Here is a 55,015-nt window from a genome sequence, read left to right as displayed (position 1 = left end):
TCGACCCGCTGCTGATGCAGCGCATCCTGCGCCACGGCCTGTCCGCGCAGGGCCGCTACCTGGCCGTGCGGGTACGTCTGACGGACCGGCCCGGTGCGCTCGCGGCGCTGCTCGGGGTGCTGTCGGCGGTCGACGCCAACGTCCTCGACGTGAGCCATGTACGCACCGATCCCCGGCTCGGGCTCACGGAGGCGGAGGTCGAGCTGCACCTGGAGACCAAGGGCCCGGCGCACTGCGCCGAGGTCGGCCAGGCCCTGGGCGGGGCGGGCTACACGGTCATCGGCTGAGGGCTTTCCGGGGCCTCGCCCCGGAAAACCGCAGGCAGAAACCCACGGCGTCACTCGTTCGGGGAAACCCATTGAGAGACGCGATACATCGCGTTATGGTGTGGCTCGCACGACAGGCCGCCGTCGGCCTCATCCGCCCGGATCTGCCCGGCGGTGCCAGGCGGCGCAAGGCGGAACAAACCACCCGAATCTAGGCTTTCCCAAGAATCCCCAATGACGTGGAGACCCATATGCCAGGCGCCATCTACGCCGAAGGGCTGGTCAAGACCTTCGGTGACGTAAAGGCTCTGGACGGCGTCGACCTCGACGTCCCGGAGGGCACCGTCCTCGGCCTGCTCGGGCCGAACGGCGCGGGCAAGACCACCGCGGTCCGCTGCCTGACCACCCTGCTGCGCCCCGACCGCGGCCGGGCCGTCGTCGCCGGCGTCGACGTGCTCAAGCACCCCAACGACGTGCGGCGCTCCATCGGCCTGTCCGGTCAGTTCGCCGCGGTCGACGAGTATCTGACCGGCCGCGAGAACCTCCAGATGGTCGGACAGCTCTACCAGATGAAGGCCAGGGCGGCGAAGGCCCGGGCCGTGGAGCTGCTGGAGCAGTTCGACCTGACGGACGCCGCCGACCGCCCCACCAAGACGTACTCGGGCGGCATGCGCCGCCGCCTCGACCTGGCCGCCGCGCTCGTCGTCTCCCCGCCGGTGATGTTCATGGACGAGCCGACCACCGGCCTCGATCCTCGCAACCGCCAGATGCTGTGGGAGGTCATCAAACAGCTCGTCTCCGGCGGTACGACCCTGCTGCTGACCACGCAGTACCTGGAGGAGGCCGACCACCTCGCCCACGACATCGCGGTCGTCGACCACGGCCGGGTCATCGCCCGCGGCACCTCCGACCAGCTCAAGGCGCGCACCGGCGGCGAGCGCGTGGAGGTCGTGGTGCACGAGCGGGAGCACATACCCGTCGCCGCCGAGGTGCTGCGCGGCTTCGGCAAGGGCGACACCGCGGTCGAGGAGCACACCCGCAAGCTGACCGTGCCCGTCGCCGGCGGCGCCAAGCTGCTCGCCGAGGTGATCCGCGAACTCGACGCCCGCGGCATCGAGATCGACGACATCGGCCTGCGCCGGCCCACGCTCGACGACGTCTTCCTGTCCCTGACCGGTCACGCCGCCGAGAACAAGGAAGACAAGACGGACCAGGAGGCCGTGAAGTGAGTGCCCTCACCGACACCGCCCGGGTGGCCCCGTCGGGCAACCCGGTCAGCCAGTCCGTCCGCGACTCGCTGGTCCTCGCCAAACGGAACCTGATCCGGATGTCCCGGATCCCCGAGATGCTGATCTACGGACTGATCCAGCCGATCATGTTCGTGGTGCTGTTCACCTACGTCTTCGGCGGTTCCATGCAGATCGGCGGCAGCACCAGCGCCACCGACTACAAGAACTTCCTGATGGCCGGCATCTTCGCGCAGACCGTCACCTTCGCCACCGCCAGCTCCGGCGCCGGTATCGCCGACGACATGCACAAGGGGCTCATCGACCGCTTCCGTTCCCTGCCCATGGCGCGCGGCGCGGTGCTCACGGGACGTACGCTCGCCGACCTGGTGCAGACGGCCCTGACGCTGGTCGTGCTCGCGGTGGTCGCGCTGCTGGTCGGCTGGCGCGTCGGGTCGGACGGCGACACCAACGCGGCCAAGGTCCTCGCCGCGTTCCTGCTGCTGCTCCTGCTCGGTTACGCCTTCACCTGGATCGGCGCGCTGATCGGGCTGTCCGTGCGCACCCCCGAGGCGGCCACCTCCGGCGGGCTGATCTGGCTCTTCCCGGTCACGTTCATCTCGAACGCGTTCGTGGACACCAGTCACATGACGCCGTGGCTGCGGCACATAGCGGAGTGGAACCCGTTCAGCGCCACCGTACAAGCCTGCCGTGTGCTGTTCGCCAACCCCGGACAGTCGCAGTCCGGCGCCTGGCCGATGCAGCACCCGGTGTGGGCGTCGCTGATCTACTCGGTCCTGATCATCGTCATCTTCCGCACACTCGCGGTCCGCAAGTACCGCTCGGCCACGGCCTGACCCCGTACGGCGAAGAAGCCCCGGTACGGCGGAGCCCCCGGTGTCGCGTGGACGCCGGGGGCTCTCGGTACAGCCGGTGGAGCCGGTCAGCCGTTGTACGGCTCGGCCTTCAGGATGCGGACCGAGGCCTTCTTGCCGTTGGGCAGCTCGTACTCCGCGTCGTCGCCGACCTTGTGGCCGAGGACGCCCGTGCCGAGCGGGGACTGCGGCGAGTAGGTCTCGATGTCGGAGCTGGCGTACTCGCGGGAGGCGAGCAGGAAGGTCAGCGTGTCGTCCTCGTCACCGTCGAAGGCGATCGTCACGACCATGCCCGGCGCGACCGCGCCGTTGGAGGCCGGCGCCTCGCCGACCTTGGCGTTCTCGAGGAGCTGGGTCAGCTGCCGCACGCGGAGCTCCTGCTTGCCCTGCTCCTCCTTGGCCGCGTGGTACCCGCCGTTCTCACGCAGGTCGCCCTCCTCGCGTGCGGCCGCGATCTTCGCCGAGATCTCCGCACGCGCGGGACCAGTAAGGTACTCAAGCTCAGCCTTGAGCTTGTTGTACGCCTCCTGGGTCAGCCAGGTGACGTTCTCGCTGGTCTGGGTCACAGGTGCTCCTCGTAGGTACTGGGATACAAAGCATCGCCCTACCCAGAAGAATGTTCCCTCATGGATGGGCGAAACCACGAGCCTAACAATTCAGCGGCCGCAGGGGGAGGACATAAGCCATCTAATTTTCGTCAACGCAGGTCAGGCGCTACGTATTCCGGGTGATGGGGGGACGTGTCAGCGCGTCAAGGGTGACCTGGGTGCCAGGTGTGCCTCCCGTGCCGGGAGGGTCAGCTTCGGTGACAGCCGAGCAGCTCGGCCGTCGACCCGCGTGCGGTCGTACGCAGTGTGACGACCCGGTCGATGCGGGTGTCCGGCCCGGTGAAGCGGAAGTCGGCGCGGCCGACCTCGGTGCCGTCCGCCGCCTGCGAGCGCAGGGTGCAGTAGCCGTCAGTTCCGGCGTCCTTGTGGACCTCCAGATGCACCTTGACCGCGTTGCCGGAGGCGTCGAAGGTGATCACCTGGGCGCTGATGCCGCTGCCGACGACATAGTGGTAGCCGAACCAGCCGACGACCGCGAGCAGCACGGCGCCCAGAGCCGTCCCGACGATCTTCAGGGTGCGGTCGCTGCGCACGTCCGAGGAGCGGCCGTAGCGCTCCTGCGGCAGCTGTGTGCTCGCCGTACTCATGATCGTCCTCTCGGCAGGCCCTCGGCGGGACGGGCGGGGCGGGGCGGACGAAGGTCCAAAAACGGACGCCCGTGGGGGGAGCCGGAATTATTCGCCGCCCGATTCGGTCACTATAGAAGCCGCCCGCCCGGCACCCGAGCACCGCCCCTCAAGGACGTCCCCGCGGGACGACCCCAGCCAACTTGCGCCCGAGGACACCGGGGCGCCGACCGACCCGAGGAATGAGTCTTGACTGACCAGCTGCGACTGATGGCCGTGCACGCCCATCCCGACGACGAGTCGAGCAAGGGCGCGGCCACCATGGCCAAGTACGTGTCGGAGGGGGTGGACGTGCTGGTGGTGACCTGCACGGGCGGGGAGCGCGGCTCCATCCTCAACCCCAAGCTCCAGGGCGACAAGTACATCGAGGAGAACATCCACGAGGTCCGCCGCAAGGAGATGGACGAGGCCCGCGAGATCCTCGGGGTCAAGCAGGAGTGGCTCGGCTTCGTCGACTCCGGACTGCCGGAGGGCGACCCGCTGCCGCCGCTGCCGGAGGGCTGCTTCGCCCTGGAGGACGTCGACCACGCGGCCGGGGAGCTGGTGAAGCAGATCCGCTCCTTCCGTCCGCAGGTGATCACCACCTACGACGAGAACGGCGGCTACCCGCACCCCGACCACATCATGACCCACAAGATCTCGATGGTGGCGTTCGAGGGTGCGGCGGACACGGAGAAGTACCCGGAGGACGTGTACGGCCCGGCGTACCAGCCGAAGAAGCTGTACTACAACCAGGGCTTCAACCGGCAGCGGACCGAGGCGCTGCACAAGGCGCTGCTCGACCGGGGGCTGGAGTCCCCCTACGGCGAGTGGCTCAAGCGGTGGGACGACTCGGACCGGCCGGAGCGCACGCTGACCACGCACGTTCCGTGCGCCGACTTCTTCGAGATCCGGGACAAGGCGCTGATCGCGCACCGTACGCAGATCGATCCGGACGGTGGGTGGTTCCGGGTGCCGCTGGAGCTGCAGAAGGAGGTCTGGCCGACGGAGGAGTACGAGCTGGCGAAGTCGCTCGTCGATACCTCCCTCCCCGAGGACGACCTCTTTGCGGGCATCCGAGACAATGCCTGACATGAGCGCAAGCATGAGCCTGGCCGTGACGCACCTTCTGCCCTTCGCCGCCGACAGCTTCGACAAGGACAAGGTCACCCCCGGCATCCTCGGCTTCATCGTCTTCGCGGCGATGGCGCTGGCGGTGTGGGTCCTGATGAAGTCCATGAGCAAGCACATGCGCAAGGTCGACTTCCAGGAGGCGCCGGAGACCGATCCCTCCGGGAACAAGGGCACGCCCTCCGAGAAGGTCAAGCCGCAGCGGGGCTGAGCCGCCCCGCCGGGGGCGGTACGGCCGAGTCGCCGGAGCCGGCGGAGAGCTGGCGGAGTGCAGATCCGCCGCGACCGGCACAGGCAACACCCGCCGGGGCCGGTACGGGCAGACCGCCGGCCGCGTCGGCCCCGGTACCGCCCGGCGGGAGGGGCCGTACCCGGCACCGGCGGGCTCGGTCAGTTCTCTGTAGGGACCCCCACCCCCATCACCTCACGGGCGTGGCGGTCCGGCGTCATGCCCAGGCGCCACGCCTGCCAGCCTGCCTCCAGGGTGATGCCACGCTCCAGCAGCAGCTGGTACGCCTCCAGGTAGTCGTCCAGTTTCCCGTCCCGGGTGGGATGGGCGGCGCGGGCCAGCTGGGACAGCTCCTCCTGCGCGACCGCCGTGCCGACCTCCACACCGCCGGGGGCCGCGTACGGCAGCAGGGTGCAGCGCAGGAAGCGCGCCCAGTCCTCGCCGCGCCGGTCGCCGTAGGAGGCGAACAGGGCGGCGGCCTCGTCGCACAGCGCCAGCGCCTGCGGGGTGCGCGCGTTGCCCGCGTCCACCACCGCCAGCTCCAGGCACGTCCACGCCTCCCCGTGGGCGACGCCGATGCGCTGGAAGTCGGCGCGGGCGTCCACCAGCAGCTGCCGGGCGAACCCGGAGTTGCGCAGGCTGCCGGTCTGCGCCGCCCGCTGGTCGCGCGTGACCCGCGCCGAGTGGTGCCGGGCGCAGGCCAGGCCGTACACGTCCCGCATCCGGGAGAACATGGTCCGGGCCCGCTCCAGCTCGCGTACCGCGCGGTCCAGGTCGCCGGTCTCCTCCAGCGCCTGACCCAGGTAGTACAGCGTCCATGCCTCGCCGCGCGCGTCCTCGTTGTCCCGGTGCCGTGACGCCGCCCGGCGCAGCGCGTCCACCGCCTCGGCGGCGTCGCCGTCGACGAGCCGGGCGCGGGCCAGCTGGGTCATTGCCCACGCCTCGCCGCGCGCGTCGCGGGTCCGGCCGTACAGCTCCAGCGCCCGGCGCAGGTCGCCCTCCGCGCGCGGTACGTCGCCCATGCGCAGCCCTAGCTGGCCGAGCTGGAAGTGCGCCCACGCCTCGCCGTGCACCGAGCTGCCCTCCCGGTGCAGCAGCAGGGAGTCCTCCAGCAGGGGCAGCGCCTCGGCGAGCCGGCCTCGGTCGCGTTCGACGGCGGCGAGCGCGTGCAGCGTCCAGGCCCGGTCCGTGGCCAGTTCCGGCGCCGCCTGCAGGTCCAGCGCCTCGCGCAGCTTGGCGGCGGCCTCGGTGAGGTTGCCCTGGTGGTGCAGGGTGATGCCGAGGGAGCACAGGGCGCGCGCGGCACCCGCGTCGTGGTGCGCCTCCAGATACAGGTCGACCACGGACGTCAGCGTGGTGCGCGCCTTGTCCAGTTCGCCGAGCTGGCGGGCCGCGATGCCGGTGCGCCATTGCACGGAGCGGATCAGCAGGCCCTGGTCGACGCTCTGCGCCAGTTCGCTGATCTCGCCGAGCCGGTACAGGTCGCCGCGCAGCAGGCAGTAGTCGCACAGGGCGCCCAGCAGGTTCAGCACCGCGCGCTGGTCGACGCCCTCGGCGTGCCGGAGCGTGGCGGTGATGAAGCTGGACTCGTCGTCGAGCCAGCGCAGCGCCTCGTCCAGCGAGGTGAAGCCGTGCGGGCTGAACCGGTCGGAGCGGGTGGAGACGTTGCCGTCGACCAGCCGCAGCACCGAGTCGGCGAGGTCGGCGTAGCTGAGGATCAGCCGCTCCTGCGCGGCCGCGCGCTCGGCGGGGTCCTCCTCGTCCAGCAGGCGGGCCTGCGCGAAGGAGCGCACCAGGTCGTGCAGCCGGTAGCGGTTGCCGCGCACATGGTCGATCAGGCCCGCCCGGGCCAGCGTGGTCAGATGGCGGGTGGCCTCCGTGCGGTCGGTGGCCAGCAGGGCGGCGGCCGCGGCGGCGCCGAGGGAGGCCCGGCCGGCCAGCGCCAGCCGCCGCAGCAGCCGCCGCGGCTGCTCGTCCTGGTCGGTGTAGCGCAGCCACAGCGCCCGCTCGACGGGGTCGACCGGGCCGTACGCGCCGAGGTCGCCGGCCAGCTGCCGCGGTGAGCGCGGGCCGAGGGCTGAGCCGGCGATGCGCAGCGCCAGCGGCAGCGCGCCGCACAGCTCCCGGATCCGGTCGGTGGACTCGGCGTCGTACGGCCCGCAACTGTCCTCGGCCGTGGCGCCGAGCAGCTCCTCCGCGCCGGCCGCGTCGAGCGCCTCGACGGGCAGGTGGTGCACCCGGGCGTCGAGGTCGGCGGGCAGCTGGAGCGGTTGCCGGGCGGTGACCAGGACGAGGCTGTCGGAGTGCTCAGGGACGAGGGCGCGCACCTGCTCGGGGTCGCCGGCGTCGTTGAGGATCACGGTGACCGGCACTCCGGTCAGATGCCGGTGGTAGAGCTCGCCGAGCCGTTTGATCTGCTGGTCGGGGGAGGAGCGTTCACGGAAGAGCAGTTGCTCGCGGGGCGCGCCGAGCCGGTTGAGCAGGTGCAGCAGTGCGTCCCGGGTGGGCAGCGGCTGCTCGCCCGCGCCGTCCCCGCGCAGGTCGACCACACAGGCCCCGCGGAACTGGTCGCGCACATCGTGGGCGGCGCGTACGGCGAGGGTGGTGCGGCCGCTGCCGGGCACGCCGTGCAGGACGACGACGGTCGGCTTGGTCCGGGTGCCGGCGCGGGCCGCCTGCACCCACTGCCGGATCCGCGCCAGCTCCGCCCGGCGCCCGGCGAACGGGCCGTCCGCGTCCGGGAGGTGGGCGAAGGACTGCTCCAGCGCCGTACGCCCGCGGGCTGCCGCGCTCTTGTCGGCGCCGCGCAGCTGCGGTCCCGCCGGCTTGCCGACCGGGCCGGTGGAGGCGGCCAGCACCCGCTGCTGGTCCAGGAACGGACGGATGCCGCGCACCTCCAGCGCCGTCAGCCACTGCAGCCGCAACTGCTCGGGGCCGCCGGGCTGGCTCACGGCGCCGGCGCGGTGGTGCGCGGCGGGCAGGTGCGCGCCGGCCGCCTTGACCACGGTCGCCGCGGCGCCGGCGACACCGGCGGTCACTCCGGCACCGAAGGCGGTGCCGGTGTCGGTGCCCAGGGCCAGGTCGGCGACCCCGGCGGCGACGGCGGCAACGACCGCCACCAGCAGGGGGGTTGTGCCGCCCTGCTGGGCGTAGCGCTGTCTGAAGCCGAGCCGCCCGGCATCGGCCTCGTCGAGGGCGCGGGTGTAGGCCGCGTACTCCTCGCCAGCCGTCTGCGCCATGGCGTCCAGCGCGGCGCGCGCCCGCCCGAGCAGCACCTGGCCGTCCGTGCGCCCACCGGACCGCCGTACCTCCTCCTCCACGGCCCGGGCCAGCAACCGCTCGGCCTCCGCACGGTGCGCGTCTCGCATGCCTCGTCCCCCTCCGACGGCAACTCCCTTGCCTATGAGTGTCCTTCGGGACGCGCTCCGATGCGAGAGGGGTGACGGTCCGTCACTGCCAGAACCGTGCAGGCGTAGGCCAGTCCCGCCTCGGCCACCGCGCAGGCCAGGGCCTGGGCGAGGGCGCTGCCGGGTTGTGCGGTCGTTATGTCGAACCAGGCGTCCAGCACGGCCACGGACGCGGTCGCCGAGGCGGTCAGCCGCATCCGTGCGTCGCCGCGCAGGCCGAGCAGCGCGGTGGCGGCGCAGCCGGCCGCCATCAGCACGTCGAGGCCGATCCAGGCCAGCGACCAGTTCCGGACCTCGGCGCGGGCGGGCAAGGTCAGGGCGAGCACCACCATCCACGGCACGAGCACCACCGCGGCCGTGCCGAGCGCGATCAGCGTCCACTTCTTCCGCACGTCTCCCACCCCTTCGTCCGCCTGCACCGCGGTGCCGGCACCGGCCCTCGCATCTGTCCCGGATGCCACGCCGTGCGCCCCGCATGCCTTCATCCTAGACCGCAGAGAAAGTTCTGCAAAGAAAATTCGGCAGACGTCAGGGATGTATCAGGGTGGCTCAGGGGCGGTCAGGGTTACCGTGACGGCATGACCGACGGCACGCCCCAGCTGACCAGCGCCGAACGCACCGCCCTGTACAAGTCCCTCGGCAACCCGCTGCGCCGCCGGATCCTCGACTACCTCGGGAGGCACGGCGAGGCGAACTCCACCGTCCTGGCCCGGGAGCTGGGGGAGAGCTCCGGCACCACCAGCTACCACCTGCGCAAACTCGCCGAGCAGCGGCTCATCGAGGAGATCCCGGAGAAGTCCGGCGGCCGGGAACGCTGGTGGCGCGCCCTGCCCTTCAGCCACACCACCCCCGACCCGGCCGCCATGCCCCCCGAGGAGTACGCGGCCGCCGTGCACCTGGCCGAGCTCAAGATCGACGTGGACACCCGGCTGTACCGCCGGGCCCACCAGGAGTACCGCGGCCCCGAGGGCTGGGCCCAGGTGCAGCGCCACGGCACCTGGATGACCAGGGACGAACTGCTCGCGTTCATGCGGGAGTACCAGGCCCTCCTGGAGCGCTACGGCCATGAGCGCGACGAGGCCCCGGACGGAGCCCGCCCGGTGGCCATGCGTTTCTACGCCGTGGCGGACCCCGTGGGAGAGTGGAGGGGTGAACCGACTGGCGCATGAGACCTCCCCGTATCTCCTCCAGCACGCCGACAACCCGGTCGATTGGTGGCCCTGGTCCACCGAGGCCTTCGACGAGGCGCGCAAACGGGGCGTCCCGGTGCTGTTGAGCGTCGGGTACAGCAGCTGCCACTGGTGTCACGTCATGGCGCACGAGTCGTTCGAGGACACGGCGACCGCCGACTACCTGAACGCCCACTTCGTCAACGTCAAGGTCGACCGCGAGGAACGCCCCGACGTGGACGCCGTCTACATGGAGGCCGTGCAGGCGGCCACCGGGCAGGGCGGCTGGCCGATGACCGTGTTCCTCACCCCCGACGCCGAGCCGTTCTACTTCGGCACCTACTTCCCGCCCGCGCCCCGGCACGGCATGCCGTCCTTCCGGCAGGTGCTGGAGGGCGTGCACCAGGCCTGGACCGAACGGCACGACGAGGTCGCCGAGGTCGCCGGGAAGATCGTGCGCGACCTGTCCGCGCGGGAGATCTCCTACGACGCCGTCGACGCGCCCGGCGAGCAGGAGCTGGCGCAGGCGCTGCTCGGGCTCACCCGGGAGTACGACCCGCAGCGCGGCGGGTTCGGCGGGGCGCCGAAGTTCCCGCCGTCCATGGTGATCGAGTTCCTGCTGCGCCACCACGCGCGTACCGGCTCCGAGGGCGCCCTGCAGATGGCGCAGGACACCTGCGAGCGGATGGGCCGCGGCGGGATCTACGACCAGCTCGGCGGCGGCTTCGCGCGGTACTCCGTCGACCGGGACTGGACGGTGCCCCACTTCGAGAAGATGCTCTACGACAACGCCCTGCTGTGCCGGGTGTACGCGCATCTGTGGCGCGCCACCGGGTCCGAACTCGCGCGCCGGGTCGCCCTGGAGACCGCCGACTTCATGGTCCGCGAACTGCGCACCGCCGAGGGCGGGTTCGCCTCCGCGCTCGACGCCGACAGCGACGACGGGGCCGGCAGGCACGTCGAGGGCGCGTACTACGTGTGGACGCCGCAGCAGTTGCGCGAGGTGCTCGGCGAGGACGACGCCGAACTCGCCGCCCAGTACTTCGGCGTCACCGAGGAGGGCACCTTCGAGGAAGGCTCCTCCGTCCTCCAGCTTCCGCAGAGCGAAGGTGTGTTCGACACCGGGCGGATCGACGGCATCAGGCAGCGGCTGTTCGACGCCCGCGCCCGGCGGCCCGCCCCCGGCCGGGACGACAAGGTCGTCGCCGCCTGGAACGGCCTCGCGATCGCCGCGCTCGCCGAGACCGGCGCCTACTTCGACCGCCCCGACCTCGTCGACGCCGCGCTCGGCGCCGCCGACCTCCTGGTCCGGCTGCACCTGGACGACCACGCCCGGCTCGCCCGCACCAGCAAGGACGGACGCGCCGGCGCCCACACCGGCGTACTGGAGGACTACGCCGACGTCGCCGAGGGCTTCCTCGCGCTCGCGTCCGTCACCGGGGAGGGCGTCTGGCTCGACTTCGCCGGCATCCTCCTCGACCACGTGCTGGCCCGCTTCGTCGACCCGGAGACCGGCTCCCTGTACGACACCGCGGCCGACGCCGAGCAGCTGATCCGCCGGCCGCAGGACCCGACGGACAACGCGACGCCCTCCGGCTGGACGGCCGCCACCGGCGCCCTGCTGAGCTACGCCGCCCACACCGGCTCCGAGGCGCACCGCGCCGCCGCCGAGAAGGCCCTCGGCGTGGTGAAGGCGCTCGGCCCGCGCGTGCCCCGCTTCATCGGCTGGGGTCTCGCCGTCGCCGAGGCCCGACTCGACGGCCCCCGCGAGGTGGCGGTGGTCGGCGCCTCGGCCGACGACGCGGCCGCCCGCACCCTGCACCGCACGGCCCTGCTCGGCACGGCACCCGGCGCCGTCGTCGCCTACGGCACCCCGGACAGCGACGAGTTCCCGCTCCTGGCCGACCGCCCGCTCAGGGACGGCACCCCGACGGCGTACGTCTGCCGCAACTTCACCTGCGACGCCCCGACCACCGACCCGGACCGGCTGCGCGCGGCACTGCGCGGCTGAGCAGCAACGGCCGGAACTCGGTCACGGCACCGGATCCGCTCACGGCGCCCGGGCCCGGGATCCGCTCACGGCGCCCGGCGACGCACGCGCGTGCGGGTACGTCGCCGGGGCGTCGGCGCACGTTCACCTGTGACGCACCGGATGGGCCCTCGTACGTCAGGGTCCGCCGTTAGCCTCGGCGGCTGTGCGCGACGGAAGTGACCACCGTCGCGTACCGGGGGTTCAGGGACTCGGGAGATCGCCCTGCCCAAGGGCGAGCTGCCGTACGCGCGGCCACGGCTCGCTCCTCCTCACGACGACCGGGAGGCGTCCGATGACCCACGAGTACACCGTGCCCGCCCCTGATGTGGACACGGCCGAGCTGCCCGAGCCCGGCGCCGTCACCATCGTCGTACCGACCTTCAACGAGTCGGCCAATATCCGGCAGTTGCTGCACCGCGTCACCGAGTCCGTGCCCGCGCGGCTGCCCTGCGAGGTCGTCTTCGTGGACGACTCCACCGACGACACCCCGCAGGTGATCGCCGACGCGGCCCGCGACTGCCCCTTCCCGGTGACCCTGCTGCACCGCGACGAGGCGGTCGGCGGGCTCGGCGGCGCGGTCGTGGAGGGGATCAAGGCGGCCGGCGCGGACTGGATCGTCGTCATGGACGGCGACTGCCAGCACCCGCCGCACCTGGTGCCCGAGCTGGTCGCCACCGGCGAGCGCACCGGCGCCGACCTCGTCGTCGCCTCCCGCTACACCGCCGGCGGCAGCCGCGCCGGGCTCGCCGGCGGCTACCGGGTGGCCGTCTCGCGCGGCGCGACCTGGCTCGCGAAGGGCCTCTTCCCGCGCCGGCTGCGCGGCATCAGCGACCCCATGAGCGGCTTCTTCGCCATCCGCCGCAGCGCCGTCACCGCGGACGTCCTCAAGCCGCTCGGCTACAAGATCCTCCTCGAACTCGCCGTGCGCAGCCGCCCCGCGCGGGTCGCCGAAGTGCCGTTCGTCTTCGAGGAGCGCTTCGCGGGGGAGTCCAAGTCGACGGCCCGCGAGGGCCTGCGCTTCCTGCGCCACCTCGCCGGACTGCGCACCGACGCGCCGCTGGCCCGCATGATCGGCTTCGGGCTGATCGGGGCGAGCGGCTTCGTGCCCAACCTGGCCGGACTGTGGGCGCTCACCGCGCTCGGTGTGCACTACGTCCCTGCGGAGATCATCGCCAACCAGTTCGGCGTGGCCTGGAACTTCCTGCTCATCGAGCACCTGCTGTTCCGTGAGCGGCGCGCCCACCGCCGCTGGTGGGACCGGCTCGGCCGGTTCGCGCTGCTCGCCAACGCGGACCTGGTGCTGCGCATCCCGCTCATCGCGCTGTTCGTGCGGCACCTCGGCATGGGCCCGCTGACCGCGACCGCGCTCGCGCTGGTCACGACGTTCGTCGTGCGGTTCGTGGGCACCGAGGCGCTGGTGTACCTGCCGCGGCGCCGCTCCCGCGCGGCGGACGTCAGCCGCGGCTGAACTCTTCCAGGGCGCGCTCCACGATGGCCTCCAGCTGCTCGTGGTGCGCGCCCTTCCAGTAGGCGCGCCCGCACTGACGGCACTGCGCGAACACGTCGTACGTGCGGTGGGTGCCCTGCTCCAGCTGGTCGGCGACCTCGTCCTTGGTCGCCCGGCGCAGCAGGCCGTTGCAGGCCGTGCACCGGGTCCAGGGCCTGAGTTCGGGGCGGAAGCGGTCGAGTACGTCGCGGAGCTGGTCCTCGGGCCGGGTGCTGTAGACGAACGCGCCCGCCCACAGCTCGCGGCGGCGCAGCAGCCCCCGGTCGCGGCTGAGCATCACCCGCTGCTCGGCGGCGGAGCGCGCGGAGAGCGCCGGGTCGCCGATGTCGGTGGACTCGTACGCCGTGTCCACGCCGAGCAGGCGCAGCCGGCGGGCGAGGGTGCCGAGGTGGACGTCGAGCAGGAAACGCAGCGGGGCACCGGGGACCTGCTGGGGGCGCTCGACGGCGCGGACCGTCACCCGGTCGCCCGGCGCGGGGACGTACGACACCGGCACCTCGCGGCCGTCCACGGCCAGCGTGCCGACCTCGGTGAGCGGCACGCCGAGGGATTCCACCACATGGCCGAGCGACGAGACGCCGTCGACGCGGGCCGCGGCGGCTCCCCGGCGCCGTACCTGCGGGACGAACAGATGCAGCTCGGGGGCGAACTCGACGTGGATCTCGGCTGTGTTCACCAGGTCAGGATGGCATGGAGTAACCGGGCGGCTCCTGCGGATTTGCGGGGGCGGGCCCACGGGTCCGGCGGGTCGGTTCCGGCCGGGCGGGCGACGAGCTTCCGCAGTCCGGCCGGCCAGGCCCTGTCGTTTGGATCAGGCCGGCTGTGAGGTGCGGTGGCTTTCGGCCGACCCGAGCGGGGTCTGGTGCGTGCAGCTGCAAGGCGGAGGAGGGCGCCAACGCGGTGGGGGTCCCCCCTGCTCGAAGAGCTTGGGGGAGTTGGCAACCGACGACAACGCGGCTGGGGGTCCCCCCTGCTCGAAGAGCTCGGCGGAGTGCGTGCCAGACCCCGCGACGCCGGGGTGATCCAGACGACAGGGCCTAGGGCTGCCGGCCCCGCAGGTCACGCCGGGCGGGCCGGCAGCCCGTGTTCCAGGACGTCGAACGCGCGGTCGACGAGCTCCGCGAGGTCGGTGCGGAAGCCGTTCTCGGCCCAGTGCAGGGACGCCTCCATCAGGCCGCCCATCAGGGACGTCGCGAAGACCCGCACCTCCAGCGCGTCCGGGGCGAGGCCGGTGCGCTCGGCGAGGGCCCGGCACAGCAGCCGGCCGGTGGCGGAGGCGTTCTCCATCATCCGCGCGCGCACCGCAGGCACCTCGGCCATCAGCGCCGTCCGCAACCGGGTGACCTCGGGTTCCTCGCGCAGCCCCACACCGACGGCGGTGTGGATCACGGACCGCAGGGACTCCATCGGCGGCTCGTCGTGCGGCCGGTCCCGCAACTCCTGAAGCAGGATCGCGTCGTACTCGTCGGTGAGGACGATGTCCTCCTTGGCCGGGAAGTAGCGGGAGACGGTCGACGGGGAGACCTCGGCGCGTTCGGCGATCTGCTCGACCGTCGTGGCCTCGTAACCCTGTTCGCGGATCAGTCCGTAGGCGGCGGTGCGGATCGCCCGGCGGGTCTTGGTCTTCTTTCGCTCACGCAGGCCCGGTCGCGGGCGATCGGCGGGGGTGGGGGTGCGTGCGGCCGTCATGGTCGTCATTGTCGGACACGGCCCGCCGGGCGGCGGCGATGCGCGCGCCGCGGGCCGTCGTCCGCACGTCACACGTGCTGGTACGCCACCAGCGAGATCCCCACGTAGTGGGTGATGAACGCGGCCAGGGTGAAGGAGTGGAACACCTCGTGGAAGCCGAACCAGCGCGGTGAGGGGTTGGGCCGCTTGATGCCGTAGATGACGCCGCCGGCGCTGTAGAGCAGACCGCCGACGACGACCAGGACCAGCACCGCGACGCCGCCCGCGCGCATGAAGTCCGGCAGGTAGAAGACGGCGGCCCAGCCCATCGCGATGTAGCAGGGGGTGTAGAGCCATCGCGGCGCGCCGACCCAGAAGACGCGGAAGATTATGCCGGCGGCGGCCGCGGCCCAGATGCCCCACAGCAGCCACCGGCCCTTGGCGCCGGGCAGCAGAAGCATGGTGAGCGGGGTGTAGGTGCCCGCGATGATCAGGAAGATGTTGGCGTGATCCAGCCGGCGCAGGATGCCGTCCATGCGCGGGCTCCAGTTGCCCCGGTGGTAGAGCGCGCTGACGCCGAACAGCAGGCACGCCGTCAGGGCGTAGATCCCGCAGGCGATGCGGCCGCGGGTGGAGTGGGCCAGGGCGGTGAGCACCAGGCCGGAGACCAGGGCGGCCGGGAACATGCCGAGGTGCAGCCAGCCGCGCAGCCTGGGCTTGATCGGCTGGGCGAGCGAGTGCGCGAGCTGGTGCGCCATCGAGGGCACGGAGGAGTGCGGGGCGGGACCGCGGCCGGCGGCCTGCGCGTCCGTGGGCGCGTCGGAGGCGGACGGAGTCATGGGCCGCATGGTACCCAGCCGACCGTAAGTCAGGCGTCAGCGCAGGTCCTGGGTCGCGGTGTGCAAAAAGTCCTTCAGGTTAAGCCAAGACACACACAAAGGGAACGTAAACCCGCCGGATAACCGTGGCATTCCTCACGTCGCTCACCTGTGAGGCCCCCTGGACATATGGGCACTCATGTCGGATACGATCAAATGAGTGCGGTCGGCACCGGATGAGCAGCACAAGCGTCCGGGTCGCAGCCCCCACGGGGCCACAAGGACAAAATCCCTCACTTAGGAGCAACCGTGGCGCGCGACAACTCGGCTTCCAGCGTTCCCACCAACCACCAGGAACTGATCTCGTGGGTGAACGAGATCGCCGAACTGACGCAGCCGGACAACGTGGTCTGGTGTGACGGATCCGAGGCCGAGTACGACCGGCTCTGCGAAGAACTGGTCGCGAAGGGCACCTTCAAGAAACTCGACCCGATCAAGCGCCCCAACTCCTACTACGCGGCCTCCGACCCGACCGACGTCGCGCGCGTCGAGGACCGCACCTTCATCTGCTCGGAGAAGGAGGAGGACGCCGGCCCCACCAACCACTGGAAGGCCCCCGCCGAGATGCGGGAGATCTTCAGCGGTGAGAAGGGCCTGTTCCGCGGCTCCATGCGCGGCCGCACGATGTACGTGGTCCCCTTCTGCATGGGCCCGCTCGGCTCCCCGCTGTCCGCGATCGGCGTCGAGATCACCGACTCGGCCTACGTCGCCGTCTCCATGCGCACGATGACGCGCATGGGGCAGCCGGTCCTGGACGAGCTGGGCTCCGAGGGCTTCTTCGTCAAGGCCGTGCACACCCTCGGCGCCCCGCTGGAGGAGGGCCAGGAGGACGTTCCGTGGCCCTGCAACTCCACCAAGTACATCTCGCACTTTCCCGAGTCCCGCGAGATCTGGTCCTACGGCTCCGGCTACGGCGGCAACGCCCTGCTCGGCAAGAAGTGCTACGCCCTGCGCATCGCCTCCGTCATGGCCCGCGACGAGGGCTGGCTCGCCGAGCACATGCTGATCCTCAAGCTCACCCCGCCGCAGGGTGAGTCGAAGTACGTCGCCGCCGCCTTCCCGAGCGCCTGCGGCAAGACCAACCTCGCCATGCTGGAGCCCACGGTCTCCGGCTGGACCGTGGAGACCATCGGCGACGACATCGCCTGGATGCGCTTCGGCGAGGACGGCCGCCTGTACGCGATCAACCCCGAGGCCGGCTTCTTCGGCGTCGCGCCCGGCACCGGTGAGCACACCAACGCCAACGCGATGAAGACCCTGTGGGGCAACGCCGTCTTCACCAACGTGGCGCTCACCGACGACGGCGACGTGTGGTGGGAGGGCATGACGGAGGAGGCCCCGGCCCACCTCACCGACTGGAAGGGCCGCGACTGGACCCCCGAGTCCGCCGAGCCCGCCGCTCACCCCAACGCCCGCTTCACCGTGCCGGCCTCGCAGTGCCCGATCATCGCGCCCGAGTGGGAGGACCCCAAGGGCGTGCCGATCTCCGCGATCCTCTTCGGCGGCCGCCGCGCCTCCGCCGTACCGCTGGTGACGGAGTCCTTCGACTGGAACCACGGCGTCTTCCTCGGCGCCAACGTGGCCTCCGAGAAGACCGCCGCCGCCGAGGGCAAGGTCGGCGAGCTGCGCCGCGACCCGTTCGCCATGCTGCCGTTCTGCGGCTACAACATGGGCGACTACATGGGCCACTGGGTCGACGTCGCCAAGGGCAAGGACGAGGCCAAGCTGCCGAAGATCTACTACGTCAACTGGTTCCGCAAGAACGACGAGGGCAAGTTCGTCTGGCCGGGCTTCGGTGAGAACTCCCGCGTCCTGAAGTGGATCGTGGAGCGCCTGGAGGGCAAGGCCGAGGGCGTCGAGACGCCGATCGGCATCCTGCCGACGAAGGACGCCCTCGACACGGACGGTCTGGAACTGGCCGACAAGGAGCTGGAGTTCCTGCTCGCCGTGGACAAGGAGGTCTGGCGCGAGGAGGCCGCCCTGGTCCCCGAGCACCTGAACACCTTCGGCGACCACACCCCGAAGGAGCTGTGGGACCAGTACCGCGCTCTGGTCGAGCGCCTGGGCTGAGCCCCTGCGAAGACCCCGCGGCCGGTTGAACCGACTGCGCCCTGACCAGCTCATCGTCACGGCCGGCCGCGGAGCAGACCGGCGAGGCAGCGCACAACGGCGTGCGCGGCCCCGGGCCTGCCGTCACCGCCCCGTCCGCCCCGACGACGGCGCTGACGGCAGGCCCTCGCTGTATCGGCGACAGATCGACGCCGGTCAGGGAAACGCCGCCGAAGGGGTGCGGGGAACGGCGCGACCGGCCACGACGGACCCGGAGCCGCGAGACGACACCGGCGCGTACGGCGAGGTGCCGGACCTGAACTTCCGGCGCCCGGCCGACGCCGTCGGCGGCAGCGCCGGGTGAGGGACGCGGGGAACTGCGCGACCGGCCACGACGGACCCGCACACGCCAGACGGCACAGGCCCCCGCGGCGATCAGGCGATCCGGCGAGAGCGAACGCAGTGCCGTGGCTCCCGGTCCGCGCGTCGCTGCGGGTGCACGCGGACCGGGGCCGATCAGGGGGCCCGAGGGGGCTCAGCGGGACGCCAGCTCGCGCGGCTCCAGTGCCGCGGCGTGGAAGTCCATCTGCTGGGCGGCGAGGATCGCCGCGGCCGTGTCGGCCCGCGACGCGGCGACGACCAGCGCGCGTCCGGCGAGGGTGTGCGCCCGCTCGTGCAGGGCCCGGGCGTCGTCGGCGCCCGCACCCGCGGGCACGGCGCGCACCGGCGCACCGCTTCCCCGCAGCCGGGCCACCTGCTCGGCGAGCCGCTCGCCGGCGGCGTCCAGCTCGGTCGAGGGCGTCAGCGCCCGCAGCTCGTCCGTGACGGCGAGCAGGGCCGCGAGATGTCCCGCGAGCTGGAACTCCAGCTCCTCCTCGCGGGAGCGGTGCGGGAAGTCCGAGGGTGTGCCGGCCATCGAGCTGTGGACCGACTTGGTGCGGATCGGTTCGTACATGGATGGCCTCCCGAGTGCTTCGGGAACCCATCCTAGCTTGGATTCTGTCTAAAGTTGAGTCGTTCACAAAAGCGGATGCCGTGCACACCCAGGGTGAGCGTCAGTGCTGGCCGTACCCGTCCAGGAAGCGCCCGATACGCCCCACCGCGTCTCGCAGGTCGGTCACGGACGGCAGGGTCACCACGCGGAAGTGGTCCGGCTCGGGCCAGTTGAAGCCGGTGCCCTGCACCACCATGATCTTTTCGCGGCGCAGCAGATCCAGGACCATCCGCCGGTCGTCCTTGATCTTGAAGACCTTGGGGTCGAGTCGCGGGAAGAGATACAGCGCGCCCTTCGGCCGTACGCATGTCACGCCCGGGATCTGCGTCAGCAGCTCGTAGGCGGTGTCGACCTGCTCCTTCAGCCGCCCGCCCGGCAGTACCAGGTCGTTGATCGTCTGCCGTCCGCTGAGGGCCGCGACCACGCCGTGCTGACCTGGCATGTTGGCGCACAGCCGCATGTTCGCCAGGATCGTCAGGCCCTCGATGTAGGAGTCGGCGTGGGCGCGCGGCCCGGAGATCGACATCCAGCCGACCCGGTAGCCGGCCACCCGGTACGCCTTCGACATGCCGTTGAAGGTGAGGGTCAGCAGGTCGGGGGCGACCGCGGCGGTCGGGGTGTGCGTGGCGCCGTCGTAGAGGATCTTGTCGTAGATCTCGTCGGAGCAGACCAGCAGGTTGTGCCGGCGGGCGATGTCGGTGAGCCCCTTGATCACGGCCTCGTCGTAGACGGCACCCGTGGGGTTGTTGGGGTTGATGATGACGATCGCCTTGGTGCGGTCGGTGACCTTGCGCTCGACGTCGGCGAGGTCCGGCATCCAGTCGGACTGCTCGTCGCAGCGGTAGTGCACGGCGGTGCCGCCGGACAGGGACACGGCGGCGGTCCACAGCGGGTAGTCCGGCGCCGGGACGAGCACCTCGTCACCGTCGTCGAGCAGCCCCTGCATCGCCATGACGATCAGCTCGGAGACGCCGTTGCCGATGAAGACGTGCTCGACGTCCGTCTCGATGCCGAGGGTCTGGTTGTGCATGACGACGGCGCGGCGGGCGGCCAGCAGGCCCTTGGCGTCCCCGTACCCGTGGGCGGTGGAGACGTTGCGGAGGATGTCCTCCAGGATCTCGGGCGGGCACTCGAAGCCGAACGCCGCCGGGTTGCCGGTGTTCAGCTTGAGGATGCGGTGTCCGGCCGCCTCGAGCCGCATCGCCTCCTCGAGCACCGGACCCCGGATCTCGTAACAGACGTTGGCGAGCTTGGTCGACTGGATCACCTGCATGTCAAGGAGCTTACGGCCGCATAACGCGCCATGGGTCGTGTTTTCCGCCACGTGAGACGCGGCGATTTGACTGGATATCGCCGTCGACTGTCCCAGAGGCCTCTTGCGTCCCTACAATTCGCGCCCATGTCCAGCCAGGGTCAGTACGGAAGCGGGGCGCACGACGCGCCGCAGGGGCCGCCGAACGTGTATCACCCGAACGCCGCCCCCGCCCCCGCGTACGACCAGTACGCGGACCCGGCCTACGCCCACGGCTGGCAGCCCGACTACGACGAGACGGCGCCGCTGCCGCAGGTGCCGGGGGACTTCCCCGGCGCGGACCACGGCCACGGCGGCGGTACGGGGTGGCAGGACGAGACCGGTACCGCTCCGGCGGCCGTGTGGACGGGTCCCGGCGCCGAGGGGCACGACCCCGGCTGGACGGGTCCCGGCGCCGAGGAGCAGTACGCCGGCTGGGCGGCTCCCGCCGGCGACGTGCCGGACACCGACCCGCGCTCCGGTCCGGCGGGCACGCGCGCGGGCGCCCGTGCCGCAGCCCGGCGGACGGAGCGCAAGCGGGGCGGCCGTCGCCGGGCGGTGATCGCCGTAGGCGCGGTCACCGCCGTGTCCGCCGCGGCGCTGCTCGCCGCGTTCTCCTTCTCGGGCTCGCCCTCCGAGGGCACCGAGAGCCGCCAGGAACCCGCCCCCACCGCGCCCGACGGCTCCCCGGGCGGCACGGGCGAGACCACCCCGTCCGCGACGGCCGAGCCGACGGACACGGACCCCCAGGCCCCGGCGCCGGCCACCACGAGCACCCCGCCGACCGCGTCGCCGACCTCGACGACACCCGAGGCCACACCGAGCAAGGGCGTCACGACGCCCCCGGCGCAGTCCCCGACGACGACGCCCGCCCCCACCCCCACGTCGACACCCCCGACCCCCACGGCCTCACCGTCCGCCACGCCCACAGGCAAGCCCGGCCACGGCCCAGGCGGCCCCAAGCACCCCAGATAGCCGAGCCCCTTGGCCCGACGCCACCCCAACCCACCCGGCAGCGCAGCGAGCGGCGCATCCCGGCCGGGCGGCCACCCCGACCCACCCAGCTGTGCAGCGAACGGCGCAGCCCCCACCGACGGCGACCCCAACCCACCCGGGGGCGCGGGGAACTGCGCCACCAGCCACCCCCCACCCCCCACCCGCACCCGGCACCCGACCGAAGCCCCCCCCGTAGCCCCCCCCGCCAAAGCCCCGCAGGGCCACGCAGGGAAACCCCTACGACTCAAATCCGCCCCTTGTTCCCCCCACCCCTCAACGATCACAATGCGCATGACAATCGAGTGGGCGACCGGAAGAACTCCGGTCGCCCCCGTCGTAAGAGGGGACCCCCCACATGAGAAAGCCTCTCGTCGCCGCGCTGTTCGCCCTGGCCGTCACCGGGGCAGGCGCGGCACCCGCGGTCGCGGCTCCCGAGCGGAGCGCCCCCGCACACACACCCACGCTGAAGGCCGTCGACTTCGCCGGTACCGTCGCGCTCAGCAACTGCTCCGGCTCCGTCATCCGCTTCCCGGCCTCCCAGGACAACGACCCGGCGCTCGTGCTGAGCAACGGCCACTGCCTGGAGACCGGCTTCCCGGCGCCCGGGGAGGTCATCGTCGACCAGCCCTCGTCGCGCTCCTTCACGCTGCTGAACTCCGCCGGCCGGGGCGTCGGCACGCTGCGCGCGAGCAAGGTCGCGTACTCCACGATGACCGACACGGACGTGACGATCTATCAGCTCACGCGTACCTACGCGCAGATCAAGAGCACGTACGGCATCAACGCGCTCACCGTCCAGGACACCCACCCGGTCGCCGGCACCGCCATCAAGGTCGTCTCCGGCTACTGGAAGCGGACGTACTCCTGCAACATCGACGGGTTCGTGTACCGGCTGAAGGAGGGCGACTGGACCTGGAAGGACTCGGTCCGTTACACCTCCACCTGCAACACCATCGGCGGCACCTCCGGCTCGCCCGTGATCGACACCGCCACCGGCAAGGTCGTCGCCGTCAACAACACCGGCAACGAGGACGGCCAGCGCTGCACGGAGAACAACCCGTGCGAGGTCGACCAGAACGGCAACGTCACCGTCCGCCAGGGCATCAACTACGCCGAGGAGACCTACCAGATCCCCGCCTGCTTCGGCATCGGCAACAAGCTCGACCTCAGCCGCAGCGGCTGCGTCCTGCCCAAGCCGTAAATCCGCACCCGCACGGGGCGGGCCGGTGCGCGCTCAGACCGCGGTCCTGCGCACCGCCCGCCCCGCCAGCACATCCGTCCGGCGCCCGTCCTCGATCACGAACCGGCCGTCGACCAGCACGTACGGGACGCCCGTCGGCAGCCTGCGCGGGTCGTCGTACGTCGAACCCGCCGCCACCGTCGCCGGGTCGAACAGGACCAGGTCGGCCCGGTGGCCCTCGCGGACCAGACCCCGGTCCGGCAGGCGCAGCCGGGCCGCCGGCCGGCCGGTGAGGTGCGCGACGCACTCCTCCAGCGACAGCACGCCCAACTCCCGTACGTAGTGGCCGAGATAGTGCGGGAAGGTGCCGTAGGCCCGGGGGTGCGGCTTGGTGCCCTGGAGGATGCCGTCCGAGCCGCCGGTGTGGACGCGGTGCCGCATGATCGCCCGCACGTTCTCCTCGTGGCCGACGTGCTGCAGGATCGTCGTGCCGAGCCGGTCGGCCGTCAGCAGCCCGCGGGCCACCGTCCACGGCTCCTCGCCGCGCCGGGCGGCCGCGTCGCGGACCGTGTGGCCGACGTAGGAGGCGAGCGAGGGGTCGCCCACCCCGGAGATCTCGACGGTCTCCCACTCCACCGGCACCCCGTGGCAGCCGTCCGAGCCCTCCACCTCCAGATGGCGGCGGATCCGCTCGGCCGTGTCGTCGTCCGCGAGCCGCTCGAGGATCGACTCCGGGCCGCCCTCGCTCGCCCAGCCCGGCAGCAGGGCGACGAGGGTCGTGCAGCCCGGGGTGTACGGGTAGGTGTCCAGTGTGATGTCGGCGCCCGCGGCCAGCGCGTCGTCCAGCAGCGCCAGCAGCTCGGGCGCGCGCCCCTCGTTCACGCCGAAGTTCATGGTGGCGTGCGCGAGATGCAGCGCGCAGCCCGCCTCCCGCGTCAGCTCCACCATCTCCGCGTACGCCTCGAGCGCGCCCGCGCCGTAGGAGCGGTGGTGCGGGCAGTAGTAGCCGCCGTAGCGGGCCACCACCCGGCACAGCTCGGTCAGTTCGGCATCCTTCGCGTACATGCCCGGCGTGTACGTCAGGCCCGACGACAGCCCGACCGCGCCCTGCTCCAGACCCTCGGCGACCAGCTGCCGCATCCGGTCCAGCTCCCGCGGCGTCGCCTCCCGGTCCTCCCAGCCGACGACCAGCGCCCGAACGGTTCCCTGCGGGATCAGATAGGCGGCGTTGACGGCGATCCCGCGGTCGAGCCGGTCCAGGTACTCGCCGACCGTGCGCCAGTCGAAGTCGATGTCGTCGCCGTGGCCGTTCCAGCCGGCGATGGCCCGGCGGACCTCGCCCAGGGTGCGGTCGTCGACCGGCGCGTACGACAGGCCGTCCTGGCCCAGGACCTCCAGCGTCACGCCCTGCGCCGCCTTCGCGCTGTGGTCGGGGTCGCGCAGCAGCGCCAGGTCGCTGTGCGCGTGCATGTCGATGAAGCCGGGGGACAGGACCAGCCCCTCGGCGTCCAGCTCGCGCATGGCCCGCGGGCGCTGGCAGCCGGCGGCGGCCGCCTCCTTGACGATGGACACGATCCGGCCGTCGTCGATCACGACGTCCGCGCGGTAGGAGTCGGCGCCGGAGCCGTCGACGACGTCCGCGTCCCGGATGACGAGGTCTTCCACTCCTGCCTCCCTAGAAGAACGTACGGATGTAGTCGACGACCGTGCCGTCCGCCTCGGCCACCGGGATCAGCGGCCACTTGTCGAACGACGTGCACGGGTGCGAGAGCCCGAGGCCCACCCAGTCCCCGACCTCCAGCGCCGCCTCGGGGCCGGTACGCAGCCAGGCGTGCTGGTCGGACAGGCCGGTCACCTCGATCCCGGCCGCCGGGCGCTCCTCACCGTCCCGGCGTACCACCTGGGCCACCGGCAGGTCCAGGTCGTACGCCGCGTCCCGCTTGCCCGCGTTGAGGAACGCCTGCTCGGGCGTGGGGCGGGAGACGACCTGCGCCCACAGCCGGAACGCCGGCTCCAGCGCGCCCTCCTCGGGGACCCGGTTGAACGGGGTGAGGCGGCGGTAGTGGCCGTCGTCGTGCGAGACGTACGCGCCCGAACGCAGCAGCTTCAGCACCGGCGCCGACAGGCCGGGGATCTCGGCGAACACTTCGGCGACCGCGTCGAACCAGGCGCTGCCGCCCGCGCTGACCACGATCTCGTCCAGGCCCGCGAACCGCCCCGCCTTGTCGAACTCGGCCGCGAGCGCCACCAGCCGCCGCAGCCACGCCGTCACCCGCTCGTGCGTCGCCTGCGGCACCTCGCCCTCGTACCCGGCGACCCCGATGAGCCGCAGCGTGCGTACGGCAGCCACCGCGTCCGCGACCGCCGCGCACTCGGCGTCCGTGCGCACGCCGGTGCGCGCCCCGTCCCCGGCGGCCAGCTCCACGACGACGTCCAGCGGGCGGGTGGCGCCCGCGAGCGCCGCGTCCATCAGCTCGACCCCGCGCACGGAGTCGACGTAGCAGATCACCCGGAAGTCCGGGTCGGCGTCCTGCCGGTCCGCGATCCAGCGCAGGGCGGCCGGGTCGACCAGCTCGTTGGCGAGGAACACCCGCTGGATCCCGTAGGCCCGTGCCACGCGCACCTGGTGGGGCACGGCGAGCGTGATGCCCCACGCGCCGTGCTCGATCTGCCTCTGGAACAGCTGCGGGGCCATGGAGGTCTTGCCGTGCGGCGCGAAGGCGAGCCCGTGCCGGGCCGCGTAGGTCTCCATCAGCCTCAGGTTGTGCTGCAGGCGCTCGGCGGACAGCGCCAGCACGGGCGTGGCGAAGCCGTCGGTGAACAGGTTGCGGCGCTGGGCGGCGAGCTCGCCGACCCTCAGGCCGTCCGCGTCCGGCGGGAGGCCCTTGAAGCGGTGGTCGACCCGTTCGTCGGCCAGGCGGGCGAGAGCGTCGCTGCTCATGAGAGCCTCCCTGATCAGGCGCGTTGCGTTTGTTGCAACGCTCATTGCGTATGTCGCTTACCGCTGTCTAACATCTCGGCCAACGCGGGGTCAACGAAAGCCGGCCCCCTCACCGAGGAGCTACGACCATCGTGACCAGGACCGCACCCCGTCATGCCCCCGACGTCGACGCCGTCGATGTCGTCGCGGTCGGCGAGTCCATGGTCACGTTCCTGCCCACCCGGCCCGGCCGCCTCGCCGACGTCCCGTCCTTCGAGCGGGCCATCGGCGGCGCCGAGTCCAACGTCGCCTGCATGCTGGCCGCCGCCGGCCACCGCGTGCGGTGGGTCAGCCGGGTCGGCGCCGACGGCTTCGGCGACCACCTGGTCGAGACCGTCGGCGCGTACGGCGTCGACGTCACGTCCGTCCACCGGGACCCGGCACGTCCGACGGGCGTGTACTTCCGCACCGCCGGGGAGCGCGGCACGGACGCGCACGAGGTGGCGTACTACCGGGCGGGCTCCGCGGCGTCGGCGATGTCCGTGTCCACGGTCGGCCTCCAGGCGGCCCGCTCGTGCCGGGTCCTGCACCTGTCGGGGATCACGGCGGCGCTGTCGGACGGCTGCCGGGAGCTGATGCGGGAGCTGACGGCTCCGGCCGCCGACCGGCCCCTGGTGTCGTTCGACGTCAACCACCGGCCGGGGCTGTGGCGTTCCCCGGACGGCCCCGGCGTGCTGCTGGAGCTGGCCCGCAGGGCGGACGTGGTGTTCGTGGGGGAGGACGAGGCGGAGGCCGCCTGGGGTGTCACGGGCGGTCCGCAGGCGATCCGCGCGCTGCTGCCGGAGCCGGGGACGCTGGTGGTGAAGCAGGGCGAGCGGGGCGCCACGGCCCTCTCGGCCCCGGCGCCGCCCGCCTTCGTCCCGGCCCTCCACGTGGACGTCGTGGCGACCACCGGCGCCGGTGACGCCTTCGCCGCCGGATTCCTGCACGCCACCCTCCAGGACCTCCCGACGAAGGCCCGCCTCCGCCACGCCCACCTCTGGGCCGCCGCCGCCCTCACCACCCCCGGCGACCTCACCCCGCCCCCCGCCCCCGCACACGCCGACCGGCTCGCCGACCTCGACGACGGGACATGGGGGACACTTCGACTCGGCCCCGGCTGGACGCAGGCCGAGCAGGCCGAAGAGGAGGTACCCGCCCCATGAGCCAGACCGTCGACCGCGCCCTGAGCATCCTGCCGCTGCTCGCCGAGGGCCCCGCCGACCTCGGACAGGTCGCCGACCGCCTCGGCGTCCACAAGTCCACCGCCCTGCGCCTGCTGCGCACCCTGAACGAGCACGGCCTGGTCTACCGCCAGTCCGACCAGCGCTACCGGCTCGGCGCCCGCCTCTTCGCCCTCGCCCAGGAGGCGATGGAGAACCTCGACATCCGCGAGATCGCCCACCCCCACCTGGCGCGCCTCAACGAGAACTGCGGCCACACCGTCCACCTCGCCGTCTACGAGGAAAACGAGGTCCTCTACATCGACAAGGTGGACAGCCGCTACCCGGTGCGCATGTACTCGCGGATCGGCAAGCCCGTCGCCATCACGGTCGCCGCCGTCGCGAAACTGCTCCTCGCCGACCTGCCCGAGCACGAGCGCCGCGCGGTCGCGGAGAAGCTCGACTACCCCCTGTACACGGCCCGTTCGACACCGAACGCCGACGCCTTCCTCAAGGAGCTGGCCAAGGTGCGCGAACAGGGCTGGGCCACCGACCTCGGTGGCCACGAGGAGTCCATCAACTGCGTCGCCGCACCCATCCGCGGCGCCGACGGCCGGGTGGTCGCCGCGATGTCGGTGTCCGCGCCGAACGTCGTGGTCACCGCCGACGAACTCCTCACCCTGCTCCCGCTGGTGCGCCGTACCGCGGACGCCATCAGCGGCGAGTACTCCGGAAGAACGCCCGTAAAGGACCCCGAATGACGGACAAGACCGCGCTGACGCCGAAGACCCACACCACCCCGCCCGCGAAGTTCTCGCACGGAGTGAAGAAGGGCAACATCCTCCAGGTCGCCGGGCAGGTCGGCTTCCTCCCCGCGGAGGAGGGCAAGGCCCCGACGCCGGCCGGCCCCACCCTGCGCGAGCAGACCCTGCAGACCCTCGCCAACGTGAAGGCGATCCTCGAAGAGGGCGGCGCGAGCTGGGACGACGTGATGATGATCCGCGTCTACCTCACCGACGTGGACCACTTCGCCGAGATGAACGACATCTACAACGCCTACTTCGAGGAGCAGGGCCTCACCCAGCCGCCCGCCGCGCGCACCACGGTGTACGTCGGCCTGCCCGCCGGGCTCCTCATCGAGATCGACGCGCTCGCCGTCCTCGGCTGAGCCGCTGTCCGCGGGGGCGCTGACGCCCCCTCACCTCCCGCACGTCCGCACCCGGTACGGCGCCCCCACGGGCGCCGCGCCGCGATGCCCTCTGCCCGAAAGCACCATGCACTTACCGCGTCCACCACCCCCGCCCCCGTCCCCGTAGAGGACCACTGCGCATGTCCCTCTCCCTCACCGCCTCCGCCCCCGCCGCGACGCCACCCCACACCGGCGGCCTCCTCCTGCTGATCGGCGGCACGCCCGGACTGCTCACGGTCGCCGCCGTGGGCATAGTCCTGCTGCTCTTCCTGATCATCAAGGTCAGACTCCAGCCGTTCGTCGCCCTCCTCGCCGTCTCCATAGCCGTCGGCCTGCTGGCCGGTCTGTCCGTCACCGAACTCTTCGGCACGGTGCAGCGCTCCGACGCCGTCTCCACCATCGAGACCGGCATGGGCGGCATCCTCGGCCACGTCGCGATCATCATCGGCCTGGGCACCATGCTGGGCGCCGTCCTGGAGGTCAGCGGCGGCGCCGAAGTGCTCGCCACGCGCCTGCTCGGCCTGTTCGGCGAACGCCGCACCCCGCTCGCCATGGGCCTGACCGGCCTGATCTTCGGCATCCCGGTCTTCTTCGACGTCGGCATCTTCGTCCTGGCGCCGATCGTGTACGCCGCCGCCAAACGGTCCGGCAAGTCGATCCTCCTCTGCTGCCTCCCGCTCCTGGCCGGCCTGTCGATGACGCACGCCTTCCTGCCGCCGCACCCCGGCCCGGTGGCCGCCGCCGGCCTGCTGCACGTCGACCTCGGCTGGGTCATCCTCATGGGCGTCGTCTGCGGCATCCCGGCGGTCCTCGCCGCGTGGGCGTACGCCGCCTGGATCGGCAGGCGGATCTTCGTCGCCGTACCGCAGGACATGGTCGAGGCGGCGGCGGACGCCAAGCGCGCCGTCCTCGACGAACAGCGCGCCTCGGGCGCCGAACCCCGCGAGCAGCCGGTGCCGCTCGGCACGGTCCTCGCCATCATCGGTACGCCGCTGGTGCTGATCCTCGCCGCCACCTTCTCCTCGATCGCACTCGACCCCTCCACCCTCCGCTCGGTGATCGAGTTCTTCGGCCACCCGTTCGTCGCCCTCACCATCGCCCTGCTGCTCGCGTACTACCTGCTCGGCATCCGCCGCGGCTGGTCCCGCACGTCCCTGGAGACCGTCTCGACGGCCTCGCTGAAGCCGATCGGCAACATCCTGCTGGTCGTCGGCGCGGGCGGGGTCTTCGGCGCCGTGCTGAAGGCGAGCGGGGTGGCGCAGGCGCTGTCGGACACGTTCCACGACGTGGGCCTGCCGGTGATCGTCCTGTCGTACCTGATCTCGCTCGTGCTGCGGGTCGCCCAGGGCTCGGCGACCGTCGCGATCGTGACGACGGCGGGCATCGTCGCACCGCTGCTGACGGAGGGTCACCACTCCCAGGCCTTCACGGCCCTGGTCATCATGGCCATCTCCGCGGGCTCCATCTTCGCCTCCCACGTCAACGACGGCGGCTTCTGGATGGTCGCCAAGTACTTCGGCATCAGCGAGCGGGACACGCTGAAGTCGTGGACGGTGCTGGAATCGGTGCTGTCGCTGGCCGGGTTCGCGGTCGCAGCGGCTGTGAGCCTCCTCGTATGACGATGCTTCGTATAACGATGCAGGGGCTGACTGTGTGCGACACAGGATCGTCGACCATACTGCTCCGCTGTGGAGCAGCGCATAGGTGAGAGCAGCCGGCCCCTGAAGGCCGAGGCCCTGAAGGCCGAGCCCGTGACGGGCGCCGGGTTCGACCCGGCGTTCGTCCCCGGCCTCACGTCGCCGGTGTCCGACAACGCCGAAAAGGCACAGGACGCCGTGCCGGAGACGGCCGAGGAGACTCCGGAGCCCAAGGAGGTGACGCCTGCGGAGGACGTTTCCGAGGACGGGTCCGGTGACGTTTCCGGCGACGGTGCCGGTGACGCCTCCGGGGAGGACGACGCGCCCGCCGGCGGCCCCGTCTTCGAGGCCGCCGACCGGCGCGCGCGGATCGTCGCCGACCACCGGGGCGTACGCCTGTCCCTCGACGACCAGGCGTGCGAGTTCCGTTGGGACGAGATCGGCGCGGTGGAGACGGAGACGGCCCGCTTCGGCAAGCGGTTCACGGTCACCGTGTACACGCCCGAGCGCCGCTGGTACCCGATCGAGATCGAGGCCGGGTCCCGCGCCGACTTCGCGACATGGGAGGCGGAACTGGACGCGGTCCTCGACGCGTACTTCGAAGAGGACACGGAAGCCGAAGCCGAAGCGGAAGCCGAAGCGGAAACCGGGTCCGCGACGGACGGCGACGACTAGGCCCTCTTGCCGCCCCGCCGCCTTTGGGCTTTCTTTGCCCTCATGGCGGACACCACTGGACACCCCGCAGACACTCAGGTACCGGACCCCCCACTCCGCAAGGCGAGTTGGCGCCACATCGGCCCCGGCATCGTGGTCGCCGCCACCGGTGTCGGCGCCGGTGACCTGGTGGCCACGCTCATCGCCGGCAGCAACTTCGGCTACACCCTGCTGTGGGCGGCCGTGGTCGGCTGCCTGGTGAAGATCTCTCTCGCCGAGGCGGCCGGCCGCTGGCACCTGTCCACCGGCCGCACCCTCTTCGACGGCTGGGCGAGCCTCGGCCGCTGGACCGGATGGTTCTTCGGCGTCTACGCCGTCGTCTGGGGCTTCGTCTACGGCGCGGCGGCGATGTCGTCCAGCGCGCTGCCGCTGCAGGCGCTCTTCCCGCACGTGATGGACCTGACGTGGTGGGGCGTGGCCTGCGGCCTGGTCGGTCTCGTCTTCGTCTGGTTCAACCAGTACGCCGTCTTCGAGAAGGTCATGACGGTCCTGGTCGGCGTCATGTTCGTGGTGACGGTGTACCTGGCGATCCGCGTCACGCCCCATCTGGGGGACGCGGTGGCCGGACTCGTCCCCGTACTGCCCGACGAGAAGGACTCCGTCCTCAACACCCTCGGCCTGATCGGCGGCGTCGGCGGCACCATCACCCTCTCCGCGTACGGCTACTGGGTCAACGCCAAGGGCTGGACCGACACCGGCTGGATGAAGGTCATGCGGCTGGACAACCGCATCGCCTACGCCACCACCGGCATCTTCGTCATGGCGATGCTGTTCGTCGGCGCGGAGCTGCTGCACTCGGCGAACGTGGCCCTCGCGAGCGGCGACAAGGGCCTGATCCAGCTCGGCGACATCCTGGAGCAGGAGTACGGCCCTGCCACCGCGAAGTTCTTCCTGATCGGCTTCTTCGCCACCTCCTTCACCTCCCTCATCGGCGTCTGGCACGGCGTCAGCCTGATGTTCGCCGACTTCGTGGCCCGGCTGCGGGCCGGCCGTACACAGGCGGCGGGGGAGGAGGCGGTGACGGGCGAGGCGGTCGCCTCGGGGGCGCGGGAACGCTCCTGGCCGTTCCGCGCCTACCTCCTGTGGCTGACCTTCCCGCCCATCGTCCTGCTGTTCCAGGGCCAGCCCTTCCGCCTGGTCATCCTCTACGGCGTGCTGGGCGCGGCGTTCATGCCGTTCCTGGCGCTGACCCTGGTCTGGCTGCTGAACTCCGCCCGCACGCCCCGCCACTGGCGCAACGGCCCGCTCAGCAACGCGATGCTGGCCGTGGCGGGGCTGCTGTTCCTGGTCCTGTGCGTGAAGCAGGTCTGGGACCAGCCGTGGTCGGAGTTCTTCTAGCCCCGGTCCCGGGTCATCAGCGCCAGCGCGGGCTGAGGGCGATCTCCCTCAGCTGCCGGATGGTCAGCGCCGGAGTGGCACGGGTGGCAGCGTCGTGCTGCGAGCCGGAGTTGAAGGCGCTGATGACGACCCGGAAACCGTCCGTGCGCATGGTGTCGACGGTCCACATGACGACGCCCTCGCCGCCCTTCTCCCCGGGGCCCTGGTGCACGGCGACCTGCGTGCCGTCGGGCAGCGTCTCGTCCCCGGAGCCGAAGAGGTCGCCGCGCGCGTCGCCGAAGTTCGGCTGCACGTTGACCTGCACCAGGCTCCTGCCCTTGCCGTCGTCGAGGACGGCGTAGGCGAAGTCGCCGTCCTCACCGCTCTTGTCGACGACCTTCAGCTTCTTGGGAAGCAGGGAGAGCAGCTTGGTGCGGGCGTGCAGCTCGGCGCCCGGGTCCGTGGGGTCGGGGGAGGGGCGGTGGGGATCGCGCGGGAGGGAGTCGACGAGGGGCCGCCAGTCCTTCGCCGAGGCGAGCCGGGTCAACGCGGCCGGGTCCAGCGGAGGCTCGTCCCGGCTGACGGCCGCGTCCTTCTCGGCGGGCGCGTTCCACTCCATCACGGCGACGTGCTGACCGGTCGGCGTGATCAGGTCGGCGGTCCAGTTCTTGGTGTCCACACGCCGGTCGGGATACTCGTAGCCCTGGAGGATCCTGATCACCGAGCCGTCCGCGAGGTGGTTCGTCACGCAGGAGTCGTACGGGATGTAGACCTTGTCCGGGCACTGCACCGCCTGCCGCGCGTCCAGCCCGCCCGGCTCCACCTTGTTGAGGCTGACGGACAGGGCGGCGGCCCCCTTGCCGTCGTCGTAGACGACGGAGGCGACGGGGAACACCCCGGGCCCCTCCTCGGATCCGCGCCCTTCCTTCTTGCTGAACTTGCCCTGAGGCAGCAGCCGTTCGAGGGTCTGGAGCATCTGCTGCTTGGTGACGCCCGTGGCCGTCGCGCCCTTGGCCGGCTGCGGCTTGCTCGCGGCGGCGGACAGCTCCGGGGCCGCGGGGGAGTCCTGGCCCCACGGCACGAGGAGCACCCCGCCCACTCCGGCGAGCGCGACACCGGCCACGCCGCCGAGGACGGCGGCCCGGCGCCGCAGCCGCAGCCGCCGGCCCCGCCGCGCGCCGGCGGCGGTGAGGGCGTTCCGGTCGGTCTCGAAGGTGCCGCCGGTCTGGTGCAGGACGGCGGAGAGCCGGTCCTCGAAGGGGTCGTCGTGCGGATCGCTGTGCGGGTCGTTGTGCTGGTCGAGAGGCATGGCAGAACCACCGTTTCCGCGAGGTGGATGGATGAAGGGCGAGTCGGAGGGGGCTCAGGGCCGGGCGTACGCGCCGATGTCCTCGCCCAGCAGCTCCCGCAGCCGGGCCAGCGCCCGCACACACCGGGTCCGCACGGACGCCGAACTGGCACCCAGCACAACGGCGGTCTCCTGGATGGACCGGTCCTCCCAGTACCGCAGGACGACCACCGCCCGGTCCTTGGCGGGCAGCTGTGCGAGCGCGTCGAGCAGCGTCAGCCGCAACGGCGTGTCGCCCGCGGCGTACGGCGTCTCCGGCACCGCGGCGGTCACCCGTTCCCCGCTGCTGCGCCGCCGCTGATGGGCGAGGAAGGCCCGGGTGAGCACGGTCTGGGCGTAGGCGGCCGGGTTGTCGGCGCGACAGACGCGTCCCCAGCGGACGTAGATCCGCCCGAGTGTCTCCTGGACGAGGTCCTCGGCGAGGTGCGTGTCCCCGGCGGTGAACAGACACGCCGACCGGTACAGATGGCCGGCCCGCACCGCCGCGAACTCCGCGTAGTCCTCAGCGCGGGCCTGTCTCATCTGCTCCCCCTGGTCGTTGCGTCACTCATGGCGAGGCGGGTGCGTGCGCTGCCTCCACCTCATCGATGCGATGGGGAGCGGAAATGTTTCACCCCGTCCCGGGTTTGGTGTAAAGGACTTCGCGGGCCTGTTCCGCGGCGCGGGCGATGGCCTCGGAGACGAAGTCGACGAAACGGGCGATGTTCTCGAGACGCGCCCTGGACTTCTCCCGGGCGGCCGTCGACGGCTGGCACATCCGGGCGTTGAAGGGAGCCCCAAGACAGGACGAAGCCCTGTCGGCCGGGGCAGGACGGGCAATAAGCATCACCTGATCACCGATGCCACCGGCATCCCGCTCGCCGCCACCCTGACCGGCGGCAACCGCAACGACGTCACCCAGCTGATCCCGCTCCTCCAAACCGTGCCGCCCGTGCGGGGCAAGCGCGGCCGGCCCCGGCGCCGCCCGGACGTGGTGCTGGGCGACGGCGGCTACGACCATGACAAGTACCGCCGTCTGGTCCGGGACCTCGGCGTGAAGCCGCTGATCGCCCGCCGCGGCACCGAGCACGGCTCCGGCTGGCACCCGACGCTGGGTCGTGGAGCGTACGTTTGCCCATCTGCACGGGTTCCGCCGTCTGTGGGTGCGCTGGGAGACGCGCGACGACCTCCACGAAGCCTTCCTCACCCTGGGATGCGCACTGATCTGCTGGAGAAGACTCCGCACTGCGATGGGTCTTTGAGGCGGCGCTGCGGGAGTTCAGGGTCCAGTGGACTCCTCCGCCAGATCCTTGATCGCGCTGAGGCGGTGTTCCCACTGGGCGGCGAGGGTGTCCATCCACCGCGTTGTCCGCCTCAGTGGTTGCAGGTCGGCTTCGTAGCGGACCTCGCGTCCGGCCCGGTGGGCGCGTACCAGTCCGGCGCGGTCGAGGACGGACAGGTGTTTGGCCACCGCCTGGCGGGTGATGGGGAGGCTTGCCGCCAGGGATGTCGAGGTCGCGCCGCCTTCGCGGGCAAGGACGGCCAGGACCTCTCGGCGGGTCGGGTCGGCCAGGGCCATCAGGACGTCGTCGGGGGCCTGTTCGCCCTCGGTGGTGCGGGTCATGCCGTGGTCTGTTCGCAGTCCGCGCGCAGTTGGTCGAGCTTGCCGGGCCAGTTCTGGCTGTTGGCGCGGTGCCGGTCGGTGGCCTCGTCGGTGGGCAGCCTGAGGTGCGCGAAGCCGCTCTCGACCATGGTGAGCCGGGTGCCTCCTGTGGAGTCGTCTTCGGTCAGGGTGAACTCGACCAGGGTGGCGTTGGAGTCGTCCGGCTCCTCGTCTGCGGCGCCTTGAGACCACCGCCAGGACAGGACGCGCGGCGGCTCGACTGTCTGGATACGGGCGGGAATGACGCCGTGGACGCCGTGGTCGAAGACCAGGAGACCGCCGGGGCGCAGGTCGATCTTGACCGGCTCCCCATTGCCGAACCAACGGCCGAGGAAAGCAGGCTCGCTCAGCACGGACCAGACCCGTTCCCTGGAGGCGTTGATCAGGATGGCGCGTTCGATCGTGTTGTGGATCACTGCAACCTCATCTCATCCGGATGTGCTACCCAAAGGTTGCACATCAGAAAGCCCAGGCGCAACCGGTCGGTTGCGCATGAGGTAAGTGGCCGCTTGGGTCCCGTCAAGCGTCGAGCACCCGCTACTCATTCTGTTAGGAGTACTAAGTGAACGCCCCCGGCGCCGCAGCCGCTCTTTGCCCGTCCTTGGCCGTTCTCATACTCCGCTCATAATCGTCCTCCCTACCCTCGGAGGTTGGCATGCGTACAGAGTGAATTGCGGGGGCCGGGGGACATGTCGGATCTGGCTGTCAGGGGTTTCGCGGAAGTGCCCAGCGGTGCGAGAAGAGCCATCGGTCGCCGCGAAACATAGCCTGGCGTGCCCGCACCACCGGTGGGGCGTCACAGCTTGGGCGGCTGACAGTCAGGCGTACACCACTCCGATTCCGGGGGCAGAACCCTCTCTCCTTCATCGACCCGCTCGGCCTGTCACCCTGCACCAGGACAACGCGAAGTTTGTGGGGACCTTCTGATGGGTGACAACGACCTTGAGTCGAAAATTCGTGAACGCTTGCGCTCCCTCGCCTCGGGCACTGTAGCGCCTGACGAAAGCGCAGACTGGGCCCTCGAAGTCATGGAGTCGGACGTGCCGGAGCTGTGCGACGCAAGGATCTGGACCGCCCTGGACCGCCTTTCCGGCGCCGACCTCATGGTGGGTCCCGGCCAGTATCTTCACGGCACGGACGACTACGCGGAATGGCTTGCGGAATTCGATGCCGACGGCAGCAGGTGGCCGGGGAAGTAGCCGGCACAGTTCGACCCGGACGAGACGACACGTTCCCTGGCCGGGGCCGGGTGGGACCTGAGGCGTCAGCGGCCGCCTCTCATCAGGGTGGCCGAGTGGGCGGCACGGCCGCCGGTGGAATAGCGTGCCGCTGATGTCGTACGTCCATGACCTCCTCGCGAACCCGGATGCCCTCCACCGCCTTTACGGAAAGGTCCCGGATCTGAGCGCCGGCCTCCGTGTCCGTTCGGTGAACCGGAGCCCCTACGGCCCGACGCTGACCCTGCGGGTCGATCTGCCGGGCTTCCCGGCCCGCCCGCCGCAGGAATGGATGGACGCGGGGGCCGACACGGTGCAGTGCCACCTGGCGTTCCTGGCCGTGGAGAACGTCACGCTGTCCGCCTGGACTCCCCCCGCCCTCGGCCGACTCACAGCAGTACCCAGCGTGCCCAGAGGCGTCACGAGAGGATCCATGACGATGACCCGGTCCATCGACCGCACCAAGTCGCTCGAGCAATTGGACGGTGAGCGCTGGGGCGACCCGCCCACCGATGCGACGTCGCTGGTCAGGACCGTCCATGAGTGGCGCCGACGCCCGATCGGCACGCTGGAACCTCATGAGTTGGCGCGTCTGATCGGCCAGAACGTCGGCTTGCCCTGGCTCTTGCCACTGGCTCTGGACATTCTTGGCCGCGAGGCGGAGGAACAGGCTGCCGGGGGCTTCCTCGACGGTGACTTGCTCTACGCGGTCGTCACCAGAGGCTCCGACGTGTGGGACCAGCATCCTGATCTCGCCCGCGAACTGAAGTCACTCCTGCCCTTGCTGAAGGATGTGTCGCGGTACGTGAAGTCGGAGATCGACGTGTTCCTCGCATCGATCCCGGACGGCATGTGAACGAACGCAGCCGCCTTGTTGAAGAACGTCGCTGCCCCGTCGTCACGGGCAGGGGCAGCAGATCAGCGGCAGGTTCAGCGCAGCGTCGGTATCGGGGCTGAGCAAGGGGGCGCACCCCGCTCGGACCACGTGGAGTCGCCAGGGGCGGCCCCCGCCGCGAGGGCCTTGGCGGAGGCAGCCGGGGGAGTAGCCGGCACAATTCGACCCGGACGACACGTTCCCTGGCCGGGCCGGGTGGGACCTGAGGCGCAGCGGCCCGCCTCACGGAACGGCTCCACCTGGTTCGGACGCGGCCAACGGGGACGTCTATCGGATCTCCATCGGCGGCAGGTATCAAGACGACGCGGGCAACCTCTGTCACAGGCAGATGCACAATCCGAAAGGCCCCAATCAATAAGGTGACGGATGAGGGTTCTCGAATGAAGGCAGAATCGCTGCTCGACCTTGTTCGCATGGTCTCGCATGCAGACGCGAGACGTCGAGAGGAGGGCGCCGAGAAGGCTACCGACTGGGTTTCCTCCTACTCGGAGTGCGAAGCTGCCGCGCTTGCAGCCGTGCTTTCACTGGCGGCCGCCTGTGAAGAGGATGAGGGAACTCTGGAAGCGCAACTGCATGCCCTTCTCGAGATCGCCTCGACCGGCCATGTGACGACGGCTCATCTGGAGCATCTGCGTCAGGTGAAGCAGGAGGAATTCTAGGATGAAATCCAGGGATATTTCACGGATCTTCTGCAGGGGTGAGGCGCATGTGCTCGGGAGGCAGCGACAGTTCACTCACGCCCCACGTTCCTGACCTCCTGATAAATCCGCCGCCCTGGCAGGGGGGCGGATGCCGGACACCGACTTCTGTGACCTCGCGGCACTGCGGCGAGAGTCCTGTGAGGCCGGAGCCGCCCGCCCCGCTTTTCCTCGACGGTGACTTGCTTTAAGGCGGCATTCAGCAGGGGGCGGGCTGCCCTGCCCCCGTCACCGCGGGCAGGGCATGGCTTCGGGTCACGCGTCACGCGTCACGGCAGCGCGTGCACATGCGCCCCCACCGCCGACGACCACGCGTTCCCCGCGGCCGCGTCCCAGTTGGTCGACCAGGTCATCGCACCCCGCAGGTCGGGGTACGTCTTCGACGGTTTGAAGGTGCCGCAGTTGGTCAGCTTCGTCAGGCAGTCCAGGGCGTTGTCCACCACGCTGGGGGAGACGTAGCCGCTGCCCGACGCGCGGGTGGAGGCCGGGAGGCCGAGGCCCACCTGGGACGGCGACAGGCCGCCCTCGAGCTGGATGCAGGCCAGGGCGGTGAGGAAGTCGACCGTGCCCTGGCTGTAGACCTTGCCGTCGCAGCCGAGCATCGAACCGCTGTTGTAGTACTGCATGTTGACGACCGTGAGGATGTCCTTCACGTTCAGCGCCGTCTGGAAGTAGCCGGCGGACGTGGACTGCATGTCGATCGTCTGCGGGGCCATGGTGAGGATCAGGGACGGGCCCCCCTTCGCCGCGAGCGCCCGCAGCGCCTGCGTCATGTACGTCGGGTTCAGCCCGCTCTCCAGATCGATGTCGACGCCGTCGAAGCCGTACGTCTGCATCAGCGCGTACACGGAGTTGGCGAAGTTCGTCGCGGACGCCGAGTCACTGATGGACACCGTGCCGTTCTGGCCGCCCACCGAGACGATGACCTTCTTGCCGGCGGCCTGCTTGGCCCGGATGTCCGCCTTGAACTGGTCGACGGTGTAGCCACCCAGGCCCGCCGAGTCCAGCGTGAAGCTCACGGCGCCCGGCGTGGTCGTCGCGTCCGCGAAGGCGACGGCGATGATGTCGTACGCCGACGGCACGTCCGACAGCTTCTGCACCGTCGCGCCGTTGTTGAAGTTCTGCCAGTAGCCCGTCACCGTGTGCTTCGGCAGCCCCGTACCGCCACCGCCACCGGTGCCGGCGGTCGTCGCCGGCACGGCCGCCGACCTCGCCGACTCACCGGCCGCGTTGGACGCCGTGACCTGGAAGGAGTACGACGTGGCGGCCGCGAGCCCGGAGACCGTGGCCGACGTGCCCGTCACCGACGCCGCTTTCGCGCCGTCGCGGTAGACGGTGTACCCCGTCGCGCCCGGCACCGCGTTCCAGGAGAGGGAGACGGAGGAGGACGTCGTACCGGAGACGGCCAGGCCCGCCGGGGCGGCGGGGACGGTCGGGGCCGGGTCGGTGCCTCCGCCGCCGTCGGGGCCGTACACCTGCACGTCGTCGGCGTAGTACGCCGCCTGGCCGTACCAGCCGTGCAGGTACAGCGTCACCGACGTCGTGGACGCGCCCGTGGTGAAGCTCGTCGTCAGCTGCTTCCAGGAAGCGGAGTCCGGCGTCCACGTCGAGACGTCGCTCGTGCCCGTGCCCGTCACGCCCAGGTAGGCGTACCCGCCCTGGACCCACGCGCTCAGGGAGTACGTCGAGTTGGGCTTGACGGCGACGGTCTGGGCGCACCGGGCGTTGTCCTGCCCGGCGGGCGTGGCCTTCAACGCGGCCGCACCGCCGTGCACGGGCGAGGAGACGGTCGCCCCGCTGCCGGCGGAACAACTCCAGTTGCCCAGACCGGACTCGAAGCCGGCGTTCCGGGCGTTGTTGACGTCCGCTGCGGACGCCTGGCCCGCACCGGCGAGGGTGAGAGCGAGGGCGGCGGTGACGGCACCGGACCAGAGCCGGGCCGATCGGTTGTGTGGGGACATGGGCACAAGTTGGTCCAGACCAATATGACTGTCAAGAGGTCCAGACCAAATCGGTGACCTGTGGGGCTGATCGCGCAACCTGCCCCGTTTTGGCGTGACTTGTCAGACGGCAAATCCTTCTCAGCTCCACAAACGCTGTTCTCCGCTCACAGACGCGTGGTTACAGTGCTCACGTAGTCACGCAGTGAAGTCACGCCGGTGGACTCACGTGACCGGTGGGACCGGCCGGTGTGGAGCGGGGACGTGAGGGGGGAGCTGCACGTGCCAACTGCCGTCGCCGTGACCAGTGCCGAACTGGCCCTGCCGGCGCAGGACGAGCGGACCCTGCCCGCCGCCGTCCTGCCGGACCTCGACCGGCAACCGCTGGAGCAGGCGGTTCTCAGCCTGCACGCCCTCGTCGAACAGTACGGACATGTCGTCGTCGTGTACTCACGCGGCGCCCCGGCCGGTGTCGAGCAGCGGCTGCACACCGTCCGCTCCCTGCTGGAGAGCGACCGGATCGCGCTCTTCCGGCCCGATCTGCCGCCCCTCGCCGTCGCCGTCCTCGCCCGCCAGCTTCGCCAGCTCGCCTCCTGCGATCTGTCTCCCGGCGTCCTCGCCTCGGCCGGGAGGCTGCTCACCCACTACCTCCACGCCGGCGCCCTGCTCGGCTCCGTCGCCCGCCTCGACCGCGTCCCCGTCGACCTCAAGGCGCACGCCCGGTCCTGGCTGCCGGGCAGTCAGTTCGCCGTCCTCGCCCACCCCGAGCCGCAGCTGGTCCGGCTGGGACCCGAGGCCGCCCTGAAGGGCCCGGAGTTCGCGACGCGGCTGGTGCACGCCAAGGGGCAGCTCACCTCCGACTGGGTCACCGGCACCCTCGCCCCCGCCTGGAACGTTCAGGGCCTGCACGAGGCGCCGCTGCCCACCGAGTCCGCCGCCTGGTGGGGCACCGGCAAGCTCGTCGAGTTCTGCTCCTACCTGTCCGATCTGCCGGTGCTGTACCAGCTCGTCACCTCCGTACGGCAGAGCACCTGCCACTGGTGCGGTATCCGCGTCATCGGTGACCGCTGCGTCTTCTGCTCCGCCGCACCGCCGCCCGCCCACGACCTCCCGGTCCCCGCGGGCTGAGCCCGTCCGACCGCCCCCGCCACCCCCCTCGCCCACCATCCGATGAGGTTGCACGGTCCATGAACTCCCGTCAGCGCCGCGGCGTCATCCTCCTGCTCCTGTCGGTCCTGTGCGCGCTCGGCGCGTTCGCCGGCGTCCTGTCCGTCGTGGACGACGTGAAGTCCAAGGTCGGGCCCGAGGTCACGGCGTACGAGGTCAAGAGCGACGTGGCGCCCTACACCGAGCTCAGCCCCGGCCAGTTCAAACAGGTGAAGATGCCCGAACGGTGGCTGTCGGACACCGCCGTCACCGACCTGGCCGCCCTGCGCGGCAAGATCGCCGTCACCACTCTGCGGGCGGGCTCCCTGCTGCAGCGCGACATGATCGTCGACCAGCCGGCCCTGCGGCCCGGGCAGCAGGAGGTCGCCATCATGATCGACGCGGCCACCGGGGTCGCCGGCCAGATCACCCCCGGCGCGTCCGTCAACGTCTACGCCACCTTCGAAGGACAGAAGCAGGGCGACCCGGACCAGTCCCGGGTCATCGTCACCGGCGCCAAGGTCCTCAACGTCGGCAGGCTCACCGCCCTCGAACCCGACGCCGACCGGCGCACCCGCACCACCGAGGCCGTCCCCATCACCTTCGCGCTCTCGGCGCTCGACGCCCAGCGCATCACCTACGCCGAGTCGTTCGCCAAACGGGTCCGACTCGCCCTGGTGGCCCCGGGCGGTGACGCGAGCGTGCCTCCGCAGGCCCGGACGTACGAACTCGCCAAGGACAAGTGAGAGGCCCGCATGCCCACGAGGATCCTCCCCGCGGTCGGCGACACCGACGCCGTCCGGTCCCTGACGACCCTGCTCAGCCAGCTGCCCGACACCGAACCCGCCGCCCCGGTCGCCGACTCCACCCAGCTCGTCGACGCCCTCGCCCGCCTCGCCGGCGAGTCCGTCGACGAACTGCCCGAAGTCGTCGTCGTCCACGAGCGCATCGGGCCCGTTCCCGCCCTGGAACTCATCCGCGAAGTCGCCCTGCGCTTTCCGTCGGTCGGCGTCATCCTCGTCACCACCGACGCCAGCCCCGTCCTCTTCTCCGCCGCCATGGACGCCGGCGCCCGCGGCCTGCTCGCCCTGCCCCTGTCGTACGAGGAACTCGCCGGCCGGGTTCAGACCGTCGCCCAGTGGTCGGTGGGCGTCCGGCGCCACCTCGGGCACGGCGGTGACGTCTTCACCGGCTCCGGTGGCACCGTCGTCACCGTCAGCGGCGCCAAGGGCGGAGTCGGCACCACCGTCACCGCCGTCCATCTCGCTCTCGCCGCGCAGGCCGCGGGGCGCACCACCGCCCTCGTCGACCTCGACCTGCAGACCGGCGACATCGCCTCCTACCTCGACGTGCAGTTCCGCCGCTCGGTCGTCGACCTCGCCGCCATCACCGACATCACCCCGCGCGTCCTCGCCGACGCCGTCTTCAACCACGACACCGGACTGGCCCTGCTGCTCGCCCCGGCCGAGGGCGAACGCGCCGAGGACGTCACCGACCGCGCAGCCCGCCACCTCGTCAGCGCCCTGCGCTCCCGCTACGACATCGTCGTCGTCGACTGCGGCGCCCAGCTGTCCGGCGCCGGGGCGACGGCCGTGGAGATGGCCGACTCGGCCCTGCTGGTCACCACCCCGGACGTGGTCGCCGTCCGCGGCGCCAAGCGGGCCGTACGCCTGTGGGACCGGCTTCAGATCCGCAAGGCCGAGGAGACCACCGTCGTCGTCAACCGGCACACCCGCAGTACGGAGATCCAGCCCGCCCTCATCCAGAAGATCACCGGCACCGCCCTCGCGGCCACCGTGATCCCGGCCCACTTCAAGGAACTCCAGGCCGTCGTCGACGCCGGCCGGCTGCACCAGCTGGAGAGCAAGTCGGCCGTGAAACAGGCCCTGTGGACCCTCGCCGGCGAACTCGGCCTCGTCCGCCCCGCCGAGGGCGGCCACCGGGCCGGCGGGCGCGGCGCGCTGGTGCTGCGCAGACGGAGGGAGGGCGGGTGAAGCGCTGGAAGGACGGGGGACAGGTCACCGTCGAGTTCCTCGGCATGACCCCACTGATCATCATCACCCTGGTCGTGCTGTGGCAGTGCGTCCTCGTCGGCTACACGTTCACCCTCGCCGGCAACGCGGCCGACGAGGCGGTACGGGCAGGCACGGCAGCCGACCCGGGAACTCGCGACGCGGCCTGTCAACAGGCCGGCACGGACAAGCTGTCGGGCCCCTGGCGGGGCGCCGCGGACGTCGGCTGCGTGACGGCGGACGGCTATGTGAAGGCCCACGTCCGTCTGGAAGTGCCCATCCTCTTCCCGGGCGTGATCGGCTTCCCGTTCCCGGTCCACGGCTCGGCGGGCGCAGTGGAGGAGGCGAAGGACTGATGCACTGCGAGCGCGCACACCGGTTCCGCGACCGCGGACAGGTGGCCATCGAGTACCTCGGCTTCCTGCCGGTGCTCCTCCTCGTCGCCCTTGCCGGCATCCAGCTGGGCCTGGTCGCCTATGCCGCCCAGCAGGCCGGTACGGCGGCGCGGGCGGGGGCACGCAGCGCCTCCCTGGACGACGACTACCAGCAGGCGTGCCGGGACGCCGTCAGCGACGCCTTGGCCGGCGGCACCACCTGCGACAAGGCCGACCTGGGTGAGGCCGTCCAGGTCACCGCCTCCGTCCACATCCCGAACCTGGTCTGGGACTTCGGCAACGCCACGCGCACCGCGACCATGCCGCTCGACCACCGACCGAGGAGCACCTGAGATGAGTCTGCGGGCACGCGTCACCTCCCCCGAGGAGCACCGCGGCCGCGGCGAGGACGGCCACTTGGTCGCCTCCTACCGTGCCAAGCTGCTGGAGGAGATCGACCTCGCGGAGATGGGGGCCCTGGCCGCCGCCGACCGCCGGGCCCGCCTCGAACGCGTCCTCGGCCACATCATCAGTCGAGAGGGCCCCGTCCTGTCCACGGTCGAACGCTCCCAGCTGATCCGCCGCGTGGTCGACGAGGCGCTCGGCCTCGGCATCCTGGAACCCCTCCTCGAGGACGCCTCGATCACCGAGATCATGGTCAACGGGCCCGACGCGATCTTCGTCGAGCGGGCCGGCCGCGTCGAACAGCTCCCGCTCCGCTTCGCCAGCGCCGATCAGCTGATGCAGACCATCGAGCGGATCGTCTCCACGGTCAACCGCCGCGTCGACGAGTCGAACCCGATGGTCGACGCCCGCCTTCCGTCCGGCGAACGCGTCAACGTCATCATCCCGCCGCTGTCCCTGACCGGCCCCACCCTCACCATCCGCCGCTTCCCGCGCTCCTTCACCCTGCACGAGCTGGTCGGCTTCGACTCCCTCGACGAGCACATGGTGTTCCTGCTCGCCGGCCTGGTGCAGGCCCGCTTCAACATCATCGTCTCCGGCGCCACCGGCACCGGAAAGACGACCCTGCTCAACGCACTGTCCGGGCTGATCCCCGAGGGCGAACGCATCATCACCATCGAGGACTCCGCCGAACTCCAGCTCCAGCAGTCCCACGTGATCCGCCTGGAGTCCCGCCCGCCCAACGTCGAGGGCAAGGGCCGTATCACCATCCGCGACCTGGTCCGCAACTCGCTGCGCATGCGGCCCGACCGGATCGTCGTCGGCGAGGTCCGCGGCGGCGAGTCCCTCGACATGCTCCAGGCCATGTCCACCGGCCATGACGGCTCCCTGGCCACCGTGCACGCCAACAGCGCCGAAGACGCCCTCACCCGGTTGCAGACCCTCGCGTCCATGTCCGACGTGGAGATCCCCTTCGTGGCCCTGCACGACCAGATCAACAGCGCCGTCGACGTCATCGTCCAGCTCACCCGCTTCCCGGACGGCGCCCGCCGCATCACCGAGATCGCCCTGCTCGACAGCCATGGCGGCGAGCCGTACCGCCTGGCCACCGCCGCCCGCTTCCAGGCCCAGCCGATGACCGGGGACGGCCGCGTATACGGCACCTTCCAGTACTTCCCGCTGCCGCGCCGCACCGCAGACCGCCTCTACATGGCCGGCCAGCCCATCCCCCAGGCCTACGGCGTCGCCCACAGCGCCGAACAACTGGCCACCCGAGAGGCGAGGTAGGCCGCCATGCACCTGCACACTCTGATCATCCTGACCACCGGCGTCACCCTGCTGACCTGCGTGCTGGCCGTCGTCGGCGGCCACCTCTACGCCCGCGGCAGGGCCCAGCGCGCGGCCCTCGTCGAGCGCCTGACGCACACCGGCCCGCTCCCCGTCACAGGCCGTACCCGCCACTTCCGCGACCTGGACCGCCGCTTGCGCCGCACCCGACTCGGCCGGAGGCTGGAGCTGCGCCTGGCCGCCACGGGACTGGATGTGACCCCGGGCGAGTTCACGGCGGCGATGCTGGCCACCGTGACCGGCCTGTGGCTGCTCGGCCAGGCGACCCTGGCCCCCTTCTTCGGCCCCATCGCCGGCCTGCTCGGCGTCTGGGCGGCCGTGCAGTTCCTCACCTGGCAGCGCCAGAAACGCATCGAGAAGTTCATCAACCAACTCCCCGAACTCGCCCGCATCCTGGCCAACGCCACCCAGGCCGGCCTCGCCCTGCGCACCGCGATCGGCATGGCGGCGGAAGAGCTGGAGGCACCGGCCGGCGAGGAACTGTCCAAGGTCGCAGACCAGTTGGCGGTCGGAGTGCCGTTGGAGGATGCCCTGGGCGAGCTGGCGGACCGCCTCCCCTCCCGCGAACTGGTCGTCCTGGTGACCACCCTGGTCCTGTCGAACCGGGCGGGCGGCCAGGTCGTCGGCGCACTGCGCAACCTCACCGAGACGCTGGAGGAACGCAAGGAGACCCGGCGGGAGATCCGCACCCAGCTCTCCCAGGTCAACATGACGTCGTACGCCGTCCCGGTCATGGGCATCGGCTCCCTGTTCCTGATGAACGGCGTCAAGGACGGCGCCCTGGACCGCATGACGGGTTCATCCGTCGGCCAGGCCTGCGTGATCATCGCGTTCGTGCTGTACGCGATCGGCTTCGTCCTCATCCGCCGTATGTCCCGGATCGACGTCTGAGGAGGCACTGGCATGGCACTCGGACTGGCAATGCTGATGGCGCTGAGCGTGGCGGGCATCTTCACCGGGATCCGCATGTACCGGGCGGAGGCGAAACTCCCCGGGGACCTCGCCCTCGCCCTGGAGGTCGGCTCGACCCGCACCGGCGCGGTCGACTCCCTCATCGACCGCATGGGCATGCGGTACGCCCCTGCCGTACTGCGCCTGATGGGTCCCCGGCTGGTCGCCCGCTACCGCCGCAAGATCGACCTGGCCGGCAACCCGGGCGGCCTCACCCTGGACCGCTACGCGGCGCGCAGAGCGGTCTACGGCTTCCTGGGCGCCGTCGGCTTTCTGGTCTTCCTCCTGCGCGGCCAGTATCTGATCGCCCTGCTGCTGCTGGCCTTCGGCGCCTTCTGGACGGAGGTCGGCATCTGGGCGGCGATCCGCGTCCGCAAGGACGTCATCGAACGCACCCTGCCGGACTTCCTCGACGTCCTCGCCGTCGTCGTCAGCGCCGGTCTGGGCTTCCGCCAGGCCCTGGACCGGGTGGCGTCCCGCTACGAGGGCCCCTGGGCCGACGAGATCCGCATCACCCTGCGCCAGATGGACCTCGGCATGAGCCGCCGCGAGGCCTTCGCGGAACTGCGCCGCCGCAACGACTCCGAGCAGGTCGCCATGTTCGTCACCGCCCTGCAGCAGGGTGAGGAACTGGGCGCACCGATCGTCGACACGCTGGTCTCCATCGCCAAGGACATGCGCCGCACGGACGCACAGAACGCGCGGCGCAAGGCGGCCCGGGCGGTGCCGAAGGCCACGCTGATGATCACGACGTTCATGGTCCCGGCGACGATGCTGCTCCTCGGAGCGGGTCTGCTGCTGGGCTCGGGCACGGACTTCGGATCGATCACGGGGGAGTAGAGGGGAGGGGTGGGCAGATGGCACTGACGGAGAACAGGCCACGGCACGGGCGACTGCCATGGCCGCCGAACGGCGGGAGAGCCGCTGTGAACGTCCGGAAAGCCACCGACGGCGAGCAGCCCGCACCGGGGGCGCCCGCCGAAGGCCGCGTGCCCACCCACGAACCCGCACCCGCACCGGAACGCAACGCCCTGCAAGCCCTGTGCCGCCAGGTGTTCGGGTTCCGCCTGGCCATGATCGCGCTCGCCACCCCCGCCGCCCTCCTCAACGCCGCCCCCGGCTGGGGCACCCGCCTGGTCGGCGCGGCCGTCGTCGTCACCTTCATGGCCTCCTACGCCCTCTTCCGCGACTGGGAACGCTTCGGCCCCCTCCTCCTGCGGCACCCCACACTCCTCGCCGTCGACACCCTCTTCGGCTCACTCCTGCTGATCTCCGCCGGCCCAGACACCACGCTCGCCTACGTCAGCGTCTGCACCCCCCTGCTCGCCGGCATCGTCTACAGCTGGCGCGGAGCAGCCTGTTTCGCCAGCCTCCAGTCCCTGATCCTGCTCCTGGTCCACGCGACGGCCCACGACCTGCACGCCAACCCCGCCGAGGCGCTCCTCTTGCCCGGCCTGTGCGTGGTGACCGGAGCCCTCGGCTCCACCCTGCGCAACCTCCTCCTGGGCTTCGGCGCCGCGACACAGGCCCTCACGCAGGCCCGCTCCCGGCTCGCCGCGCGCGAGGCCACCGACGCGGAACGGGCTCGTCTCGCCCGCGAGATGCACGACTCGGTGGCCAAGACGCTGCACGGCGTCGCGCTGGCGGCGGACGGTCTCGCGGCCTCGGCGAGCCGGCCGTGCACGGACCCGGTGGTGATCGCACACCAGGCGGACCTGATCGCCCGCGCCGCCCGCCGGGCCGCCACGGAGGCCCGCGCCCTGCTGACGGACCTGCGCCGAGGCGAGGCCGCGGACGCGGACCTGCTCACCGAACTTGCGCTGCGCACAAGTGACTTCACGAGCCGCACGGGTATCCCGGTGGAATACCGAGCCACCCCGCCGCTCCTGCCGCAGCCCCTGCCGCCCGCGACGACGCACCACCTCCTGAAGATCTGCGACGAGGCCCTGGAGAACGCCCACCGCCACGCGAGCCCCGGCCTGATCGAGGTCCGCACGGACCTCCACGACGACCACCTCCGCATGACGATCAGCGACGACGGACCCGGCCTCCCTGTGGGCGCGGCCCTCGAACACCTCCGCGGCGCCGGCCACTTCGGCCTCCTGGGCATGGCCGAACGCGCCACCTCCATCGGCGCACGCCTCGACATCGGCTGTGGCGAGAGGGCCTGGGGTACCAGCATCAGCGTGGAGGTTCCCCTGCGCCCGACGACCGGAGACGTCTGATGCCACCCCCCGAGACAGCCGTCCTGCGCGTCCTGGTCGCGGACGACAATCCGGTCGTACGCGCGGGCCTGACGGCACTCCTGACCAGCCACGAGGACATCACGGTCGTGGCGCAGGCGTCCGAGGGCCGTGAGGCCCAGGAGGCGGCCCACCGGCACCGCCCCGATGTGATCCTCCTGGACGTCCACATGCCCGGCGTCGACGGCCTGACCGCCCTCCCGTATCTGGCCCCGCTAGCGCCGGTCCTCATGCTCACCTACAGCGGTGATGCGGAGACCACGCTGGAGGCACTGCGCAGGGGAGCGGCGGGGTACCTGGTGCACGGCGAGTTCACGGTGGACCAGCTCCTGACGGCGGTACGGGACGCGAGCAGGGGCCGCCCGCACACGTCTCCGACGGCGACGGAGGCGTTGCTCGGACACCTGCGGAGTGACGGGAGTGCGACTGCACACGGCAACGCGGCGAAACTGACGCAGAATCGCGGCGTTTACTCCTCGTCCTCTTCACAACTGCAACATGATGTGGGACATTCGACGCCGTTGGGTGCTCAACTCAGCGCGCGGGAAGCGGAGATCATGGACCTCATCGCCACGGGCCTGACGAACCAGCAGATCGCTGCGGCCTGTTTCATCAGCGAGAAGACGGTCAAGAACCACATCAACCGCATCTTCGCCAAGCTCCACAGCACCAGCCGCGCGGAGGCGACGGCCAAGTGGCTGGGCACGGCCCCCCGGGAGTGCAGGTGAACGCCTGGGCCCGCATTTGGGCCCAGGGACCCTCCAAGCGCGGCGGCGGGGCGCTCTACGGTGCCGGGGCCGACAGAGGGGAGCACCATGAGCAACTGGATCACCCGCATCGCCCGCAACGACAGGGGCCAGACGGCGGTGGAGTATCTGGGCATCATCGCGGTCGTGGTCGCCATCGTGTTGGCGATCACGGGCACGGACATCGGGCAGACGATCTACGACGCCATCGTGAGCAAGGTGGACGAGGTCATCGGCGGCTGACGCTCTGCAGAGCCCGGGACGCAGGGCAGGCCTTCCCCATCTACATCACCGTGGTGGCAGGCCTGCTCTTTCTCGCGCTCGCCTACTTGGCTGTCGGCCAGGCCGGAGCCAACAGGAACGGTGCGCAGACGGCGGCCGACGCCGCTGCTCTGGCGGCAGCTCAGGACACTCGGGACCAGCTTGCCGCCCGTTGGGTCGCGGACATACGCGATCCGGACAAGTGGCAGAGCATCTTCGACGGCGACGTAGCGGTAGATTCCTCGTGCCCGCTTGCCGATCAACTTGCAGCACGGAACGACGCACACGTCGAGCGCTGTGCTGCGACCGGGCCACTGGGGTACGAGGTCGAGGTGAAGGCGGACAACCCGGTCGGGGACTCCATCGTGCCCGGCACGGAAAGCAGGCATGCGATCGCGTCGGCACGGGCGGTGATTGAACCCCTGTGCGGCTCCAAGCTTCCTGGCAAGCACGCCGACGATGTACTGCCGCTGCTCACCTGCAAGGACGGGGACTGGCAGCTCGACCCGCAGGACCCCAAGAGCCTTCCGGAACCGCAGGACTTGTTCGACGTCCACCTGGCCGAATGATCACCGAACGATGAGTGGAGAAGGAAGCGGAGCGATGAGCATGCGCAGGGGGATGACCGCGCTGGCGGTGGCGGTCGGTCTGGCTGTCGGTATGGCCGGGTGCGGCGGTGGTGGTAGCGACGACAACAAGCCGCAGACATCAGCGTCGGCGGCAACCCAGGGCGGCTCCAACGCGACTGCTCAGCAAGGTACGGACGAACCGCTGGCCGAGTTGAAGGGGGAGGGGGGTCTGATCCTCACCATCACCTCCGCCAAGCGGGACTCCGGGGGATTCGTCACGGTGAACGGCGACTTGAAGAACGACGGCGCCCAGCCGGCGCGGGTTTCGGTACGGACTGCGGGCGACGAGACAGAGGTGATCAAGCACGGCGCGTCTCTGGGCGGTGCAACTCTTGTGGACTCCGGGGGAAAGAAGCGCTACTACGTTCTCCGCGATACCGATGGCCGTCCTCTGACGACGACCGGCATGCCGAGGCTGAAGGCAGGAGAGTCCATCCCCGTCTTCATGCAGTTCCCCGCTCCCCCGGCCAACACAACGGAAGTCACCTTCCAACTCCCCACCTTCGCCTCCGCCACCATCCAGATCTCCGGATGAGGCGCCCCGAATGACTCTCACCCGAACCCTCACCCTCACCGCCGCAGTCCTCCTCCTCACCACCACCACGGCCTACGCCGACGACGGTCCGAGTGTTCCTCCCGGTAGCGAGGTCACCGCCACCGCCCCGGTGAAGGTGGACCCCGACGACCCCGATCTCAAGCTCCCCGAAGGGGCCACGCTGGCCGCGGCCAAGGTGCTGGACATCAAGTCCGTCGTGGAGGACCAGTCGGGAGACGAACGCCGTGAGGACACCAACGCGGACGTGAAGTTCGCCCTGCAGGCCGAGGTCCTGTTCGGCAAGGACAGCGCCAAGCTGGGCCCGGACGCGCGGGCGCGCATCGCCGCCCTCGCCGGGGAGATCAAGAAGCAGCACGCCACCCGGATCCGCGTCTTCGGCTTCACCGACAACCTCGGCTCCGCCGCCCACGGTGACGTCCTGTCCCGGCAGCGCGCCAACGCCGTACAGGACGCCCTGGACGAGGACCTGAACGACCCGGGCGTCACCTTCGAGGTCCGCGGATACGGCGAGGACTACCCCATCGCATCGAACGCCACGGAGGAGGGCCGCCGCAAAAACCGCCGCGTCGAAGTCAGTTTCCCTCGCTCGGAAGGCTGACCCGCACCCCTGCCCGCACCCCCCACCGTGCCATCGCGCCAGCCTCCGCCTCCAGCACGTGCCGCGCCCGCAGCCGCGGCCGGCCCAGCCGCCCCGGCCGCATGGTGCGCACGGAGATGACACGCAGGCGCCGGTCGAGGTAGGCGACGTCGATGGGCATCCGCATCCGGAAGGTGTGGACGCTGTTCGCGGGGGAGAGCAGCATCGCCCCGTCGAGCGAGTCCCGCCCCAGCAGCCCTCGCGTCCGGGCGCGATAGGAGGCGGCGATCTCCAACGGAACGGTCACGGCCTCAGGGCCATGGCCCACCACAAGGACGCCTCGCCCATCACGCCGCGCTAGACTCACCGCACACCCCTCCTGACATGCGCACCGGTCACCCCTCACGCTGCTCAGCCCGTGAGGGCCCCAACTCGCCCGTTGATGGCGACAATTACCTGTCTGGGCTGGCTCGCGCCCCGAACGGGGGCGCGTTATGTGAACGTTACCCGCGGCGCGCCTTGTGGCAGATTGGTTTGGCCCCGTACGCCCCGAGAGGTGACATGCGCCGCCCTGGTGTCGACCGATGCTCCCGGATAGCGTTGCGTCGCAAAAGAGAAGCCTCGCCCACCAGGAGCCGAACGTGAAACGCCGCCCCGGCCTGGTCGCAGCGATCACTCTGACCGCCGCTGCCGCCCTGTCGTTGACCGCATGCGGGAGTGGTGACAGCTCGAACGACAAGCACAAGATCGCCGGCGCCGACACAGGGTCCGCATCCCCTTCGCCGAGTGGCTCGTCTTCCCCGAAGGCCGACCGCCCCACGATCGACGTGCCGCCCGACCTGTCGTACACCTTCGACTGGCCGAAGACCGGTGATCCGGAGAAGGACGCCGTACTGGCGGACAGCAAGGAGTCGATCAAGGCGGTGGACCTGGCGATCGTCCACCAGAACGCCTTGGACAAGGCCTACCTCTACTACTACGAGGGCGAAGCGGCCGCCGGCACGCAGAAGTTCATCCAGAACTATGTGGACCACAAGGCGAGCATCACGGGGTCGTACCGCTTCTACGCTCCTCAGGTCGCCGTCGACAAGGACGGAACCGCCTCGTTCACCTACTGCGAGGACCAGGGCAAGGCGTACGTGAAGTACCTGCAGACCAACAAAGTGAAGAAGACCGGGGTCAGCGCCAAGAGCTACGTCATCTATCACACCTCACTCACCAAGAACGGCGAAGGTGTCTGGGTGATCCGGAAGATGATTTCGCAGAGCGGAAGCGCCGAGTGCCAGCCATGACAGGGGCGAAGATGCGGTACTGCCTGCTTGTGGTCGGTGGCGTCTGCCTTTCACTCTCGGCCTCTGTGGGAACTGCGTACGCCGACGACACCCTGGGCAACGGCAACACGCAGAACTCGGGCCAGACCGAACAGCACGGCGACACCGGAGGGGACGGGACGGTGTCCGTCACCGTCGGTGGCGTCGTCTTCGACCGTTCGCGAAACGGTGGCGGAGCCGATGCCGGGGGCCTGACGCCGCAGACGTCCTGGACCCCGCCGGCCTGCTGGTACGCCCCGATGTTCACCCCGGAGCAGATACAGAAGCACCTGGAGCCGATCTGGGAGGCCGGCTCGACGGGGTCCGAGTGGGACGCCGAGCAGCGTAAGAAGTACCTGAACGACAAGGACCACTCCAAGGACTTCAACAAGGACCAGACCGGCAAGGGCTACTGGTGGGGCTCGTACGTCAACAAGAGCTTCCCCCCGGGCTGGGACGAGTGCGACGCGGACTACTTCTGGGTACCGAAGGGCGAGGCCCCGCCGGCCCAGTACAAGAACGCGGTGACCCCCGAGATCCTCGCCGGACTGGCGTACGCGGAACTCCGGGTTCCCGGCACCAAGGTGAGCCTCGCTCCGGCGAACACCACGAAGGTCAATCTGCCGACCTGGGCCTGGCTGGACGGCGCGCAGTTCCGGCCGGTGTCCGTCACGGCGTCGGTCCCGGTGATCGGCCTGCAGGCCACGGCGACGGCCGAGCCGTGGTCGCTCAGGATCGAGCCGGGTACCGCGGACGCGGAGACGTACCCCGCATCGGGCAACTGCCCGATCGTGAAAGGCCACATCGGCGAGGCGTACGCGAAGGGCAGAGCGAACGAGACGCCGCCTTGCGGGCTGAAGTACCTGCGCTCGTCGGGCAACGGCTCCTATCCCCTGAAAGCCACCGTCACCTGGAAGATCCACTGGACCGGAACCGGTGGCGCCGGCGACGACCTGCCCGACGGCACCTTCGGTGCCACGCAGGACGTGCGGGTACAGGAGATCCAGGCCGTCAACCGCTGACGCCGATGACGACCGTCCGGGCGAGCCACGCCGGGCGGTGCGACGGTCACGGGGCTCGGCACCGACGACCTGGATGCCGCCTGCGAGGACTTCCAGGAGGACCGGAGCCACGAGCCTTCGACGGCACGAGCGGCCCGCGTGCCGGTGGTCCTGCGCGGTCCTGGTGGCGTTGGCACATAAAGCAGTTGTGTGCCCATCCGCGCCAGGATAAGAACCTGCCATGACTGCACTCGGCGTCGTCTTCCGTCCCCAGCTTCCGCCCGAGCGGCTTCGTGCCGTGGCCAGGGTCGCCGATGCGGCCGGGCTGGAGGAGTTGTGGTTGTGGGAGGACTGCTTCCTGGAGGGCGGGTTGTCCACGGCCGCCGCCGCGCTGGCGTGGACCGAGCGGGTGCGGGTCGGGATCGGGCTGCTGCCCGTCCCGCTGCGCAACGTCGCCGTCACGGCCATGGAGGCCGCCTCGCTGGAGCGGATGTTCCCCGGCCGCTCGATCCTCACCGTCGGGCACGGTGTGCAGGAGTGGATGGGGCAGGTCGGGGCGCGCGCCCAGTCGCCCATGACGCTGCTGCGCGAGTATCTGCTCGCCCTGCGTGCCCTGCTGGGCGGTGAGCGGCTCGGCACCGAGGGGCGCTACGTCCGCCTCGACGACGTAGCGCTCGACTGGCCGCCGCCGGCCCCGGTGCCGGTGCTCGCCGGTGTCACCGGGCCGCGTTCGCTGCGGCTGTCCGGTGAGACCGCCGACGGCACGCTGCTGACGATGAACAACTCGCCCGACGCCGTGCGGCGGGCGCGGCGGATCATCGACGAGGGACGCGAAGCGGCCGGGCGGCTCGGCGATCCGCACCGGGTCGTCGTCTATCTCCTCGCCGCCACCGGGCCCGACGCCCAGGCCCGGCTGCGCGCCGAAATCGCCGCCGAGGGCCTCACCGACGTCCCCGGTATCGGCGTCGCCGGCGACGCCGGGACCGTCGCCAAGGCCGTCCGGGAGTTCGCCGAGGCCGGCGCCGACACCGTCGTACTGCAGCCCACCGCGGACGAGCCCGACCCGGAAGGGTTCGTCCGGTTCGCCGCCGAAGAGGTGCGGCCCCTGCTGGGGTGACGCCGGCCGGTCACCCCGCAGGCCCGGTCACCCGTCACCCCGCCGGCCCGGTCACCCGTCACCCCGCCGGCCAGTCACCCGTCGCCCCGTCGATCAGCTCCCGCGCGATGTCCATGTGGCCCGCGTGCCGTGCCGTCTCCTCGATCATGTGGACCAGCACCCAGCGCAGGGACACCTCGCGGCCCTCGTGCCACGCCGGGCGGCCCACCGCCTCCAGCGGGAGCTCGGCGAGCGTGCGGTCGGCGGCGGTGCGGGCGCGGCCGTAGAAGGCGATGATCTGCTCCGCCGTCTCGTCGTCGGACGCGTACATGTCCTCGGCGGAGTACGGGTCGAACCACAGCGGCTCCGGCTCACGGCCGAACGTCTCGACGAACCAGCCGTACTCCACCGAGGCCAGGTGCTTGACCAGCCCGAGCAGATTGGTGCCGGACGGTGTCATCGGGCGGCGCAGCCGCTCCTCGTCCAGACCTTCCAGCTTCCACAGCACCGCGTCCCGGAGCCGGTCCAGGCTCGCCCGGAGGATCTCCTTCTCGCCGCCCGCATAGGGCAGTCCCGCGCTCGCGTCGCTCACCGCGTCGTCCCCCATGCCGTCTTCCTCAGGTCGTCCGCCATGCCGTCGAAATTAACAGCGGGCACTGACAACGCCCTGCGATCATCGCCCGCATGAACGCTCAGCCCCACCGCCGTACCTTCGAAGACCTCGTCGCCGAGGCGGTCGCCGCGCCCACCGAAGGCTGGGACTTCTCCTGGTTCGAGGGGCGGGCCACCGAGGAACGGCCGTCCTGGGGGTACGCCACCTCGATGGCCGAGCGGCTCGGCTCGGCCGCCGCCGTCCTCGATCTGCAGACCGGGGGAGGGGAAGTGCTCGACTTCGCCCTCGGCCGCACGTCCGCCGCCCCCGGCCTCGTCGTCGCCACCGAGGGCTGGCCGCCGAACGTCGCCAAGGCCACCGCGTTGCTGCGCCCGCGCGGCGTCGCGGTCGTCGCCTCGCCCGACGACGCGCCGCTGCCGTTCGCCGACGCGGCGTTCGACCTGGTCGTCAGCCGGCATCCGGTGCGGCCGCACTGGGCGGAGATCGCGCGTGTGCTGGAGCCCGGCGGGACGTACTTCGCCCAGCACGTCGGTCCGAGCAGCGTCTTCGAGCTCGTCGAGTACTTCCTCGGCCCTCAGTCGCAGCAGACGCGCGGTGCCCGGGACCCGGAGCGCGAGCGCGCCGACGCCGAGGCAGCGGGGCTGGAGATCGTGGACCTGCGCGCCGAGCGGCTGCGGATGGAGTTCCACGACATCGGGGCCGTGGTGCATTTCCTGCGCAAGGTGATCTGGATGGTCCCCGGCTTCACCGTCGAGGCCTACGAGCCGCAGTTGCGCGCCCTGCACGAGCGGATCCGGGCCGAAGGGCCGTTCGTCGCGCACAGCAGCCGGCACCTCTTCGAGGCCCGCAAACCGCGTCACTGAGGTCACTTCCCTCACACGGTTTCCACATCGTTATCGCGATCGGCTCGCCTTCACC

At 71.1% G+C, this 55,015-nt stretch carries 57 protein-coding genes and 2 pseudogenes (1 of these 59 running past the window's edge); 40 read left to right on the top strand and 19 right to left on the bottom strand.

From position 1 onward, the window contains the following. The 3 genes from ilvA to AB0J12_RS29190 form a co-directional block, all read left to right on the top strand. Nucleotides 1–287, top strand: partial view of a threonine ammonia-lyase gene (gene ilvA / locus AB0J12_RS29200; RefSeq protein WP_363267497.1) — the 3' portion only. It extends 943 nt beyond the left edge of the window; the window shows 287 of its 1,230 coding nt (coding positions 944–1,230); its start codon lies beyond the left edge, outside the window; its stop codon occupies nt 285–287. 230 nt (nt 288–517) lie between these two features. After that, entirely contained in the window at nt 518–1,495 is a 978-nt protein-coding gene (locus AB0J12_RS29195) for an ATP-binding cassette domain-containing protein (protein ID WP_363267495.1), read from the top strand. After that, nucleotides 1,492–2,349: an ABC transporter permease gene (locus AB0J12_RS29190; protein ID WP_363267493.1), complete on the top strand. Its 858-nt coding sequence runs from the start codon at nt 1,492–1,494 to the stop codon at nt 2,347–2,349. Before AB0J12_RS29195 ends, AB0J12_RS29190 begins: the two co-directional genes overlap by 4 nt. Nucleotides 2,350–2,435: 86 nt before the next feature. Here the strand turns inward: AB0J12_RS29190 and greA are convergent, their stop codons facing one another. Together greA and AB0J12_RS29180 are read right to left on the bottom strand one after the other, a co-directional pair. Further along, on the bottom strand, nt 2,436–2,933 hold the full coding sequence (gene greA / locus AB0J12_RS29185) for a transcription elongation factor GreA (RefSeq protein WP_363267491.1): 498 nt from the start codon (nt 2,931–2,933) through the stop codon (nt 2,436–2,438). Nucleotides 2,934–3,163: 230 nt separating this feature from the next. Continuing rightward, entirely contained in the window at nt 3,164–3,562 is a 399-nt protein-coding gene (locus AB0J12_RS29180; RefSeq protein ID WP_363267489.1) for a DUF4307 domain-containing protein, read from the bottom strand. Nucleotides 3,563–3,811: 249 nt separating this feature from the next. Between AB0J12_RS29180 and mca the strand changes: the two genes are divergently transcribed. Together mca and AB0J12_RS29170 are read left to right on the top strand one after the other, a co-directional pair. Continuing rightward, on the top strand, nt 3,812–4,672 hold the full coding sequence (gene mca, locus AB0J12_RS29175) for a mycothiol conjugate amidase Mca (protein WP_363267521.1): 861 nt from the start codon (nt 3,812–3,814) through the stop codon (nt 4,670–4,672). Continuing rightward, a complete protein-coding gene (locus AB0J12_RS29170) occupies nt 4,665–4,922 on the top strand; it encodes a hypothetical protein (RefSeq protein ID WP_363267487.1) in 258 nt (85 codons plus the stop codon). Before mca ends, AB0J12_RS29170 begins: the two co-directional genes overlap by 8 nt. Before the next feature lie 179 nt (nt 4,923–5,101). On the opposite strand, the gene AB0J12_RS29165 is transcribed toward AB0J12_RS29170, so the two are convergent. Next, nucleotides 5,102–8,308 (bottom strand): tetratricopeptide repeat protein, encoded by a 3,207-nt coding sequence (locus AB0J12_RS29165; protein WP_363267485.1) that lies wholly within the window; start codon nt 8,306–8,308, stop codon nt 5,102–5,104. A gap of 32 nt (nt 8,309–8,340) precedes the next feature. Beyond that, nucleotides 8,341–8,739 (bottom strand): hypothetical protein, encoded by a 399-nt coding sequence (locus AB0J12_RS29160; RefSeq protein WP_363267484.1) that lies wholly within the window; start codon nt 8,737–8,739, stop codon nt 8,341–8,343. A 186-nt stretch (nt 8,740–8,925) separates the two neighbouring features. Between AB0J12_RS29160 and AB0J12_RS29155 the strand changes: the two genes are divergently transcribed. From AB0J12_RS29155 to AB0J12_RS29145, 3 genes are all read left to right on the top strand, one after another. Then, nucleotides 8,926–9,516 carry a helix-turn-helix domain-containing protein gene (locus AB0J12_RS29155; RefSeq protein WP_363267483.1) on the top strand — a complete coding sequence of 197 codons (591 nt, stop codon included), beginning with the start codon at nt 8,926–8,928 and terminating at the stop codon, nt 9,514–9,516. Then, nucleotides 9,497–11,527 (top strand): thioredoxin domain-containing protein, encoded by a 2,031-nt coding sequence (locus AB0J12_RS29150; RefSeq protein ID WP_363267482.1) that lies wholly within the window; start codon nt 9,497–9,499, stop codon nt 11,525–11,527. Before AB0J12_RS29155 ends, AB0J12_RS29150 begins: the two co-directional genes overlap by 20 nt. Nucleotides 11,528–11,840: 313 nt before the next feature. Further along, nucleotides 11,841–13,016: a glycosyltransferase family 2 protein gene (locus tag AB0J12_RS29145; protein ID WP_363267481.1), complete on the top strand. Its 1,176-nt coding sequence runs from the start codon at nt 11,841–11,843 to the stop codon at nt 13,014–13,016. On the opposite strand, the gene AB0J12_RS29140 is transcribed toward AB0J12_RS29145, so the two are convergent. The 3 genes from AB0J12_RS29140 to AB0J12_RS29130 all read right to left on the bottom strand — a co-directional run bounded on the left by AB0J12_RS29140 (nt 13,003) and on the right by AB0J12_RS29130 (nt 15,562). Further along, nucleotides 13,003–13,731, bottom strand: a complete 729-nt coding sequence (locus AB0J12_RS29140; RefSeq protein ID WP_363267480.1) for a Mut7-C RNAse domain-containing protein — start codon at nt 13,729–13,731, stop codon at nt 13,003–13,005. The two genes, AB0J12_RS29145 and AB0J12_RS29140, sit on opposite strands and share 14 nt — an antisense overlap. A 383-nt stretch (nt 13,732–14,114) precedes the next feature. Beyond that, complete coding sequence (locus AB0J12_RS29135) at nt 14,115–14,753, bottom strand: TetR family transcriptional regulator (protein ID WP_363267479.1); 639 nt, start codon at nt 14,751–14,753, stop codon at nt 14,115–14,117. A 59-nt stretch (nt 14,754–14,812) separates the two neighbouring features. Then, nucleotides 14,813–15,562, bottom strand: coding sequence for a hemolysin III family protein (locus AB0J12_RS29130; protein WP_363267478.1), 750 nt, complete (start codon nt 15,560–15,562; stop codon nt 14,813–14,815). A gap of 288 nt (nt 15,563–15,850) precedes the next feature. Between AB0J12_RS29130 and AB0J12_RS29125 the strand changes: the two genes are divergently transcribed. Next, the gene (locus AB0J12_RS29125; protein WP_363267477.1) at nt 15,851–17,671 is read left to right on the top strand and encodes a phosphoenolpyruvate carboxykinase (GTP); all 1,821 of its coding nucleotides are present in this window, start codon (nt 15,851–15,853) and stop codon (nt 17,669–17,671) included. Nucleotides 17,672–18,185: 514 nt separating this feature from the next. On the opposite strand, the gene AB0J12_RS29120 is transcribed toward AB0J12_RS29125, so the two are convergent. Both AB0J12_RS29120 and AB0J12_RS29115 read right to left on the bottom strand, forming a co-directional pair. Next, nucleotides 18,186–18,605, bottom strand: coding sequence for a hypothetical protein (locus AB0J12_RS29120; RefSeq protein ID WP_363267476.1), 420 nt, complete (start codon nt 18,603–18,605; stop codon nt 18,186–18,188). Between the two features lie 100 nt (nt 18,606–18,705). After that, nucleotides 18,706–19,917, bottom strand: a complete 1,212-nt coding sequence (locus tag AB0J12_RS29115) for a pyridoxal phosphate-dependent aminotransferase (RefSeq protein WP_363267475.1) — start codon at nt 19,915–19,917, stop codon at nt 18,706–18,708. Between the two features lie 126 nt (nt 19,918–20,043). Between AB0J12_RS29115 and AB0J12_RS29110 the strand changes: the two genes are divergently transcribed. Both AB0J12_RS29110 and AB0J12_RS29105 read left to right on the top strand, forming a co-directional pair. Beyond that, nucleotides 20,044–20,910: a hypothetical protein gene (locus AB0J12_RS29110; RefSeq protein ID WP_363267474.1), complete on the top strand. Its 867-nt coding sequence runs from the start codon at nt 20,044–20,046 to the stop codon at nt 20,908–20,910. Nucleotides 20,911–21,286: 376 nt separating this feature from the next. Then, nucleotides 21,287–22,132 (top strand): serine protease, encoded by an 846-nt coding sequence (locus tag AB0J12_RS29105; protein WP_363267473.1) that lies wholly within the window; start codon nt 21,287–21,289, stop codon nt 22,130–22,132. A 33-nt stretch (nt 22,133–22,165) separates the two neighbouring features. Here the strand turns inward: AB0J12_RS29105 and AB0J12_RS29100 are convergent, their stop codons facing one another. Both AB0J12_RS29100 and AB0J12_RS29095 read right to left on the bottom strand, forming a co-directional pair. Next, a complete protein-coding gene (locus tag AB0J12_RS29100; RefSeq protein WP_363267472.1) occupies nt 22,166–23,776 on the bottom strand; it encodes a D-aminoacylase in 1,611 nt (536 codons plus the stop codon). Nucleotides 23,777–23,786: 10 nt separating this feature from the next. Next, complete coding sequence (locus tag AB0J12_RS29095; protein WP_363267471.1) at nt 23,787–25,052, bottom strand: amino acid deaminase; 1,266 nt, start codon at nt 25,050–25,052, stop codon at nt 23,787–23,789. 131 nt (nt 25,053–25,183) lie between these two features. On the opposite strand from AB0J12_RS29095, the gene AB0J12_RS29090 reads away from it, so the two are divergent. The 6 genes from AB0J12_RS29090 to AB0J12_RS29065 all read left to right on the top strand — a co-directional run bounded on the left by AB0J12_RS29090 (nt 25,184) and on the right by AB0J12_RS29065 (nt 31,111). After that, complete coding sequence (locus tag AB0J12_RS29090; RefSeq protein WP_363267470.1) at nt 25,184–26,236, top strand: sugar kinase; 1,053 nt, start codon at nt 25,184–25,186, stop codon at nt 26,234–26,236. Further along, entirely contained in the window at nt 26,233–26,994 is a 762-nt protein-coding gene (locus tag AB0J12_RS29085; protein ID WP_363267469.1) for an IclR family transcriptional regulator, read from the top strand. Before AB0J12_RS29090 ends, AB0J12_RS29085 begins: the two co-directional genes overlap by 4 nt. After that, on the top strand, nt 26,991–27,401 hold the full coding sequence (locus tag AB0J12_RS29080) for a RidA family protein (protein ID WP_363267468.1): 411 nt from the start codon (nt 26,991–26,993) through the stop codon (nt 27,399–27,401). Before AB0J12_RS29085 ends, AB0J12_RS29080 begins: the two co-directional genes overlap by 4 nt. Nucleotides 27,402–27,562: 161 nt before the next feature. After that, entirely contained in the window at nt 27,563–29,041 is a 1,479-nt protein-coding gene (locus AB0J12_RS29075; protein WP_363267467.1) for a gluconate:H+ symporter, read from the top strand. 69 nt (nt 29,042–29,110) lie between these two features. Beyond that, entirely contained in the window at nt 29,111–29,734 is a 624-nt protein-coding gene (locus AB0J12_RS29070; protein ID WP_363267466.1) for a hypothetical protein, read from the top strand. Nucleotides 29,735–29,776: 42 nt separating this feature from the next. Further along, nucleotides 29,777–31,111, top strand: a complete 1,335-nt coding sequence (locus AB0J12_RS29065) for an Nramp family divalent metal transporter (protein ID WP_363267465.1) — start codon at nt 29,777–29,779, stop codon at nt 31,109–31,111. A 16-nt stretch (nt 31,112–31,127) separates the two neighbouring features. On the opposite strand, the gene AB0J12_RS29060 is transcribed toward AB0J12_RS29065, so the two are convergent. The 3 genes and pseudogenes from AB0J12_RS29060 to AB0J12_RS29050 all read right to left on the bottom strand — a co-directional run. Next, the gene (locus AB0J12_RS29060; RefSeq protein WP_363267464.1) at nt 31,128–32,399 is read right to left on the bottom strand and encodes a hypothetical protein; all 1,272 of its coding nucleotides are present in this window, start codon (nt 32,397–32,399) and stop codon (nt 31,128–31,130) included. Between the two features lie 54 nt (nt 32,400–32,453). Then, nucleotides 32,454–32,960: a SigE family RNA polymerase sigma factor gene (locus tag AB0J12_RS29055; protein ID WP_363267463.1), complete on the bottom strand. Its 507-nt coding sequence runs from the start codon at nt 32,958–32,960 to the stop codon at nt 32,454–32,456. Nucleotides 32,961–33,048: 88 nt separating this feature from the next. Further along, a pseudogene (locus AB0J12_RS29050) lies at nt 33,049–33,153 on the bottom strand (MarR family transcriptional regulator); the annotation flags it as partial. A gap of 4 nt (nt 33,154–33,157) precedes the next feature. On the opposite strand from AB0J12_RS29050, the pseudogene AB0J12_RS29045 reads away from it, so the two are divergent. Beyond that, nucleotides 33,158–33,679: pseudogene (locus tag AB0J12_RS29045) on the top strand (IS5 family transposase); the annotation flags it as partial. A gap of 17 nt (nt 33,680–33,696) precedes the next feature. Here the strand turns inward: AB0J12_RS29045 and AB0J12_RS29040 are convergent. Then, nucleotides 33,697–34,041: a metalloregulator ArsR/SmtB family transcription factor gene (locus AB0J12_RS29040; protein ID WP_363267462.1), complete on the bottom strand. Its 345-nt coding sequence runs from the start codon at nt 34,039–34,041 to the stop codon at nt 33,697–33,699. After that, entirely contained in the window at nt 34,038–34,496 is a 459-nt protein-coding gene (locus AB0J12_RS29035) for an SRPBCC domain-containing protein (protein WP_363267461.1), read from the bottom strand. The genes AB0J12_RS29040 and AB0J12_RS29035 overlap by 4 nt, the downstream gene beginning before the upstream one ends. 510 nt (nt 34,497–35,006) lie before the next feature. Between AB0J12_RS29035 and AB0J12_RS29030 the strand changes: the two genes are divergently transcribed. From AB0J12_RS29030 to AB0J12_RS29015, 4 genes are all read left to right on the top strand, one after another. Then, nucleotides 35,007–35,279: a DNA-binding protein gene (locus AB0J12_RS29030; RefSeq protein WP_363267460.1), complete on the top strand. Its 273-nt coding sequence runs from the start codon at nt 35,007–35,009 to the stop codon at nt 35,277–35,279. Nucleotides 35,280–35,412: 133 nt separating this feature from the next. Continuing rightward, nucleotides 35,413–36,153, top strand: a complete 741-nt coding sequence (locus tag AB0J12_RS29025; RefSeq protein ID WP_363267459.1) for a contact-dependent growth inhibition system immunity protein — start codon at nt 35,413–35,415, stop codon at nt 36,151–36,153. A gap of 241 nt (nt 36,154–36,394) precedes the next feature. After that, nucleotides 36,395–36,550: a polymorphic toxin type 30 domain-containing protein gene (locus tag AB0J12_RS29020; protein ID WP_363267520.1), complete on the top strand. Its 156-nt coding sequence runs from the start codon at nt 36,395–36,397 to the stop codon at nt 36,548–36,550. A 1-nt stretch (nt 36,551) separates the two neighbouring features. Then, nucleotides 36,552–36,851: a hypothetical protein gene (locus AB0J12_RS29015; protein ID WP_363267458.1), complete on the top strand. Its 300-nt coding sequence runs from the start codon at nt 36,552–36,554 to the stop codon at nt 36,849–36,851. Between the two features lie 308 nt (nt 36,852–37,159). Here AB0J12_RS29015 and AB0J12_RS29010 read toward each other — a convergent pair whose 3' ends face one another. Further along, a complete protein-coding gene (locus AB0J12_RS29010) occupies nt 37,160–38,851 on the bottom strand; it encodes a glycoside hydrolase family 18 protein (protein WP_363267457.1) in 1,692 nt (563 codons plus the stop codon). A 261-nt stretch (nt 38,852–39,112) separates the two neighbouring features. On the opposite strand from AB0J12_RS29010, the gene AB0J12_RS29005 reads away from it, so the two are divergent. From AB0J12_RS29005 to AB0J12_RS28940, 14 genes are all read left to right on the top strand, one after another. Next, complete coding sequence (locus tag AB0J12_RS29005) at nt 39,113–39,958, top strand: hypothetical protein (RefSeq protein ID WP_363267456.1); 846 nt, start codon at nt 39,113–39,115, stop codon at nt 39,956–39,958. Between the two features lie 59 nt (nt 39,959–40,017). Then, a complete protein-coding gene (gene cpaB, locus AB0J12_RS29000) occupies nt 40,018–40,722 on the top strand; it encodes a Flp pilus assembly protein CpaB (protein ID WP_363267455.1) in 705 nt (234 codons plus the stop codon). Between the two features lie 9 nt (nt 40,723–40,731). Next, a complete protein-coding gene (locus AB0J12_RS28995) occupies nt 40,732–41,970 on the top strand; it encodes an AAA family ATPase (protein WP_363267454.1) in 1,239 nt (412 codons plus the stop codon). A gap of 44 nt (nt 41,971–42,014) precedes the next feature. Further along, nucleotides 42,015–42,344 carry a pilus assembly protein gene (locus AB0J12_RS28990; protein WP_363267519.1) on the top strand — a complete coding sequence of 110 codons (330 nt, stop codon included), beginning with the start codon at nt 42,015–42,017 and terminating at the stop codon, nt 42,342–42,344. After that, nucleotides 42,344–42,715, top strand: coding sequence for a TadE/TadG family type IV pilus assembly protein (locus AB0J12_RS28985; RefSeq protein WP_363267453.1), 372 nt, complete (start codon nt 42,344–42,346; stop codon nt 42,713–42,715). The genes AB0J12_RS28990 and AB0J12_RS28985 overlap by 1 nt, the downstream gene beginning before the upstream one ends. Before the next feature lies 1 nt (nt 42,716). Then, nucleotides 42,717–44,054 carry a CpaF family protein gene (locus AB0J12_RS28980; protein WP_363267452.1) on the top strand — a complete coding sequence of 446 codons (1,338 nt, stop codon included), beginning with the start codon at nt 42,717–42,719 and terminating at the stop codon, nt 44,052–44,054. Nucleotides 44,055–44,060: 6 nt separating this feature from the next. Further along, nucleotides 44,061–45,005 carry a type II secretion system F family protein gene (locus tag AB0J12_RS28975; RefSeq protein WP_363267451.1) on the top strand — a complete coding sequence of 315 codons (945 nt, stop codon included), beginning with the start codon at nt 44,061–44,063 and terminating at the stop codon, nt 45,003–45,005. Between the two features lie 12 nt (nt 45,006–45,017). Further along, nucleotides 45,018–45,905, top strand: a complete 888-nt coding sequence (locus AB0J12_RS28970; protein WP_363267450.1) for a DUF5936 domain-containing protein — start codon at nt 45,018–45,020, stop codon at nt 45,903–45,905. Between the two features lie 86 nt (nt 45,906–45,991). Next, nucleotides 45,992–47,290, top strand: a complete 1,299-nt coding sequence (locus tag AB0J12_RS28965) for a histidine kinase (RefSeq protein ID WP_363267449.1) — start codon at nt 45,992–45,994, stop codon at nt 47,288–47,290. Further along, the gene (locus AB0J12_RS28960) at nt 47,290–48,036 is read left to right on the top strand and encodes a response regulator transcription factor (protein WP_363267447.1); all 747 of its coding nucleotides are present in this window, start codon (nt 47,290–47,292) and stop codon (nt 48,034–48,036) included. Before AB0J12_RS28965 ends, AB0J12_RS28960 begins: the two co-directional genes overlap by 1 nt. An 87-nt stretch (nt 48,037–48,123) precedes the next feature. Beyond that, the gene (locus AB0J12_RS28955) at nt 48,124–48,297 is read left to right on the top strand and encodes a hypothetical protein (protein WP_363267446.1); all 174 of its coding nucleotides are present in this window, start codon (nt 48,124–48,126) and stop codon (nt 48,295–48,297) included. Between the two features lie 53 nt (nt 48,298–48,350). Then, nucleotides 48,351–48,884 (top strand): pilus assembly protein TadG-related protein, encoded by a 534-nt coding sequence (locus AB0J12_RS28950; protein ID WP_363267445.1) that lies wholly within the window; start codon nt 48,351–48,353, stop codon nt 48,882–48,884. Between the two features lie 34 nt (nt 48,885–48,918). Beyond that, on the top strand, nt 48,919–49,479 hold the full coding sequence (locus AB0J12_RS28945) for a hypothetical protein (RefSeq protein ID WP_363267444.1): 561 nt from the start codon (nt 48,919–48,921) through the stop codon (nt 49,477–49,479). 10 nt (nt 49,480–49,489) lie between these two features. Next, the gene (locus tag AB0J12_RS28940; protein WP_363267443.1) at nt 49,490–50,098 is read left to right on the top strand and encodes an OmpA family protein; all 609 of its coding nucleotides are present in this window, start codon (nt 49,490–49,492) and stop codon (nt 50,096–50,098) included. On the opposite strand, the gene AB0J12_RS28935 is transcribed toward AB0J12_RS28940, so the two are convergent. Continuing rightward, a complete protein-coding gene (locus AB0J12_RS28935) occupies nt 50,073–50,408 on the bottom strand; it encodes a DUF192 domain-containing protein (RefSeq protein WP_363267442.1) in 336 nt (111 codons plus the stop codon). The genes AB0J12_RS28940 and AB0J12_RS28935 overlap by 26 nt on opposite strands. Nucleotides 50,409–50,718: 310 nt before the next feature. Here AB0J12_RS28935 and AB0J12_RS28930 point away from each other — a divergent pair, with 310 nt between their 5' ends. The 3 genes from AB0J12_RS28930 (at nt 50,719) to AB0J12_RS28920 (ending at nt 53,505) form a co-directional block, all read left to right on the top strand. Then, the gene (locus AB0J12_RS28930) at nt 50,719–51,369 is read left to right on the top strand and encodes a hypothetical protein (RefSeq protein WP_363267441.1); all 651 of its coding nucleotides are present in this window, start codon (nt 50,719–50,721) and stop codon (nt 51,367–51,369) included. Between the two features lie 65 nt (nt 51,370–51,434). Beyond that, complete coding sequence (locus tag AB0J12_RS28925) at nt 51,435–52,409, top strand: hypothetical protein (protein WP_363267440.1); 975 nt, start codon at nt 51,435–51,437, stop codon at nt 52,407–52,409. A 220-nt stretch (nt 52,410–52,629) separates the two neighbouring features. After that, on the top strand, nt 52,630–53,505 hold the full coding sequence (locus tag AB0J12_RS28920) for an LLM class flavin-dependent oxidoreductase (RefSeq protein ID WP_363267438.1): 876 nt from the start codon (nt 52,630–52,632) through the stop codon (nt 53,503–53,505). Nucleotides 53,506–53,563: 58 nt separating this feature from the next. On the opposite strand, the gene AB0J12_RS28915 is transcribed toward AB0J12_RS28920, so the two are convergent. Continuing rightward, entirely contained in the window at nt 53,564–54,091 is a 528-nt protein-coding gene (locus AB0J12_RS28915) for a DinB family protein (protein WP_363267437.1), read from the bottom strand. A 77-nt stretch (nt 54,092–54,168) separates the two neighbouring features. Between AB0J12_RS28915 and AB0J12_RS28910 the strand changes: the two genes are divergently transcribed. Further along, nucleotides 54,169–54,960 carry a class I SAM-dependent methyltransferase gene (locus AB0J12_RS28910; RefSeq protein WP_363267436.1) on the top strand — a complete coding sequence of 264 codons (792 nt, stop codon included), beginning with the start codon at nt 54,169–54,171 and terminating at the stop codon, nt 54,958–54,960. Nucleotides 54,961–55,015 lie beyond the last annotated feature (55 nt).

It is taken from the genome of Streptomyces sp. NPDC049915, assembly GCF_040656475.1.
Taxonomy (GTDB): domain Bacteria; phylum Actinomycetota; class Actinomycetes; order Streptomycetales; family Streptomycetaceae; genus Streptomyces.
The sequence above is the reverse complement of the archived record's forward strand: the minus strand, read 5'-3'. Positions and strand labels throughout refer to the sequence as shown.

Excerpts from the sequence above, each read along its gene's own strand:
- AB0J12_RS29195 (WP_363267495.1), top strand. The coding sequence starts at position 518 with ATGCCAGGCGCCATCTACGCCGAAGGGCTGGTCAAGACCTTCGGTGAC.
- AB0J12_RS29180 (WP_363267489.1), bottom strand. The coding sequence starts at position 3,562 with ATGAGTACGGCGAGCACACAGCTGCCGCAGGAGCGCTACGGCCGCTCC.
- mca (WP_363267521.1), top strand. The coding sequence starts at position 3,812 with ATGGCCGTGCACGCCCATCCCGACGACGAGTCGAGCAAGGGCGCGGCC.
- AB0J12_RS29170 (WP_363267487.1), top strand. The coding sequence starts at position 4,665 with ATGCCTGACATGAGCGCAAGCATGAGCCTGGCCGTGACGCACCTTCTG.
- AB0J12_RS29165 (WP_363267485.1), bottom strand. The coding sequence starts at position 8,308 with ATGCGAGACGCGCACCGTGCGGAGGCCGAGCGGTTGCTGGCCCGGGCC.
- AB0J12_RS29155 (WP_363267483.1), top strand. The coding sequence starts at position 8,926 with ATGACCGACGGCACGCCCCAGCTGACCAGCGCCGAACGCACCGCCCTG.
- AB0J12_RS29145 (WP_363267481.1), top strand. The coding sequence starts at position 11,841 with ATGACCCACGAGTACACCGTGCCCGCCCCTGATGTGGACACGGCCGAG.
- AB0J12_RS29135 (WP_363267479.1), bottom strand. The coding sequence starts at position 14,753 with ATGACGACCATGACGGCCGCACGCACCCCCACCCCCGCCGATCGCCCG.
- AB0J12_RS29130 (WP_363267478.1), bottom strand. The coding sequence starts at position 15,562 with ATGACTCCGTCCGCCTCCGACGCGCCCACGGACGCGCAGGCCGCCGGC.
- AB0J12_RS29120 (WP_363267476.1), bottom strand. The coding sequence starts at position 18,605 with ATGTACGAACCGATCCGCACCAAGTCGGTCCACAGCTCGATGGCCGGC.
- AB0J12_RS29115 (WP_363267475.1), bottom strand. The coding sequence starts at position 19,917 with ATGCAGGTGATCCAGTCGACCAAGCTCGCCAACGTCTGTTACGAGATC.
- AB0J12_RS29110 (WP_363267474.1), top strand. The coding sequence starts at position 20,044 with ATGTCCAGCCAGGGTCAGTACGGAAGCGGGGCGCACGACGCGCCGCAG.
- AB0J12_RS29105 (WP_363267473.1), top strand. The coding sequence starts at position 21,287 with ATGAGAAAGCCTCTCGTCGCCGCGCTGTTCGCCCTGGCCGTCACCGGG.
- AB0J12_RS29095 (WP_363267471.1), bottom strand. The coding sequence starts at position 25,052 with ATGAGCAGCGACGCTCTCGCCCGCCTGGCCGACGAACGGGTCGACCAC.
- AB0J12_RS29085 (WP_363267469.1), top strand. The coding sequence starts at position 26,233 with ATGAGCCAGACCGTCGACCGCGCCCTGAGCATCCTGCCGCTGCTCGCC.
- AB0J12_RS29080 (WP_363267468.1), top strand. The coding sequence starts at position 26,991 with ATGACGGACAAGACCGCGCTGACGCCGAAGACCCACACCACCCCGCCC.
- AB0J12_RS29075 (WP_363267467.1), top strand. The coding sequence starts at position 27,563 with ATGTCCCTCTCCCTCACCGCCTCCGCCCCCGCCGCGACGCCACCCCAC.
- AB0J12_RS29065 (WP_363267465.1), top strand. The coding sequence starts at position 29,777 with ATGGCGGACACCACTGGACACCCCGCAGACACTCAGGTACCGGACCCC.
- AB0J12_RS29060 (WP_363267464.1), bottom strand. The coding sequence starts at position 32,399 with ATGCCTCTCGACCAGCACAACGACCCGCACAGCGATCCGCACGACGAC.
- AB0J12_RS29055 (WP_363267463.1), bottom strand. The coding sequence starts at position 32,960 with ATGAGACAGGCCCGCGCTGAGGACTACGCGGAGTTCGCGGCGGTGCGG.
- AB0J12_RS29040 (WP_363267462.1), bottom strand. The coding sequence starts at position 34,041 with ATGACCCGCACCACCGAGGGCGAACAGGCCCCCGACGACGTCCTGATG.
- AB0J12_RS29030 (WP_363267460.1), top strand. The coding sequence starts at position 35,007 with ATGGGTGACAACGACCTTGAGTCGAAAATTCGTGAACGCTTGCGCTCC.
- AB0J12_RS29025 (WP_363267459.1), top strand. The coding sequence starts at position 35,413 with ATGTCGTACGTCCATGACCTCCTCGCGAACCCGGATGCCCTCCACCGC.
- AB0J12_RS29010 (WP_363267457.1), bottom strand. The coding sequence starts at position 38,851 with ATGTCCCCACACAACCGATCGGCCCGGCTCTGGTCCGGTGCCGTCACC.
- cpaB (WP_363267455.1), top strand. The coding sequence starts at position 40,018 with ATGAACTCCCGTCAGCGCCGCGGCGTCATCCTCCTGCTCCTGTCGGTC.
- AB0J12_RS28995 (WP_363267454.1), top strand. The coding sequence starts at position 40,732 with ATGCCCACGAGGATCCTCCCCGCGGTCGGCGACACCGACGCCGTCCGG.
- AB0J12_RS28990 (WP_363267519.1), top strand. The coding sequence starts at position 42,015 with ATGACCCCACTGATCATCATCACCCTGGTCGTGCTGTGGCAGTGCGTC.
- AB0J12_RS28985 (WP_363267453.1), top strand. The coding sequence starts at position 42,344 with ATGCACTGCGAGCGCGCACACCGGTTCCGCGACCGCGGACAGGTGGCC.
- AB0J12_RS28980 (WP_363267452.1), top strand. The coding sequence starts at position 42,717 with ATGAGTCTGCGGGCACGCGTCACCTCCCCCGAGGAGCACCGCGGCCGC.
- AB0J12_RS28975 (WP_363267451.1), top strand. The coding sequence starts at position 44,061 with ATGCACCTGCACACTCTGATCATCCTGACCACCGGCGTCACCCTGCTG.
- AB0J12_RS28970 (WP_363267450.1), top strand. The coding sequence starts at position 45,018 with ATGGCACTCGGACTGGCAATGCTGATGGCGCTGAGCGTGGCGGGCATC.
- AB0J12_RS28960 (WP_363267447.1), top strand. The coding sequence starts at position 47,290 with ATGCCACCCCCCGAGACAGCCGTCCTGCGCGTCCTGGTCGCGGACGAC.
- AB0J12_RS28955 (WP_363267446.1), top strand. The coding sequence starts at position 48,124 with ATGAGCAACTGGATCACCCGCATCGCCCGCAACGACAGGGGCCAGACG.
- AB0J12_RS28945 (WP_363267444.1), top strand. The coding sequence starts at position 48,919 with ATGAGCATGCGCAGGGGGATGACCGCGCTGGCGGTGGCGGTCGGTCTG.
- AB0J12_RS28940 (WP_363267443.1), top strand. The coding sequence starts at position 49,490 with ATGACTCTCACCCGAACCCTCACCCTCACCGCCGCAGTCCTCCTCCTC.
- AB0J12_RS28920 (WP_363267438.1), top strand. The coding sequence starts at position 52,630 with ATGACTGCACTCGGCGTCGTCTTCCGTCCCCAGCTTCCGCCCGAGCGG.
- AB0J12_RS28915 (WP_363267437.1), bottom strand. The coding sequence starts at position 54,091 with ATGGGGGACGACGCGGTGAGCGACGCGAGCGCGGGACTGCCCTATGCG.
- AB0J12_RS28910 (WP_363267436.1), top strand. The coding sequence starts at position 54,169 with ATGAACGCTCAGCCCCACCGCCGTACCTTCGAAGACCTCGTCGCCGAG.